At 34.2% G+C, this 57,671-nt stretch carries 63 protein-coding genes (2 of these 63 running past the window's edge); 27 read left to right on the top strand and 36 right to left on the bottom strand.

Annotation, left to right across the window (positions count from 1 at the left end; all coding sequences use genetic code 11):
* The 3 genes from RM51_RS05900 to gldG form a co-directional block, all read left to right on the top strand.
* Nucleotides 1-470 carry the 3' portion of a CopD family protein gene (locus tag RM51_RS05900; RefSeq protein WP_039366094.1) on the top strand. The gene continues 76 nt to the left of window position 1, outside the view, so the window shows 470 of its 546 coding nt (coding positions 77-546); its start codon lies beyond the left edge, outside the window; its stop codon occupies nt 468-470.
* Nucleotides 471-567: 97 nt separating this feature from the next.
* Entirely contained in the window at nt 568-1,296 is a 729-nt protein-coding gene (locus tag RM51_RS05895) for an ABC transporter permease subunit (RefSeq protein ID WP_039366092.1), read from the top strand.
* 4 nt (nt 1,297-1,300) lie between these two features.
* Nucleotides 1,301-2,971, top strand: a complete 1,671-nt coding sequence (gldG, locus tag RM51_RS05890) for a gliding motility-associated ABC transporter substrate-binding protein GldG (protein WP_039366090.1) — start codon at nt 1,301-1,303, stop codon at nt 2,969-2,971.
* A 70-nt stretch (nt 2,972-3,041) separates the two neighbouring features.
* On the opposite strand, the gene RM51_RS05885 is transcribed toward gldG, so the two are convergent.
* The 10 genes from RM51_RS05885 to RM51_RS05840 form a co-directional block, all read right to left on the bottom strand.
* Nucleotides 3,042-3,482 (bottom strand): hypothetical protein, encoded by a 441-nt coding sequence (locus tag RM51_RS05885; RefSeq protein WP_039366089.1) that lies wholly within the window; start codon nt 3,480-3,482, stop codon nt 3,042-3,044.
* Between the two features lie 225 nt (nt 3,483-3,707).
* On the bottom strand, nt 3,708-4,148 hold the full coding sequence (locus RM51_RS05880) for a hypothetical protein (protein ID WP_039366087.1): 441 nt from the start codon (nt 4,146-4,148) through the stop codon (nt 3,708-3,710).
* A 76-nt stretch (nt 4,149-4,224) separates the two neighbouring features.
* Nucleotides 4,225-5,139 (bottom strand): helix-turn-helix domain-containing protein, encoded by a 915-nt coding sequence (locus RM51_RS05875; RefSeq protein ID WP_039366084.1) that lies wholly within the window; start codon nt 5,137-5,139, stop codon nt 4,225-4,227.
* A gap of 433 nt (nt 5,140-5,572) precedes the next feature.
* A complete protein-coding gene (locus RM51_RS05870; protein ID WP_039366074.1) occupies nt 5,573-6,412 on the bottom strand; it encodes an SDR family NAD(P)-dependent oxidoreductase in 840 nt (279 codons plus the stop codon).
* A 158-nt stretch (nt 6,413-6,570) separates the two neighbouring features.
* Nucleotides 6,571-7,308, bottom strand: coding sequence for an SDR family NAD(P)-dependent oxidoreductase (locus RM51_RS05865; protein ID WP_039366072.1), 738 nt, complete (start codon nt 7,306-7,308; stop codon nt 6,571-6,573).
* A gap of 264 nt (nt 7,309-7,572) precedes the next feature.
* Nucleotides 7,573-8,142, bottom strand: a complete 570-nt coding sequence (locus tag RM51_RS05860; RefSeq protein ID WP_039366071.1) for a Crp/Fnr family transcriptional regulator — start codon at nt 8,140-8,142, stop codon at nt 7,573-7,575.
* Nucleotides 8,143-8,225: 83 nt separating this feature from the next.
* Nucleotides 8,226-9,044 carry a DUF2314 domain-containing protein gene (locus RM51_RS05855; protein ID WP_039366070.1) on the bottom strand — a complete coding sequence of 273 codons (819 nt, stop codon included), beginning with the start codon at nt 9,042-9,044 and terminating at the stop codon, nt 8,226-8,228.
* A 134-nt stretch (nt 9,045-9,178) separates the two neighbouring features.
* A complete protein-coding gene (locus tag RM51_RS05850) occupies nt 9,179-9,508 on the bottom strand; it encodes a hypothetical protein (RefSeq protein ID WP_039366068.1) in 330 nt (109 codons plus the stop codon).
* Between the two features lie 12 nt (nt 9,509-9,520).
* On the bottom strand, nt 9,521-10,000 hold the full coding sequence (locus tag RM51_RS05845; RefSeq protein WP_039366067.1) for a hypothetical protein: 480 nt from the start codon (nt 9,998-10,000) through the stop codon (nt 9,521-9,523).
* Nucleotides 10,001-10,003: 3 nt separating this feature from the next.
* Nucleotides 10,004-10,432 carry a DUF4268 domain-containing protein gene (locus RM51_RS05840; RefSeq protein ID WP_039366066.1) on the bottom strand — a complete coding sequence of 143 codons (429 nt, stop codon included), beginning with the start codon at nt 10,430-10,432 and terminating at the stop codon, nt 10,004-10,006.
* 151 nt (nt 10,433-10,583) lie between these two features.
* Between RM51_RS05840 and RM51_RS05835 the strand changes: the two genes are divergently transcribed.
* The 4 genes from RM51_RS05835 to RM51_RS05825 all read left to right on the top strand — a co-directional run bounded on the left by RM51_RS05835 (nt 10,584) and on the right by RM51_RS05825 (nt 12,507).
* The gene (locus RM51_RS05835) at nt 10,584-10,991 is read left to right on the top strand and encodes an RrF2 family transcriptional regulator (protein ID WP_039366065.1); all 408 of its coding nucleotides are present in this window, start codon (nt 10,584-10,586) and stop codon (nt 10,989-10,991) included.
* Between the two features lie 89 nt (nt 10,992-11,080).
* A complete protein-coding gene (locus tag RM51_RS19450; protein ID WP_165584985.1) occupies nt 11,081-11,239 on the top strand; it encodes a hypothetical protein in 159 nt (52 codons plus the stop codon).
* A gap of 1 nt (nt 11,240) precedes the next feature.
* On the top strand, nt 11,241-12,125 hold the full coding sequence (locus RM51_RS05830; protein ID WP_039366063.1) for a sulfite exporter TauE/SafE family protein: 885 nt from the start codon (nt 11,241-11,243) through the stop codon (nt 12,123-12,125).
* A 91-nt stretch (nt 12,126-12,216) separates the two neighbouring features.
* Nucleotides 12,217-12,507, top strand: coding sequence for a putative quinol monooxygenase (locus tag RM51_RS05825; protein ID WP_039366061.1), 291 nt, complete (start codon nt 12,217-12,219; stop codon nt 12,505-12,507).
* 120 nt (nt 12,508-12,627) lie between these two features.
* Here the strand turns inward: RM51_RS05825 and RM51_RS05820 are convergent, their stop codons facing one another.
* Nucleotides 12,628-13,920, bottom strand: coding sequence for a T9SS-dependent choice-of-anchor J family protein (locus tag RM51_RS05820; protein ID WP_039366060.1), 1,293 nt, complete (start codon nt 13,918-13,920; stop codon nt 12,628-12,630).
* 96 nt (nt 13,921-14,016) lie between these two features.
* Here RM51_RS05820 and RM51_RS05815 point away from each other — a divergent pair, with 96 nt between their 5' ends.
* From RM51_RS05815 to RM51_RS05775, 9 genes are all read left to right on the top strand, one after another.
* Nucleotides 14,017-16,134 (top strand): TonB-dependent receptor plug domain-containing protein, encoded by a 2,118-nt coding sequence (locus tag RM51_RS05815; RefSeq protein ID WP_039366059.1) that lies wholly within the window; start codon nt 14,017-14,019, stop codon nt 16,132-16,134.
* Between the two features lie 10 nt (nt 16,135-16,144).
* On the top strand, nt 16,145-17,233 hold the full coding sequence (locus RM51_RS05810) for an HmuY family protein (protein ID WP_039366058.1): 1,089 nt from the start codon (nt 16,145-16,147) through the stop codon (nt 17,231-17,233).
* A gap of 27 nt (nt 17,234-17,260) precedes the next feature.
* Nucleotides 17,261-18,139, top strand: coding sequence for a heme/hemin ABC transporter substrate-binding protein (locus RM51_RS05805; RefSeq protein WP_039366056.1), 879 nt, complete (start codon nt 17,261-17,263; stop codon nt 18,137-18,139).
* A complete protein-coding gene (locus RM51_RS05800) occupies nt 18,123-19,163 on the top strand; it encodes a FecCD family ABC transporter permease (RefSeq protein ID WP_039366054.1) in 1,041 nt (346 codons plus the stop codon). The genes RM51_RS05805 and RM51_RS05800 overlap by 17 nt, the downstream gene beginning before the upstream one ends.
* Nucleotides 19,163-19,933 carry a heme ABC transporter ATP-binding protein gene (locus RM51_RS05795; RefSeq protein WP_039366053.1) on the top strand — a complete coding sequence of 257 codons (771 nt, stop codon included), beginning with the start codon at nt 19,163-19,165 and terminating at the stop codon, nt 19,931-19,933. The genes RM51_RS05800 and RM51_RS05795 overlap by 1 nt, the downstream gene beginning before the upstream one ends.
* A 1-nt stretch (nt 19,934) precedes the next feature.
* On the top strand, nt 19,935-20,585 hold the full coding sequence (locus tag RM51_RS05790) for a class I SAM-dependent methyltransferase (RefSeq protein ID WP_039366051.1): 651 nt from the start codon (nt 19,935-19,937) through the stop codon (nt 20,583-20,585).
* Nucleotides 20,586-20,589: 4 nt separating this feature from the next.
* Entirely contained in the window at nt 20,590-21,618 is a 1,029-nt protein-coding gene (locus RM51_RS05785) for a hemin-degrading factor (RefSeq protein ID WP_039366049.1), read from the top strand.
* Nucleotides 21,619-21,928: 310 nt separating this feature from the next.
* Nucleotides 21,929-22,801, top strand: a complete 873-nt coding sequence (locus RM51_RS05780) for a ChaN family lipoprotein (protein ID WP_039366047.1) — start codon at nt 21,929-21,931, stop codon at nt 22,799-22,801.
* A 241-nt stretch (nt 22,802-23,042) separates the two neighbouring features.
* Nucleotides 23,043-23,672 carry a peptide deformylase gene (locus RM51_RS05775; RefSeq protein ID WP_052248410.1) on the top strand — a complete coding sequence of 210 codons (630 nt, stop codon included), beginning with the start codon at nt 23,043-23,045 and terminating at the stop codon, nt 23,670-23,672.
* Nucleotides 23,673-23,679: 7 nt separating this feature from the next.
* On the opposite strand, the gene RM51_RS05770 is transcribed toward RM51_RS05775, so the two are convergent.
* The 10 genes from RM51_RS05770 to RM51_RS05725 all read right to left on the bottom strand — a co-directional run bounded on the left by RM51_RS05770 (nt 23,680) and on the right by RM51_RS05725 (nt 31,322).
* On the bottom strand, nt 23,680-24,984 hold the full coding sequence (locus RM51_RS05770) for a hypothetical protein (protein ID WP_039366045.1): 1,305 nt from the start codon (nt 24,982-24,984) through the stop codon (nt 23,680-23,682).
* Between the two features lie 31 nt (nt 24,985-25,015).
* A complete protein-coding gene (locus RM51_RS05765; RefSeq protein WP_185094997.1) occupies nt 25,016-26,140 on the bottom strand; it encodes a lactonase family protein in 1,125 nt (374 codons plus the stop codon).
* A 51-nt stretch (nt 26,141-26,191) separates the two neighbouring features.
* Nucleotides 26,192-26,440: a hypothetical protein gene (locus tag RM51_RS05760; protein ID WP_039366041.1), complete on the bottom strand. Its 249-nt coding sequence runs from the start codon at nt 26,438-26,440 to the stop codon at nt 26,192-26,194.
* 127 nt (nt 26,441-26,567) lie between these two features.
* A complete protein-coding gene (locus RM51_RS05755) occupies nt 26,568-26,990 on the bottom strand; it encodes an organic hydroperoxide resistance protein (protein ID WP_039366039.1) in 423 nt (140 codons plus the stop codon).
* Nucleotides 26,991-27,425 carry a MarR family winged helix-turn-helix transcriptional regulator gene (locus RM51_RS05750; protein WP_039366037.1) on the bottom strand — a complete coding sequence of 145 codons (435 nt, stop codon included), beginning with the start codon at nt 27,423-27,425 and terminating at the stop codon, nt 26,991-26,993. It abuts the gene before it with no gap.
* A gap of 28 nt (nt 27,426-27,453) precedes the next feature.
* Nucleotides 27,454-28,086, bottom strand: a complete 633-nt coding sequence (locus RM51_RS05745) for an NAD(P)H-dependent oxidoreductase (RefSeq protein ID WP_039366035.1) — start codon at nt 28,084-28,086, stop codon at nt 27,454-27,456.
* 194 nt (nt 28,087-28,280) lie between these two features.
* Nucleotides 28,281-29,312, bottom strand: coding sequence for a serine hydrolase domain-containing protein (locus RM51_RS05740; protein WP_039366033.1), 1,032 nt, complete (start codon nt 29,310-29,312; stop codon nt 28,281-28,283).
* A gap of 40 nt (nt 29,313-29,352) precedes the next feature.
* A complete protein-coding gene (locus RM51_RS05735) occupies nt 29,353-29,823 on the bottom strand; it encodes a hypothetical protein (protein WP_039366032.1) in 471 nt (156 codons plus the stop codon).
* A gap of 82 nt (nt 29,824-29,905) precedes the next feature.
* The gene (gene lipB, locus RM51_RS05730) at nt 29,906-30,637 is read right to left on the bottom strand and encodes a lipoyl(octanoyl) transferase LipB (protein WP_039366030.1); all 732 of its coding nucleotides are present in this window, start codon (nt 30,635-30,637) and stop codon (nt 29,906-29,908) included.
* Between the two features lie 100 nt (nt 30,638-30,737).
* Nucleotides 30,738-31,322: a Crp/Fnr family transcriptional regulator gene (locus RM51_RS05725; protein WP_039366028.1), complete on the bottom strand. Its 585-nt coding sequence runs from the start codon at nt 31,320-31,322 to the stop codon at nt 30,738-30,740.
* Between the two features lie 137 nt (nt 31,323-31,459).
* Between RM51_RS05725 and RM51_RS05720 the strand changes: the two genes are divergently transcribed.
* Nucleotides 31,460-32,353, top strand: coding sequence for an SDR family oxidoreductase (locus tag RM51_RS05720; protein ID WP_039366026.1), 894 nt, complete (start codon nt 31,460-31,462; stop codon nt 32,351-32,353).
* Nucleotides 32,354-32,395: 42 nt separating this feature from the next.
* Here RM51_RS05720 and trpA read toward each other — a convergent pair whose 3' ends face one another.
* From trpA to RM51_RS05670, 10 genes are all read right to left on the bottom strand, one after another.
* Entirely contained in the window at nt 32,396-33,130 is a 735-nt protein-coding gene (trpA, locus tag RM51_RS05715) for a tryptophan synthase subunit alpha (protein WP_039366024.1), read from the bottom strand.
* Between the two features lie 56 nt (nt 33,131-33,186).
* Entirely contained in the window at nt 33,187-34,374 is a 1,188-nt protein-coding gene (gene trpB, locus RM51_RS05710; RefSeq protein ID WP_039366022.1) for a tryptophan synthase subunit beta, read from the bottom strand.
* Complete coding sequence (locus RM51_RS05705) at nt 34,361-35,026, bottom strand: phosphoribosylanthranilate isomerase (protein ID WP_039366020.1); 666 nt, start codon at nt 35,024-35,026, stop codon at nt 34,361-34,363. The genes trpB and RM51_RS05705 overlap by 14 nt, the downstream gene beginning before the upstream one ends.
* Before the next feature lies 1 nt (nt 35,027).
* The gene (gene trpC, locus RM51_RS05700) at nt 35,028-35,807 is read right to left on the bottom strand and encodes an indole-3-glycerol phosphate synthase TrpC (protein ID WP_039366018.1); all 780 of its coding nucleotides are present in this window, start codon (nt 35,805-35,807) and stop codon (nt 35,028-35,030) included.
* Nucleotides 35,808-35,816: 9 nt separating this feature from the next.
* Nucleotides 35,817-36,200 (bottom strand): hypothetical protein, encoded by a 384-nt coding sequence (locus tag RM51_RS05695; RefSeq protein ID WP_039366016.1) that lies wholly within the window; start codon nt 36,198-36,200, stop codon nt 35,817-35,819.
* 1 nt (nt 36,201) lies between these two features.
* Nucleotides 36,202-37,191 carry an anthranilate phosphoribosyltransferase gene (gene trpD, locus RM51_RS05690; RefSeq protein WP_039366014.1) on the bottom strand — a complete coding sequence of 330 codons (990 nt, stop codon included), beginning with the start codon at nt 37,189-37,191 and terminating at the stop codon, nt 36,202-36,204.
* Nucleotides 37,192-37,196: 5 nt separating this feature from the next.
* A complete protein-coding gene (locus RM51_RS05685; RefSeq protein WP_039366011.1) occupies nt 37,197-37,763 on the bottom strand; it encodes an anthranilate synthase component II in 567 nt (188 codons plus the stop codon).
* Between the two features lie 36 nt (nt 37,764-37,799).
* On the bottom strand, nt 37,800-39,215 hold the full coding sequence (locus RM51_RS05680) for an anthranilate synthase component I family protein (protein ID WP_039366009.1): 1,416 nt from the start codon (nt 39,213-39,215) through the stop codon (nt 37,800-37,802).
* Between the two features lie 285 nt (nt 39,216-39,500).
* Nucleotides 39,501-39,938, bottom strand: coding sequence for an ankyrin repeat domain-containing protein (locus RM51_RS05675; RefSeq protein ID WP_039366007.1), 438 nt, complete (start codon nt 39,936-39,938; stop codon nt 39,501-39,503).
* A gap of 133 nt (nt 39,939-40,071) precedes the next feature.
* Entirely contained in the window at nt 40,072-40,725 is a 654-nt protein-coding gene (locus RM51_RS05670; RefSeq protein ID WP_228375779.1) for a hypothetical protein, read from the bottom strand.
* A 105-nt stretch (nt 40,726-40,830) separates the two neighbouring features.
* On the opposite strand from RM51_RS05670, the gene RM51_RS05665 reads away from it, so the two are divergent.
* The 5 genes from RM51_RS05665 to RM51_RS05645 all read left to right on the top strand — a co-directional run bounded on the left by RM51_RS05665 (nt 40,831) and on the right by RM51_RS05645 (nt 45,202).
* Nucleotides 40,831-41,037, top strand: coding sequence for a hypothetical protein (locus RM51_RS05665; RefSeq protein ID WP_039366005.1), 207 nt, complete (start codon nt 40,831-40,833; stop codon nt 41,035-41,037).
* Nucleotides 41,037-41,402 (top strand): c-type cytochrome, encoded by a 366-nt coding sequence (locus RM51_RS05660; protein WP_039366002.1) that lies wholly within the window; start codon nt 41,037-41,039, stop codon nt 41,400-41,402. Before RM51_RS05665 ends, RM51_RS05660 begins: the two co-directional genes overlap by 1 nt.
* Before the next feature lie 3 nt (nt 41,403-41,405).
* Nucleotides 41,406-42,332: a 23S rRNA (adenine(1618)-N(6))-methyltransferase RlmF gene (rlmF, locus tag RM51_RS05655; RefSeq protein WP_039366001.1), complete on the top strand. Its 927-nt coding sequence runs from the start codon at nt 41,406-41,408 to the stop codon at nt 42,330-42,332.
* Nucleotides 42,333-42,565: 233 nt separating this feature from the next.
* Nucleotides 42,566-44,263 (top strand): lysine--tRNA ligase, encoded by a 1,698-nt coding sequence (gene lysS, locus RM51_RS05650; RefSeq protein ID WP_039365999.1) that lies wholly within the window; start codon nt 42,566-42,568, stop codon nt 44,261-44,263.
* 120 nt (nt 44,264-44,383) lie between these two features.
* Complete coding sequence (locus RM51_RS05645) at nt 44,384-45,202, top strand: OmpA family protein (protein ID WP_039365997.1); 819 nt, start codon at nt 44,384-44,386, stop codon at nt 45,200-45,202.
* Between the two features lie 107 nt (nt 45,203-45,309).
* Here the strand turns inward: RM51_RS05645 and RM51_RS05640 are convergent, their stop codons facing one another.
* Genes RM51_RS05640 through RM51_RS05630 form a run of 3 tightly spaced genes read right to left on the bottom strand, consistent with a single transcriptional unit; the run spans nt 45,310 to nt 47,871 of the window.
* Nucleotides 45,310-45,507 (bottom strand): hypothetical protein, encoded by a 198-nt coding sequence (locus tag RM51_RS05640; RefSeq protein ID WP_039365995.1) that lies wholly within the window; start codon nt 45,505-45,507, stop codon nt 45,310-45,312.
* Between the two features lie 19 nt (nt 45,508-45,526).
* Nucleotides 45,527-46,531, bottom strand: a complete 1,005-nt coding sequence (locus RM51_RS05635) for a cytochrome d ubiquinol oxidase subunit II (protein WP_039365992.1) — start codon at nt 46,529-46,531, stop codon at nt 45,527-45,529.
* On the bottom strand, nt 46,528-47,871 hold the full coding sequence (locus tag RM51_RS05630) for a cytochrome ubiquinol oxidase subunit I (protein WP_039365991.1): 1,344 nt from the start codon (nt 47,869-47,871) through the stop codon (nt 46,528-46,530). Before RM51_RS05630 ends, RM51_RS05635 begins: the two co-directional genes overlap by 4 nt.
* Before the next feature lie 231 nt (nt 47,872-48,102).
* On the opposite strand from RM51_RS05630, the gene gyrB reads away from it, so the two are divergent.
* From gyrB to RM51_RS05605, 5 genes are all read left to right on the top strand, one after another.
* Nucleotides 48,103-50,037: a DNA topoisomerase (ATP-hydrolyzing) subunit B gene (gene gyrB / locus RM51_RS05625; RefSeq protein ID WP_039365989.1), complete on the top strand. Its 1,935-nt coding sequence runs from the start codon at nt 48,103-48,105 to the stop codon at nt 50,035-50,037.
* A gap of 135 nt (nt 50,038-50,172) precedes the next feature.
* Nucleotides 50,173-52,065 (top strand): DUF3857 domain-containing protein, encoded by a 1,893-nt coding sequence (locus tag RM51_RS05620; RefSeq protein ID WP_039365987.1) that lies wholly within the window; start codon nt 50,173-50,175, stop codon nt 52,063-52,065.
* 2 nt (nt 52,066-52,067) lie between these two features.
* Nucleotides 52,068-53,999 carry a transglutaminase-like domain-containing protein gene (locus tag RM51_RS05615; protein ID WP_039365985.1) on the top strand — a complete coding sequence of 644 codons (1,932 nt, stop codon included), beginning with the start codon at nt 52,068-52,070 and terminating at the stop codon, nt 53,997-53,999.
* Nucleotides 54,000-54,090: 91 nt separating this feature from the next.
* Complete coding sequence (locus RM51_RS05610) at nt 54,091-54,912, top strand: RsiV family protein (protein WP_039366485.1); 822 nt, start codon at nt 54,091-54,093, stop codon at nt 54,910-54,912.
* Between the two features lie 47 nt (nt 54,913-54,959).
* Nucleotides 54,960-55,811, top strand: a complete 852-nt coding sequence (locus RM51_RS05605; RefSeq protein WP_039365983.1) for a diacylglycerol/lipid kinase family protein — start codon at nt 54,960-54,962, stop codon at nt 55,809-55,811.
* A gap of 44 nt (nt 55,812-55,855) precedes the next feature.
* Here the strand turns inward: RM51_RS05605 and RM51_RS05600 are convergent, their stop codons facing one another.
* Nucleotides 55,856-57,136 carry a dicarboxylate/amino acid:cation symporter gene (locus RM51_RS05600; RefSeq protein WP_039365981.1) on the bottom strand — a complete coding sequence of 427 codons (1,281 nt, stop codon included), beginning with the start codon at nt 57,134-57,136 and terminating at the stop codon, nt 55,856-55,858.
* Nucleotides 57,137-57,284: 148 nt separating this feature from the next.
* Nucleotides 57,285-57,671, bottom strand: partial view of a sulfite exporter TauE/SafE family protein gene (locus RM51_RS05595; RefSeq protein ID WP_039365979.1) — the end only. 651 nt of this gene lie beyond the right edge of the window; only the last 387 of its 1,038 coding nucleotides appear in the window; its start codon lies beyond the right edge, outside the window — the gene reads right to left on this strand; its stop codon occupies nt 57,285-57,287.

Raw genomic sequence — 57,671 nt, 5'->3', positions numbered from 1 at the left:
GAATTTTCGTTTACTATAAAGATACCGATGCATTTGCCGAGGATAAAAAGAAAATTTTAAGAGAACAATACACCTTCATGGCGCGCCGACTTTGGAATATTATTACCGTTCCGGCAGGAGTGATTATGGCGGTTTGCGGACTGGTAATGATCTTCTTAAATACAGGATTAATGAAAATGCCGTGGTTTCATTTGAAGCTTACTTTCCTGATCGGACTGGCGATTTACCATTACTGGTGTTGGAAAAAAGTTTTAAAACTCCGAGAACTTAACGGAAATACTTTGGAAACTGCCAATATCAAATTGAGACAGGCGAACGAAATCGCAACTTTTATTTTATTTCTGGTAGTTTTCACAGTGATATTAAAATCGATGGTCATTGAATATTGGTGGCAATTAATTACAGGATTTTTCGTTCTGGTATTTCTGATTATGATGACGGTGAAGCTGGTTAATAAAAGTAAAAAGTAAAAAGAGACAAGTAAAAAGCAGTGCGAAGTCGATGTATTTTTTTAAATAATAAGCATACAATACATCTGACTTTTAACTTAAAACTTCTAACTAATATATGATTGCAATTTTTAAAAAAGAACTTTGGAGCTATTTTGGGAACTGGAGCGCATGGATTATCATTGCGGCTTTCAGTTTGGTAGCGACATTGTTTTTGTTTTTTTTCGAGAATGATTCCAACATTTTTGATATTGGGCTAGCTTCCTTACAAAGTTATTTTGTTTTGGTGCCTTGGTTATTAATGTTCATCATTCCGGCACTTTCTATGAAAACTTTTGCGGAAGAGCAACAGACGGGTACCTTAAACTGGCTGTTTTCCCAACCTTTGAAAATCTCGGATTTGGTTCTTGGAAAATTCTTATCTGTTTGGGTGGTTGGAATTTTATGTTTAATTCCATCTTTGATTTACCTTTACACAGTATATGTTTTAGGAGTTCCGGAAGGAAATATTGATTTAGGAATGACGTTCGGAAGTTATTTCGGGTTAATTATTTTAATCGCAGCTTTTTCAGGTGTGGGGATTTTAGCTTCTTCACTTTCTCAGAATCAGATCATGGCTTATTTGTTGGGCGTTTTCATGTGTTTTATCATGTATTTCGGGATCGAACAATTGGCAAGTTATAAATTATTGGGTGGAGCAGACTTTATTTTACAGAATATCGGTTTTTATCAACATTTCTTAGGCTTTACAAGAGGTCTTATTGATTTTAAAGACGTGGCTTATTTTGTTTTAATTATTGGTGTCACCCTAGTTTTGTCCAACCATTTTATCACTAAAAAGAAGTAGAATTATGAAGAAGATACCATTCAAATCACCATTCGGAATTTTACTGTTTGTTATTTTGCCGTTGGTAATTATTCTTGCCATTTCAGGAATCAGATTAGATTTAACGAAAGAAAAAAGATATACACTTTCCGATAATACAATTAAGGTTTTAGAGTCTATTAAAAAACCTGTGACTGTTGATGTTTATCTGGAAGGAGATTTCCCTGCAAGCTTTAAGCAGTTGCAGAGTGAAACGAAATTTATGTTGGAGGAATTCAGAAAAATTAATCCAAAAATTGATTTCAAATTCATTGACCCTATTAAAAGTAAAATTCCTCAGGATACTTTGATGGCAATGGGAATGCAGCCTTCTGTACTTCCTGATGTGAAAGACGGAAAAGTTTCTCAGATCTATTTATTTCCTTATGCGGTTGTAAAATATAGAGAAAGAGGGATTTCTGTTCCGTTGGTGGTTCAGCAGAACGGGATTGATGCAGATCAGCAGTTAACGAAATCAATTGAGAATTTAGAATACAATTTAGTTTCAAACATCAAGAATATTGCGGTTGACAAAAGAAAGAAAATTGGAATTTTAGTCAATCAGGATGAGTTGAGCCCGGAAGAATTCCAGGGATTCATGCATTTAGCCACAGAAAATTACGATGCAGGTCCGATTATTCCTAAAAATCAGACTGAGCTTACATTGGCAGATGTTCCTATTTTAAAGCAAATGAATGCTTTAGTAATTGCAAAACCCAGAAAAGCTTTCACAGACGGAGAAAAAGTAATCCTTGACCAATACATCATGAACGGCGGAAAAACGCTGTGGATGATTGATGCGGTAAATGCTGAAATGGATACGTTGACAAGGTCTAAAAAAGTAATGCCTTTCCCGGTAGACATCAATATGACAGACTTTTTCTTCAATTACGGGATCAGAATCAATCCTGCACTGGTAAAAGATGTGAAGAAATTTGCACTGTTGAGATTGGTAACCGGAGAAGTAGGGGGGAATCCTCAATATACAAGTCTTCCGTGGCCGTATTTCCCGTTAGGAATTGCTGAAAAGAATGATCCGATCACGAAAAATATCAATCCGGTAAAATTTGAATTTCCAACATCGATTGATACATTAGGCGGAAGAAAAAATATAAAAACAAAAGTTCTTTTCGAATCAAGTGAAAGAACCTTGCTGAAACAGGTTCCAAATTATGTTGATCTGAAAGAAATTGCAAGTGTGGACAGTCTTGGGCAAATGGAAAAACCAAGCACTCCGAAAATCTATGCAGTAGCTTTGGAAGGTAAATTTAATTCTGCCTACGCTTCAAGAATTGAAAGAAAGTCTTATCCTGGTTTCAAAGGAACAAGTTCTGATAATAAAATGATCGTGATTGCAGACGGAGATGTGGGAAGAAATAAAGTGATCAAAGGGCAGCCTTTACCTTTAGGAGTAGATATGCTGACCAACGAACAGTTCGGAAACGAACAGTTCTTAAGAAATGCTCTCGACTATCTTTTGGACGACAGCAATCTGATGGAATTAAGAAACAGAAACATCGAAGAACGTCTTCTGGACCGACAAAGAATTACAGAAGAGAAAAACAACTGGCAATGGTTCAATTTACTGCTTCCTTTAGTAATTATTGGAGCTTTAGGAGGACTGTTCTTCTGGTTGAGGAAGAAGAAGTTTGGATAGATAAAATAGAAAAAGAGAAACATTTGTTTCTCTTTTTTGTTGATATGATTCCTAAAATGAAGGCTCTTATTTAAGAATTTGAATATTGAAAAGGCAGATTAACAATATCAATCACTTTTTCTCCTTTATTATTTTTTCCTGCTTCCCAAATGATATTACCAGTAGCTGTTTCTGCTGCTTTTTTCACTTCATTATTAAAAGTTTCATTGTTTCCATAAGTAGAAATATTAAGCACATTTCCATCTGAATTGATTTTTAGAATAATTTTTGTTTTCAAATTTTTTCCAAGAGATTGAAGAGCTGCTTTATCCAGATTTTTCTTTACATTTTCAAGAAATGCTTTATTTCCTTTAGGATATTGAGCCGGAAAAGCAATCATCGGTGGAGGAGGAACAGACATGTCCTGAGATTGTCGGGATTCAAATTTATCTTTTACTTTTTCTGCTTTAGCTTTTTGAGCGGAACAGATCTCAAAAATGAATACTGGGAGAAGGATAAGTATTTTTTTCATTGTTATAATTTGGTTGATTTTTTATTAAAGATAATGAAAGCATTATACTTTAACAAGAAACTTATAAGTGTTAAGAAAAATAACGGGTAATGGTTTAATTCGTTACTTTCTTTAGTGATTATGGGTGTTTTATGAGGCTTGTTTTTCTGATTGAGGAAGAAGAGTTTTGGAGAGAAAATAAAAAAAGAGAAGTTTTTGGCTTCTCTTTTTTTTATTATAATTTATTTAATCAGAAATACGAGGCGGAGATGACTTCTGAAAATTTTGATTTAGCAAATACTGTTTTGAAGATTTGGAATCTATTATTTTAACTATTTGATTTTTTTCTTTTATGATTTTAAATGATCTAGCTGTTTTATGATCTTGATCAATAAAAAAGAGAATGTTGTTTTTTATTTTAAAAGAATAATATTCAGGGCGCTGTTCAGTCCAAGATACCTTTTCTAAACTTTCAGATTTAAATGAAGACAGTTTTGGAATGAATTCAATTTTGTTGTTAGTAAAATGTAGATCAATTTGTAATGTATCTTTAGCATTAATATGACTTTTTGTATTTGAAACCCATGAAAATGTTTTTTCATTAAGTTCTTTCAAAACTTTTTGTTGAGAAAAAGCATTACTGTAAATTATAATAATAAAGAATATAATAGTTCTCTTATTGATCATAGTCTAATTAATTGTTTTTAAAAATAAGGAATTTTCCCAGAATGTACCTGCTCTGAAAATAACTGATTTTTTAACATCAATTAAACAACCTCCGAAACTCTCCCGGCGACTGATTCACCTTCTGCTTAAACAACTTACTAAAAGACTGCGGATGCTCAAATCCCAGTTCATAAGCGATCTCACTTACCGAAAGATGAGTTGTACTCAAACGTTCTTTTGCAGTGTCGATAATCTTATTCTGAATATGCTGTTGTGTATTTTGTTGGGTGTGAATTCGCAATAAACTTCCCAGATAATTCGGTGAAATATTCATTTGTTCAGCAATGGTTTTTACAGAAGGAATGCCGTTTTCGATAAGGTTTCCGTTTTCAAAATATTGGGAAAGTACTTCTTCAAATCTTTCCAATAGTTCATGGCTGGATTTTTTTCTAGTAAAAAACTGACGTTCATAAAAACGTTCTGCATAGATCAGGAACAATTCAAGTTGGGCAACAATCAGTTCCTGCGTGAATTTATCGATATTGGTCTGATATTCCTTTTCAATATTTTTAAAGAGTTCAACAATGATTTTCTCTTCCTTATCCGAAAGAAAAAGCGCTTCATTGATCTGATAACTGAAAAATTCATAAGATTTGATCTTCTTTGCGAGAGCAGTTCCCCAAAGAAAATCGGGATGAATCAGCAATAAATATCCGGTTGGTTCCACTTCCACACCGGGTTTCATTTCAAGACTCAGAAACTGAAGCGGAGAAACAAAACACAACACACCGGAATCAAAATCATATTTCTGCTGCCCATAATTGAACTTAGCATTCACATTCCGTTTCAAACCAATCGAATAAAAATTCTGTATCCATTTCAGTTCAGTATCATCCACAGGATAACGGACTTTGCTGTAATCGATCAGACTGATCAACGGATGCTCAGGATTCGGAAGATTGCAGAAAGCATGAAACTCAGAAAGCGAATTAAAACGAAATGTGTTTTTCATAATGACTAAGTTATTTAATTATTTTGAATGTTGGATTGAATTTGAAATATTAAATTGATAGATAATGAGTTAAGTCTCATTAAGAAAAACCAAATTAACTTTTGAATAAATTTTAAATCAAAATATCATCTTAATACTCTAAATTCCTTAAACAAAATCTTAATGGTTAAAAAAATAGAATGAGATCCTTTGGCAAGCTCAGGATGACATTTCTCTAATAGTTTTGCGCCTGTTATCCTGAGCGAAGCCGAAGGATCTTTATAAAGTCTGATTAAAAGAATTCGATTCTCGTCAGTTCGAGTGTTTTTCGTAATGAAATGAAGAAAAATGTATCGAGAACTTTTTATCTTGAGCTTCTCGATACGATTTTTTTCAAAAATCTACTCGAAGTGACGTTGTGTCAAAACCGAATCTTTATGTTAAAACGTAAAAATTAAATCACAGTAGAAAACGTCAATTCACTCCATTTCTCGGCATCACCTGTAAGCGTTTTAATCTTGTTATTCAAAAACTCATCCGTTCCACTTCCCAATAAGAAATGCACCGGCGGATTTTCCACTTCACTGATGGCAATAATTGCTTCTGCACCTTTCTCAGGATCATTGGGCTGATTTCCATTAATTTCATCAAGGTGAGCCTGTTCAGAATTTCTTGCCGTTTCATACTCAGGAATTGAATTTTCAGGAGTTCTTACCGATTCTTTAGACAAGAAATCGGTTCTGAAATATCCTGGATATACCACCGTTGCTTTCACTCCGAAGTCTTTAATTTCCTCTGCCAAAGCTTCCGTTAAACCGGCAACGGCAAATTTTGTGGAACAGTAAATTCCCCACCCCGGAAAATTCCCTGAATATCCTCCGATAGAAGAGATGTTGAAAATCTGTCCTGATTTTTGCTGACGAAAATGAGGCATTGCATTTCTGATTACATTCAGTGTTCCGAAAACATTGACATCAAAATTCGCTCTTGCCTCTTTGTCTGAAAGTTCTTCCAACGTTCCAAGCTGTCCGTAACCTGCATTGTTCACGACAACATCCAATTGTCCGAAATGCTCGATGGTTTTTGCGATGGCAGATTGCACGTTTTCATTGTCGGTTAAACTCACTTCAAGCGGTAAAAATGTTTCTGAAGTTTCTCCGATTTCAGAAATAAGAGACTCTACATTTCTGGTTGTCGCAGCAACACGATAATTTTGTTCTAATAATTTTTTGATTAAGGCTAATCCAAGTCCTTTTGAAGCTCCTGTCACGAACCATACTTTTTTTGTTTCCATTTTTTAAATATTTATTGGTTTTAAATGATGGTACAAAGGTGGGAAGATGGCAGATGAGAAAAGTAGCTCAATCAACGAATGATGTAACCGAATCGTGAATACGTATTTAATAAAAAAGAGAAACCCGAAAGCTTCTCTTCACACTGTTATTTAAAAAATTACCAAGGACTGATTCCAATTTCGTCCTCAATATCGTTACTGTAATATTGCCCTGTTGGAGCATTATTATCTGTCAAAGTATGCTTGATGATGAAAGAGGCAGCACTTTCCACCGAACCGGGACCGCTGTGTGCATTAAAATCTGTTGCCGTATAACCGGGATCGATCACATTTACTTTAAAAGATAAATCTTTCAATTCGTAAGCCAAAACAATCGTGTACGCATTTAAAGCTGCTTTTGAAGTTCCGTAACCTGCAGTTTTAATATTATAATATTTCCAGGTCGGATCGCTGTGCAAGGTTAAAGAACCTAATCCTGAAGTAATATTACTGATTCTTGGGCTATCCGATTTTTTAAGCAAATCAAGAAAAGCCTGTGTGACACTGATGACTCCAAAGAAGTTCGTATCAAAAATGGTTTGAATTTCCTGAATGGAAAAATCTGATGCCAGTTGAGGAGTATTTCCTAAAATTCCTGCATTGTTGATCAGAATATCCAGTTTTCCCTGCTCATTTTCTACTATATTTTTGGCTTTTGAAATCGATTCAGGATTGGTAACATCAATTTCGATGGCTTTGATATTTTGAAAACCTTGTTTGTTCAGTGTTTCAACTACTCTTTTTCCATTTTCAAGATTTCGGCTTCCTAAATAAACGAATAATCCTTTTGCTGAAAGCTGTTTTACTGTTTCAAGACCAATGCTTCTGTTGGCTCCTGTAATTAATACTGTTTGCATTATTTTGTTTTTAATTGATGATGTAAAATTCCGTCAATTAAATAAGGTGGCATTTGCCATTTGGCAAAAAAGGAGTTGAAACTTAAAAGTTTAAAGAAAATGAGAATTTAATTATGAGGCTATATACGATTTTACACCATTGTCATTCTGACGCAGGAAGAATCTCATGATAGCTTAGATTCTTCATTTCAATGCGTTACATTCAGAATGACAGCGTCATAATAATTAAGATAGCAGATTAAAAACTTTATATAATTACCTTAATTATTTTATATTCTTTCTGATCCTGCTTAAAGAAGATTGAGTAACTCCCAAATATGAAGCTACATAAGAAAGTGGAATTCTGTTGACAGCAGTAGGGTAGATCTCTAGAAATTTCAGATAACGGGTTGTCGCATCTTCTGAAACAAGCGGACTTCTTCTTTCCACTTTTTGAATCAATGCTCTTGAAATAATCTTGTGAACGATTGCATCAAAACCGACAATCGTCTGTAAGAGTTCCAGCCAGTCCTTTCGCTGGAATACAATCATTTTACAATCTGTCACCGCCTGAACATAAGCACTCGAACAAATTTGATTGTCAAAACTTTCAAGATCTACAACCAGATTATTTTCTTCAATAAAATATTTTGTAATTTCTTCACTTTTATTGTTGTAATAGCAAACACGAAGAATCCCGTCAATAACAAATCCGACCTGTTTGGCGATTTTCCCGGCTTCAGAAAAGTATTCTTCTTTCGAAAGATCCAGTTCTGTAGCTTTGCTTGTAATGAAATCCATTTGCTGCTGATTCAGGTTTCCAAATCTTAACATAAAATCAAATAATTCTTTCATAAATGCAATTTAAGTAAAGAAAATTGTACAACATTTGTCATTTGGCAAAAAAGAAAGAGAAACCCGAAAGTTTCTCTGTATAATTAATCTTCTAAAGCAGGGATCAAATGTTCCCAATTCATTTGTTTTGCAAAATCCAAGGCTGTTTTTCCTTTACTTGTCTTTAAATGTTTATCACCTCCCGAGCTTAAGATTATTTCTATAGAACTTAAATTTCCTGCAAGAGTTTCCCTGTGGATCAGAGATAATCCGTTATCATCCATGTTGGTCAGTTCATCAGGATAATTTTGTAAGAATTCTACTAATTTTTCCTTCATGTTTTTACTCATAGGATGTTCTACAAGATTTTCAGGTTTTTCTTTTTGCTCGTGAACAACATGAATTTCATTGAAGTCCCCGAAATCAAGTCCCCAAAAACCATCATGTTCTTTTCGCTCTGCATCGGACATATCAGCTCGCATTTTTTGTATGGTAAAACCTCCATAAGCCTTTGGAAGTGGATCTTCTGAAGATGAAAATAATTTTGACAGACCTTTCGGTTTTTTCACACTTGGAGTAATCGTAAAAAGCCAGTCACTGATTTCATGTAAAGGAATTTCAAAATAATCCCCTGCCTGAATTTTAGTAAGATTGTTGGGTTCATTGATAAGATAGCCTTTCACGTGATCGCCATCGAAATCAATTTCGTTGATCCACATATGCTCTACAATATCTTTTCCGGTTTCGGAGTCTTTTTCAGAAAAAGCTACTTTTACGCAAGAAAGATTGAGACTAGGAATGATTCTTCTGTATTCCCAGGATTGCTCTCTCCAGAAGTATTTGAAGGTTTCCTGAGCTTTTTTGTAAGCTTCAATCATTTTAGGATCAGCGCCATCGCTGAAAATGAACGAGTTTTCTTCCATTATTTTAAATATTTTGTGATTGAGTTATAAGAAATATCAGAATTGTTTTAGCTGAAAAGCTCGATGAATAAACAGATACTAATATTTTTTGGTTTGACTAAATTACGAAAAATATTTAAACAATAGTTTGGATTTTATGAAAGATTTTCTTTCAAGTTTCTCTTGTTACCACATTTTGGACATATAGTGGCAGTTTTTGTTCTGTAAGGTTTACCGCAGTTTTCACAATCCGGACCATACATATCGATAATGTGATGCATGATTGCATTAGGATTTGTTTCCTCAAAACCGGTTAAATCTTTATAATAATTAAGAAGTTTCTTGAAATTTTCCGATATCGGAGCTTTCATTTGCTTTTTAGCTTCCTGAAATCCTTCCGATAATAATTTTGAAGCAATTTCGGCTTCTTCTTTATCAAGCATAGGAACATCCATTCTACATCTCCAGCAATATTTAATTTTCATAAATTATACAGTTTAATCTTTATGAATTCTTAGATTATTTTTAAAGAAAGAATCAAGCTCAATTTGTTGTTTTTTCAATTGCTGAATACTGTGAATTTCTTTCAAATTTTGATCAAGCAATATTGGTTTTTCAGAATAATCATAATAAATAATTGTTGAATCAATTTTTAAATTTTCTTCCGTGATTGGCTTGTCGTACTTGTAATCCCTTTTTATTACAGATTTAATTTTCAGATTATTATCGGTGAAATAGGTATAATTAAGTTTACCCATTTCTCCATAAATAAAAAAATCAAATACCCTAAACTTCTTTTTATCTGAAAAATAAGAAATCAATTCACCGCCTTCTGAAGATACGTTTTCCAAATCAATTGTATCCTTTGTAAACTCTTTTCTTGATACTTTAAAATCATCAATTAAATATAAATTTTGATTAGAAAATTTATTACAGGAAATTAAACTTACAAATAAAAAAGCAGATAGAATTTTCATGACTTAAACATCCTTTATAAAATCCTCATACTCATAATAAAATCGTTCAAAACCGTCCATTTTTTCAACAAAAAATTCAAAGGTTTCCTGCCATGTGTTTTTATTGAAAATGGAAACATTATGTTTTTCAATCCAGATCTTGCTGATTACTTTTCCACTTTCGAGTGTATAAAACTCTTCTTTAGTGAAGTCTCCTATAAAATCTTTCAGAATATCTTCCAGCGACCATATTTTATTATAATAAGCATCTCTGAAAATTTCGTCTTTCATTTCGATATCCAAAGAAACTTCTGCTTTTTTATTATCTGCATAAAACTTGAACGACATATCCTTTATTTTGGTGTCGTACAAAAGCCATTTTCTGGGAAATGATTTTCCGAAAGCGGTCCAAAACTCTTTTTTTAATTGCTGTGCTTCTTGTTTACTGAACATGGAACAAATGTAGGAAAAAACTAAGAGCCAAGTAAAAAATGTAAAAGAACAAAGTGTAAGTAATCTATAAAATTTGAGATTCAGCTGATGATTCTTTTTACTGTTCTCTGGTTCTTTTTACTATTTCACTTTTTTTCTTATTTTTGCTATAATGTTGTCAAAAAAATCCCAATATGCTTTTAAGGCACTCGCATACCTTGTAGAAAAGAGGAATAGCGGTCCTGTACTTATTTCTGAAATTGCAGAGCATAAGAAAATTCCCCTGAAATTTTTAGAGAATATTTTACTGGAATTGAAAAAAGCAGACATCCTTGACAGTAAAAAAGGAAAAGGAGGAGGGTATTTTTTCAAAGAAAATCCTGAAAACGTAAAACTGGCAAAGATTATTCGTTTGGTAAACGGACCAATTGCTATGTTGCCTTGTGTAAGTCTGAATTTTTATGAAAAATGTGAAGACTGTAATGAAGATCACTGTGGTCTACATGATGTTTTGATAGAAGTTCGGGACGCTTCTCTACGTATTTTGGAAAGTAAAACGCTAATGGATTTGATCGACTGATCTAAATCCTTTTTTTTGAATAATTAGTCTACTTGTTTTGTAGGATAAATATTTTATTAGATATTTGCATTACTTCAAATCAACAATCTATGATCCCAAAAGAAGATGCAAGTAGGCTGAATCTACTTTCAGCAAAGAAAAATGACTCTATCATTCTCAACAATTTTATAGATAGTGATACCATAGAAAATGCTGCTTTTATTGATAAAACAGTTGAAATAATGATTGAAATAACAAGTATTCTTTAATATGGTGATTTCAAGAAAAGTTCAGATCAGGCTCAATGTGTTTTTTGTAACACTTGCGATATTGGGTATTCTATTTTTTTCTATGTATGAATTGGGATATCTGGATGAGCTATTTATTGTTCTGGCAAAAGACAACTATATCTTTTACTGGATGATGCTTGTCGGGTTTTTAGCAGAAGTAGTAGCCGGATCAATGGGAATGGGATATGGTGTAATCTGCACAACGACTTTACTCTTTCTGAATATTCCACCACACATTGTGAGTGCGAGTATACATTCCGCAGAAAGCTTTACAACAGCCGCAGGAAGTATCAGTCATGTTAAATTAAAGAATGTAAGCAAAAATCTGGTTAAAAGATTGGCGATTCCGGCTGTTATAGGGGCGATTATAGGAGCTCTTTGTCTTACTTATCTGGGTGAATATTATGCTAAAATCACCAAAACGATCATTGCATTTTATACATTATATCTTGGAGTTCAGATTTTATCTAATGCTTTCAAGAAAAAACAAAGCAAAGCATTGAAAAGAAAAACCAATCTTACCAGACTGGGATTAATTGGCGGTTTTATTGATTCTTTCGCAGGTGGAGGATGGGGGCCTTTGGTGACCGGAACTTTAATCAAAAATTCTTTCACGCCCAGATTTGCTGTGGGAAGCTCTACAGTAGCAAAATTTATATTAACATTAACGGCAGCAGTCACATTCTTTTTTACGTTGGGAATACAACACTGGAATATTATTTTAGGACTTTTGCTGGGCGGAATTGTAACCGCTCCTTTTTCTGCAATGCTTACAGCAAAGCTTCCTGTGAAAAGTATGTTTGTTGTAATTGGGACGTTGGTTATTATTATGAGCTCAATAACGATTTATAAATCTGTTTTTTAAATAAAATTCAACTCATTGTGGAAAAATAAATGAAACGGAAAGAGTGATGACTTTGAAAATATTTTACATTTACAGTAATAAATAACAAAATATGAATTTACATATCGTTGCGCTTTTCAAGTTTAATGAAAATTATCTGATGGAAGCGGTAGAATTGTTTCAGGCCTTAGTGAGAGAGACTAGAAAAGAAGAAGGCTGTCTGCAATATGATCTTATTGAAGATAAAGATAATAAAGGAACTTTCTTCTTAGTTGAATTATGGGAAAGTGTAGAACATCACAATAGACATAATGGGCAAGATCATCTGCTGAACTTCCGTAGAGATTCTTCAAAAATGCTGGAAAGCTCTACTTTAGTTTATAAAGGCTTTAAGATTTTATAATTCCTAAACTTAAATAAAAAGAGATTGAATTTTTTCAATCTCTTTTCTTATTTTCATATCAAAAATTTAAAAGGCTGTTCATCGAAATGAGCAGCCTTTTATTAGAAAAAATAGAAAGTATTATTTTTTAATGAATTTCGACTTAGTAACAGTTCCTGCATTATTTTCCGAAACGAAAATATAAACACCTGTTGCTAAAGTTGAAACATTGAATCTGTTATTTTTAACCACACCTTGAGTTACAAGATTTCCAGACGTAGAATAAATTTTTATTGATTTTACCTCTGATTTTCCTACGAACTGAAGTTCACTATCGGCATTGATTGCAAAACTTAAAGCTGAAGTATTTGATTTTGTTTCAGATGTTGCCAACGAACCAAGTACATCATAGATTACATCGTCTACATAAGCTGCAGAGTGGGTTGCCGCTCCAACAAATCTCCATGCAATATACTGAGATGTAGAAGTTGGCACATCTAAAGTAATAGTTTGGGGTGTAGTAGAACCTATTGCTAATGTAATTGGACTTCCTAAAGATGTGAAAGTCGCCATATCGGCAGCTGTAGTACCAGAAACCATTCCTACTTCAATAGTTGCATTTCCTGTTGAGCTTGCTGTAATATTTGTTGTAAATCTAAGTTTTTTGCTTCCATCCGGAGCTACAATTTTTGGAGAAACAAGGTAAGCAGTTGCACCAGCTACACCACCAGAGTAAAATTGAATCGTAGTGCTTCCATTATTTGCTGCAGTGTAAACATTGTGCGGTACCGTATTGATTACTTTATTCCAACCATTTTGCGGAATTGCCGACGCGCCTACAGTGAAGCTATTAAAGTTTTCGTTGATGGTTCCTACTGGAGTTACATCGTATGATACATCATCAATATCAGTGGCAGTATGAGGTACTCCTGTTGTAGCATTTACAGTTTTGAAAACTATATATGAAGAAGTTGAGCTAGGAATTACACGGCTAATTGTTTGATGTGTCGCTGTAGCAAGCGTTACAGGAGCTCCAACAGCAACAAAAGTCGTCATATCTGTAGGACTTGATGCTAATCCAACTTGCAGTATTACCGGAGCACCTGCTGAATTTTTTCTAGCTTTAAAAGTTAGGGTTTTATTTCCTGTAGGTGCTTCTATCTGTGGAGAAACCAAATACTGCGGAGCATCGGAATTACCACCAGAATAAGATGAAACATATTTGTTTGTAGCGTCACCAGTCTCAGCATAAATCACCATCATAGGAGCAGGTGGACTAGCTAATTGTCCAGGTAGCACACTTGTCCATCCATTAAAAGGGAAAGATGTGCTTCCAGTTGCAAAGCTATTAAAGTTTTCATTAATTGTTGCTACTTGAGCATGAACGTTAATAGCAGTTAAAGCTAAAGCTCCTAAAAGTAGTTTTAATTTCATGACGTTATTTTTATTTAGAATTATTCCACAAAAGTATATAATTATTTTTAACTATTCTAAATAAAATATTATATTTGTCAAAAATTTTTAGTTTTCATGAAGAAGAAAATACTTTCAATAGTATCATTATCTGCTTTAGTGTGGGTACATGCACAGGAAAAAGATTCTTTAAATCAGAAAAAAATTGAAGAAGTTGTCATTACCGGACAATATATGCAACAATCAATTAATAAATCGATTTATAAAGTTGAAGTTATTAATGCAGAGCAGATCAAGAATATGGCGGCAACCAATGTTGCGGAAGTTCTTAATCAAAGTTTGAACATTCTTATTACATCAGATCGTAATTCCGGAAATTCAACAGCAAACCTTATGGGGCTTGGGGGGGAATACACAAAAATACTTATCGACAACATTCCGGTAGTAGGAGATATTGGTTTAGGAAATAATATCGATTTAACTAAGTTGAATGTAAATAACGTAGAACGTATAGAAGTTGTACGAGGTTCAATGGGAGTGGATTATGGAAGTAATGCGGTTGCCGGAGTTATTAATATTATTACCAAGAAGAACAGTCAGAAAAAATTAACTTTAAATGCTTTTTTACAGGAAGAAACTGTAGGTAAAGAATATGACTGGTATAAAAAAGGAGAAGGAAGGCATATCCAAAATCTAAATATTGGGTATAATATCAATGAACACTGGTATGTGGGAGCGAATATTAATCATAATGATTTTCAAGGATTCAAAGGAACTCAGGAGGGGTATAAATATTTTGAGCAAGATGAAAAAAGAGGTTATTCATGGCAACCAAAAGATGTCTTAAATGTTGATGGAATCTTACGCTATACTAAAAATAAGACATCAATTTTCTATAAATTCGGGTTTCTAAATGAAAAGCTGAATTATTATAATCCAAAAGTTACTGAACTCTATTTAGGAGAAGGAAACAGAACATTTATCTCTACAGATAGAGATTATAAAACGACAAGATATGTCAACCAGTTAAACGTTCAGACAAAACTTGGAGCCATCAATTATACAGGAGATTTTTCATATCAGACTCAAGATAGAAAATACAGAGATTTTGTCTACGATATTCCTAACAGACAGGTAAGAGATAATCTGAATGAATATCAATCTTATAACAAATCAGATGTTTTATATTCCAGAGGAGTGTTCAGTAATTTCCTTGATAATGATAAAATAGATTTCCAGCTTGGATATGAATTAGATCATACAACAGGATTTGCTGGGAATATAGCTGGAAACTTCGGAGGAACAAATGATGTAAAGAGAAAAATTTTCAATTATGCTAATTTTATGTCCGTAGAATGGAATGCTAATAATTGGCTTTCAATTCGTCCGGGGTACCGTTTAGCGTTAAGTGACAAATTTGATACACAGCATAATTATTCTTTAACGGCAAGAGCAAAAGTTACAGATAATGATAATATTCGTCTTGTAGTAGGAAGTGCTAACAGATTCCCGAACTTTGACGAGTTGTATACCTATCAGGTAGACAGTAACCACGATATTCAAGGAAATCAGAATCTGAAACCGGAAACAGGAATGACGGCTTCACTGAATGCAGATAAAAAAATCGTAACAGATTCCGGGTGGAATTTAGGAATAGGAGCGAGTGCTACTTATTTAAAAGTAAAAGACAGAATAGAACTTGCACAAACAAGTATTCTGCCTATGAAGTTTCAATATATAAATATAGACCGTTTCGAAAGTTATTTATTCGAGGGTAATTTTAGAGCTCATAAAGGACAGTTCAGTCTATCTGCTAATGCTGCATATTATGGAATTTCAAAATCCTTGAATGAAAGCGGGCTTACATCTCCTGATGATTTCTTCTATACATTCGAGGCAAATCTTGCAGCTAACTATATCATTCCGAAAATCAATACAACATTATCTTTATTCTATAAATATACAGGTAAAACTCAAATGTTTACATTGGTATCAGATCTTACCTCTTCTCAATATATTATTGGTGAACGTAAAGATTTTAGCATGATGAATTTTACGGTGACTCAACCATTCTTTAAAAATCATTTTGAAGTAAGTGCGGGAGTGAAGAACATTTTCGATGTGTCATCTGTTCGAGATACTACCATTTCAGGAAACGTTCATGAATCGGCTGATCCAAATTCTAATCTTTTCTATGGCCGAAGCTATTTTGTAAGAGTTGGCTATAACTTCTAAAATTTTAAATATGAAAAAAATACTATTTTATCTTTTAATTGGAGGAGCATTTACTGCACAATCTTGTATAAATGATAATGAAGATCCGGTTGCAGTTCCAAAAACTGACGGATATACTGTAGATGCTAAAGTAGGAGGTGCTACCCAGCCAAATCAGGTGTGGTTTGATTTCGGAACAAACTCTATGATTCTTACAAAAAGAAACGATTGGGATTTGGCTTTCTATGCAGGAAATGAATTTAAAGTTGTGCTAAACTCATCAGTAGCGATGGCAGCAGCAAAAATTCCAAATGCAACAGATATTAAGCAAGTAACAACAGCAAGTGTTGGAACGATGACTACTGACGTTGTTGTGGGACCATATAGTACTGCAAATATAGGATACATTGATGATGTAAAAGGAAATATACCTTCAGGATATACTGCTATTGAAGAAGTTAAAGCTAATGCCTCTGATAATGGAATTTATCTTATCAATATGGGGGTAAAAGTTTATACAGGTAATGTAGCAGCAGGTTCTGTGAATACAGGTTCAGAATCTAGAGGTTGGATGAAAATACAAGTTGTAAGACAGGGAAGTGGTTACAAGGTGAGATATGCGCCACTTGATGAGACTACCAATATCAAAGAACTTAATATTACTAAAAATTCAGCGTATAACTACAATTTTGTAAGCTTAGTTAATGATAGCCAACTCTCTATTCAACCTGAAAAGAAAAATTGGGATATCGGTTTTACGGTATTTACTAACGTGATTGAAGGAGCAGGAACTTATGTATATGCTGATTTTATTACAATCAATAATATGGGGGGAGCAGGTGCTTATGAAGTAAAAGCAACAGGAACTACTACAGGAGCGGAAGCTTATAATGCTTTTAAATTCTCTGATATTGACCAAACTAAGTTTGTATATAATGATCAACGTGTAATCGGAAGTAACTGGAGAGAAGCGGGGCCTTCCGGATCTCAGGTAAAAAGTACTGTTTTCTATGTAATCAAAGATGCAGAAGGATATTATTTTAAACTAAGATTTAAAAATATGACCGATGAGAAAGGAGAAAGAGGACATCCTCAATTTGAATACAAACCATTATTCTAAACCCTATAAATCAAATAATAGTAGATCATGAAAAAATTCATTCTTGCAGCTTCAGTATTGGTAGCAGTGTATTCTTGTAAAAAAGAAGCTGGAAAGCCAACAGAAAATACAACAGAAGTTTCTTCTGAAGCTCCAAAATCAAATAATAAAATCGTTACCCTTAATGGCGGAATTACAGAAATTGTTGCTGCTTTAGGTCACGAAAAAGAAATCGTAGGAACAGACGTTACAAGTACCTATCCGGAATCTTTGAAAGCTACGGCTAAAGATTTAGGTCATATGAGATCAATGACGATTGAGCCGATCATGGCGGTTTCTCCAACATTGATTTTAGCTTCTGATAAAGATATCAATCCCGATTTAATGGGAAAAATCAAATCTTCAGGAATCAAAACTGAAGTTTTCCAGCAGGAGTTTACAATTGACGGAACTAAAAAATTAATCGCTGACGTTGCAAAAGCAATCGGGAATGCAGATTACCAAAAGCTTAACGATAAAATAGATGCTGATTTAAAACAAGTTCAGCCTATTGCTAAAAAGCCAAAAGTACTCTTCATTTACGCAAGAGGAAATATGTTGATGGTTTCAGGAAAAAACACACCAATGGCTGCATTAATCGGTCTTGCAGGTGGAGAAAATGCTGTGAATGACTTCGAAGATTTCAAACCATTGACGCCTGAAGCGGTTGTAAAAGCAAATCCTGATGTGTTATTCTTCTTCTCAAGCGGATTACAGGGAGCTGGAGGAAACGAAGGTGCTTTAAAAATGCCGGGTGTTTCTCAGACAAACGCTGGTAAAAACAAAAAGATTATTGCTATGGACGGAGGTTTGGTTTCAAGCTTCGGACCAAGATTAGGAGAAGCTGCTGTAGGATTAAACAAACTTTTAATTGAAAACACAAAGTAAACTATACTTTTATATTACAATAAGTGCCATACTGCTTGTCATCATAGCAGTATGGTCTCTTAATACGGGGGTTTACGATTTTGGTGGTAAATCTGCGTTTGAAGTGTTGGGAAAAGTAATAAAAGGAGATCCGGGTTTATCATTAAGTGATAAATATGTAGTTTGGGACGTAAGAGCAGCCAGAATTATCATGGCGATTCTTATCGGCAGTATGCTTGCCGTTTCGGGAACAGGATTACAGGGATTATTTAAAAATCCTCTGGCAACAGGAGATTTAATAGGATTGACATCGGGAGCAACACTACTTGCCGCCATTGCAATTGTTTTAGGAGGGCATTTCAAGCAATATCTTCCTGAAGCTGTACAATTTTCATTGGTAGGTATTGCCGCTTTCATCGGTTCTTTTTTATCGATGCTGTTGGTGTACAGAATTTCCACGAGCGGAGGAAAAACAAATGTGGTCATGATGCTGTTGACCGGAGTTGCCATTACGGCGATCGGGTTTTCCATCACAGGTTTTTTGATCTATATTTCAAAAGACGACCAGTTGAGAGATTTAACATTTTGGAATTTAGGAAGTCTGGCTGCGGCAACATGGACGAAGAATATTATTCTGACAGTGGTTTTGGTCATTTCCTATATTATTTTATTACCCAAAGGAAAAGCATTGAATGCAATGATGTTAGGTGAAAAAGATGCACAGCATTTAGGAATTAATGTAGAACGCTTAAAAAAACAGATTATCATTATCACTGCATTAATGGTAGGAAGTTGTGTTGCATTTTCAGGCACGATTGGCTTTGTAGGTCTTATTATCCCCTATATTTTAAGACTTTTATTTAAATCGAACTACTCCTTCATTTTACCCTTATCAGCAATTTGCGGAAGCATTTTATTATTGCTGGCAGATACATTCAGCAGAAGCATTGTCGAACCGTCAGAATTACCGATCGGAATTTTGACTGCATTAATGGGAGGTCCTATTTTCATTGCTATTTTAATTAAATTTAAAAAATCGTTGTAATGATAAAGGCGCATCAGATAAGTTACAAACATAAAGAATTCAAGATTCTGGATTCTGTTGATGTTCATTTGGAATATGGTGAATTTTTGGCCATTGTAGGCCCGAACGGAGCCGGAAAATCCAGCCTATTAAGTGTTTTGGCCAATGAAGTAAAATCTAAGCATCAGATTTTATTTAAAGATAAACATATCAATGATTGGCAGGTGCAGGAACTTTCAAAACATAAAGCGAAATTTTCTCAGCACAACAGCAACGATATTCCGCTTGATGTAAAAGATGTCGTCATGATGGGACGTTACCCGTATTTCGATGCACAACCGGGACAGGGAGATCATGAAGCCATGAACAATATGATGTACGAAACCGATGTATTTCACTTAAAAGACAGAGAGTACAATACTTTGTCGGGTGGTGAAAAACAAAGGGTACATCTTTCCAGAGTAATGGCTCAGTTGCAGAACGATATCGCCCACAAACTTGTTTTTCTGGATGAACCGTTAAACAACTTAGACATAAAACATCAATATAAAGCGTTGGAAATCATTAAAAACTTTACAAAAAAGGCAAACTCTGCCATTGTAGTTCTTCATGATCTGAATCTGGCAGCGCAGTATGCAGATAAAATTTTATTGATGAAATCAGGAAAGGTTTCCGCATACGGAACACCAACGGAAGTTTTTACCGCTGAAAATATCAGCAAAGCCTATAACTTTCCCTGTACCATTTGCGACCATCCAATTACTAATAACCCCATGATCATTTTTGGATAATATGGAAAAAGAAGACTTAAAAATATTAGCGCAAAATCTTGCCAATCCCCAGGGAGAAAAGGGAATTGAAATAGGCGAGATGATGAATGCTACGAACATAGGAATGACCCTGGAAAGCATTAAAACGCTTTTAATAGAAGACGATGAAATCATACTTGAAATCGGTCATGGCAACGCAGCCCATGTTAAAAGTATTTTGAACAAGGCTCAAAATGTAAAATATACAGGAATTGATATTTCTGAAACCATGCATCATGAAGCGAAAAGGCTGAATGAAGAATATAAGAATCAGGCAGACTTTATTTTGTATGAAGGAGAGAAATTACCTTTTGAAGACAGAGTTTTTGATAAAATATTTACGGTAAACACAGTGTATTTCTGGGCGCAACCGATTGAATATTTAAATGAAATCTACAGAGTCTTGAAAGACAACGGAACCTTTGTTTTGACATTCGGGCAAAGAGATTTCATGGAGAAACTGCCTTTTACCCAATTCGACTTTACGTTGTATAATACAGACGAAATGGAGGAGACCGTTTCTAAAAGTGATTTCAAAAGAATGAAAATCTCAGAAAAGGAAGAAGAGGTAAAAAGTAAAACAGGAAACGAAACCATAACAAGAAATTATACAGTTTTAACCATAAAAAAATAAAATAATGAGCACATTAGTAAACGATCTTAAGGAAAAATGGGAAGCTTTGAAAGCTGAAAATCCACATTTAAGAATCAGAAATGCAGCTACGGAACTTGGAGTAAGCGAAGCTGAACTATTGGCAACCAATGTAGGAGAAGGAGTAACGGTTTTGAAGCCGGAATTTAAAGAAATTCTGACTGAAGCGGAACAATTAGGAAAAGTGATGGCTCTTACCCGTAATGAAGAGTGTGTACACGAAAGAAAAGGAACTTATCTGAACGGAGATTTCAGCAGTCCGCATGCACAGCTTTTCGTAGGAGAAGATATTGATTTGAGAATCTTCCAAAACCACTGGAAATTTGCTTTTGCAGTGGTAGAAGGAGACAGAAAAAGCTTACAGTTCTTCGGAAAAGACGGATTGGCTCTACACAAAATTTATTTGACAAAAGACAGCAACGAAGCTGCTTTTGATGCAATTGTTGAAAAATTCAAGGCAGAAGAGCAGACTTCAACTTTCGAATTTGAAGCGGTAGCTCCAAAAGCTGAAGAAAAAGCAGATGCGGATATTGATGTAGAAGGTTTCCAAAAAGCCTGGACAGAATTGAAAGATACGCATGATTTCTTCATGATGACAAGAAAATTCGGAGTAAGCAGAACTCAGGCATTAAGATTGGCTCCGGAAGGATTCACTAAAAAAATCGACAACGCAAAAGTGGTAAGCGTACTTGAAGATGCTGCTGAAAAGCAATTGCCGATCATGATATTTGTTGGAAACAGAGGAATCATCCAGATCCATACGGGAACTGTGACAAAAACACTTTGGCACCAACAGTGGTTCAATGTAATGGATCCTGACTTCAATTTACACCTTGACGTTACGAAAATTGCTGAGGCATGGATCGTAAAGAAACCAACGGAAGATGGTGAAGTAACGGCTATTGAAGTATTTAACAGCGAAGGAGATTTCATCGTTCAGTTCTTTGGAAAAAGAAAACCTGGAATCCCTGAATTACAAGAGTGGAAAGACCTTGTAGCAGGTTTAGAAAAATAAATAGTTAGATAATTTTTATGAAGCCGTTTTGTTTTTTACAGGGCGGCTTTTTTCTTAAGTAAAAAGGCTAACTTGTAAACGGTAAAACTGCAAAAATTGTAGATTTGTTCAGCATACAGCCTGTCATTCTGACGAAGGAAGAATCTCAGCTTAAGTTATAGAGACCCTTCATTTCACTTCGTCCCGTTCAGCATAACAATCTGTAATTCAATTGCTAAGTGAAACGTCTTTGCGAAACGTAAAATATTAAGTTAGAATAAAATAAACCTTTGCAAACTTTGCGTTAAATTAAAACTATAAAAAATAAAAAATGAAACATATTTTCATCGCGATATTGCTTGTTGTTTGTGGCGTATTGAGCGCCCAGAATTTCAAACCCTATCAGTTTTATGATAAAAAAGGAAAAGAAATCAAGCCGGAAAAATTATTCAGAGAACTGGCTGATTATGATGTGGTTTTCTTTGGTGAAAATCATAACAGTTCCATCAATCATTGGCTTCAGCTGAAAATTACCGAAGCTTTATATGCCCAGAAGAACGGACAACTTATTTTGGGAGCAGAAATGTTTGAAAGAGACAATCAGTCTCAGCTAAACCAATATTTGAATGGAAAATTTGATGCTAAAACCTTAAAAGATTCGGCGCGGTTGTGGAGTAATTTCACAACAGATTATAAACCCTTGGTAGATTTTGCAAAAGATAAAAAACTGAGCTTTATTGCGACCAATATTCCTAGAAAATATGCCTCTCAAACAGCAAAAGAAGGCTTAGAATCTCTGAGTAATTTATCAGCAAAAGAAAAAACATACATTGCTCAGCTGCCTATTAAAGTAACTTTGGATACGCCCGGTTATCCTGAAATGAAAACCATGATGGGAGATCACGCAGACGGAACAAAAGTGATGAACTTTATTTCCGCTCAGGCGACAAAAGACGCTACCATGGCGGAATCTATTCTGAAAAATATTCAGGCCGGAAAAACATTTATCCATTACAATGGAAATTACCACAGCAAAGAATTTGGCGGAATTTACTGGTACATCAAACAGAAAAATCCAAACCTGAAAATGGCAGTGATCTCCGTATTTGAATCCGAAAATCCTGAATTAAAAGTACCTGAAAAAGATTATATTCCGACAGATTTCAATCTGATTATTCCGAGCGATATGACGAAAACGTATTAAGAAAGAGCCAGGTAAAAAGTAAAAAGAATCAGTTTGGATAGTCGGAAATAGTTAGATTACGATATAATATCAATAGGAACGGGCTTTAGCCCGTTTTTTTATGCACAACGTTTGTCATTTTGAACGAAGCAAAGCGGAGTGAAGAATCTCTAAAAACAAAGCTGAAATTTTTCCTTCGTTCAGAATGATGGACAGCATTTTTAATAGACATTGGCTATATTTGTATAACATCTTTCAAAAAATGAAAAAACTACCTTTTCTTCTCATACTTTTCATCGGTTTATTCCATGCTCAGAAACTGACTTCTACTGAGATCTCAATTATCAATCATGGTGATATCAATACTGCATTACCAATATATCAAACAACGGATGAACATCAGCATAAAACATTGCTGAGCCTTTCCACAGAAATTGATCCGTTAGATAAAAACACAGCGGTTTTAGTTAAAAGAATGAAAGAATCTTTGCTTTCAACCGATGGTGGAGTAGGCATTGCGGCACCACAGGTGGGAATCAATAGAAAAATTATCTGGGTTCAACGTTTTGATAAACAGGGTGAACCTCTGGAATATTTCATCAATCCTGTAATTGTCTGGAGATCAGAATTACAGAATCTCGGCCCCGAAGGAGATCTATCGATTCCCGATTTCAGAGATCAGTTTTACAGAAGCAAAGTCATTCAATTGGAATATGTTGATTTGAAAGGTCAGAAATATTTAGAAATTGTAGAAGGTTTCACTGCCGTAATTTTCCAGCATGAAATCGACCATCTTTTCGGAATCTTAATTTCAGATAAAAAAGAAAAAGAGAAAAACGATTCTTATCAACAAGTAGATGCTTTTAAGAAAAGTGATTCTGTGACTAGGTAATAAATATCTATTTGAAATCTTCTAGCCATGATAAACGTGTCCCTCCTTCGTAAAGTCCTTTATATAATTGCCATTCATCCCACGCAAAACGTCCATTATTAAGCTCTAATTGCGGAATCCATAGATCGGATTCTTTATCAAATTTAGTAATCCATTTTCCATCTTTTTTGTTTTGAATATAATATTGTCCATAAAAAGCTAATACACAAGGAAACCATTGATCGAATAGCTGACTCTTCTCGTGATTCCATACAATTGCTTCATCTAAAGTTTCAAGCCCTTTTTCATCAAATGTTAGATTTTCTATCTCAATATTTAAAATTTTAGGAAGCTTATCAATAAGTTGAGTAACATATTTTGGGAAGTCTTTACCATATTGATTAGAAATTTTCTGATAAAAATTTTCTAAAAAAAAAGGTTTGTCTTTAAATTTTGTATAATTTTTTTTTGCATTTCGAACATCAATTAGGTTATCAAAAATGTTGATTTCTAAAATTTTCATTACACTTCCGGAGCCATTTTTTTGATTTATTTCATCAATTAAAAAATACAATCCGTTTCTTTTGGATTTATACAAATTGCCGTAAAATTCTTTTATGTAAACTTTTTGCTCTATAAGTTCAAGTTTATGATTTTTTATAATATCAGCAATATATTTAGGATAAACTAAATGTTCATTAGGTTCAAAATCTGTTAAAGCATCTCCGCTGGCTAATTTTTTCATTAAAATTTCTTCGTCATCGGAACTATAATATTGTTCTGAAATGTTGATTTCTTCTGAGGCAAGAGTTTTAAGGTCTGGATAAATTCCTGCATACTTTTTTGTTCCGTAATCATTAAGAAATAATATTTGATTATTTCTTAACTTATAAACTCCGAGAGAAGAATCTCCATATATTTCTTTAAATTTTGATAGTTTTTCAGGTTTTTCACTTTCACGAATTTTTAATCCTTGTTCAAAGTTTAGTTCCGTTTTGTACGAGATGTTTTTCTTCAGATTCCAGATTCGATTTTTAACAAACCGTACCTCTTTTAATTTATCAAAATCATTTTCATTATTAATTAAAACTCCTTGTCTATCAAAAAACTCAATTATAATGCGATGGTCATTTAAAACAAAAGTTTTGGAAGTGAATTTTTTGTATTTCGAAAGATCTTTTTTTCCATTAAAAGTTGAAACTAGGTTTGATATTGTCGTACTATCGATTAATTTAATATTGATATTTTCTTTATTGTTATTAATAATTTTCATGTTTTGCGAAAGTAAATTGCTTGTTATCAAAATAATAAAGAATACAATAAGTTTTTTCATAAAGTTGTGTAGTTGTTTGAATTAGCAAAAGTTAATTATATTTCCTGATCTGTACACAGGAAACACTTTTAATTTTAATCTTTTTCCCAACTTTTTTCAATAAACCCGTTTCAGAATTTCTCCTGAACACAACCACAGTTCCGCTTTGTACATTGGTGGCAATCAGAAACTTCCCACTGGGATCAAGTCCAAAAACTCTCGGATGCTTTCCTTTTATAGATTGATATCCGACTGTTTTTAAAATTCCGTCATTTTGGATCGAAAATATAGCAATATTGTTTTCTATACCTCGATTGGATGCATATAAAAACTTTCCATCAGGAGAAATATGAACATCGGAACTTTCAAAATCCTCTTTGTATTTCTCAGAGTGCGTATTGATTCTTTGAATAGCATTCAGCTTTCCTTTATCATAAGAATACACACTTACTGCTCCGCCCATTTCTTCAATGCAATAGGCAAACTTTCCGTACGGATGAAAAGTTAAATGTCTCGGTCCGCTTCCTAAGGTTGTTTTTGTGAAAGGAACTTCAGCGGTTTTTAATGGCTCATTATGGTCACTATTGAACTCATAAGCTCTAATTTTATCAGCTCCCAAATCCGGAAGAAATAGGTAATCAAAATTCGGAGAAAAAACAGTGGAGTGAATGTGTGCACGTTCCTGTCGGCCAGAATCTATACTTCCTTCCGAGAATTGAAAATTCTGAACATAAGGTTCAATTTTTCCGTTTTCTGAAATTGGATATACAGAAACGCTGCCTTCGGTATAATTTCCATTGACCAACCATTTTCCGTTTTTATGAGCCGTTATATAAACCGGATTTTCGCCACCGCTTTTTTGCTTATTGATGAAAGTTAAGGTCCTATTTTCCCGGTTAAATGCAAAACTGCTTATACTCCCTCCGTTTTTTGTCTTACTTTCCGTGCAGGCAAAAACATATTTTCCATCCGGTGATACAGTAAGAAATGAGGGGTTTAAAATTCCCGTATAGGAAGTTATTTTCGATAATTTTCCTTTTATGGTATCTAGTTCATATACATAAAGTCCTTCTGTATCTTTATCGCGATTGAACGAACCGAAAAATGCGTAAGTATTTTGTGAATGAAAATGTAACCAACAACAAATTGTAATAGTTAAAGCAAATAGTTTTTTCAAAATAATAGAAAAATAATTATTAAAATAAAGAATGAGATTATTTTTCCTTAATTACTTTAAACCTCTGGAATTAATTTCATTTTCCAGTTCTTTGCTGTCTGTTTTATTTTTTATTAAAAAGAATACAAAGATTAATGGGAAAAGTGTGAAAAAAGTAAAACCGTTTTTTATGGCTCCATATATTGAAATTCCTATTAAAAATCCGATAAGTACAGCATTAATAATGAGCTGTGTCTTTAAGTTTTTTCTTTTGTCTAATAATTCCTGATCGCTGAATTTTGTAAATTTTTCTTCTTTCATTATTCGATGTTTAATGGTTGTTTTGATGATTTTATAAAATTAATTATTTTCCTCAGAAGAACACCTAAAAAACAAAAAATCCGTTTCAAAAGAAACAGATTTTATATATAATCAAAGAAAATTATTCTTAATTATTCGTTACCGATAATTTTACTTCAATATTATTTCTTGTGGCATTAGAATAAGGACAGATTTCGTGTGCTTTTTCCGTTAAAGATTGTGCTTCCTCAATCGAAACTCCCGGAATATTCACATCCAGTTCTACCGCCAATCCGAAACCTCCGTTTTCTATTTGACCAATACTTACTAACGCGGTAACGGTGGTTTCTCCGGTTTTAGTTTTTGATAAACTGATCACTCGGTTCAAAGCACTGTCAAAACATGCTGAATATCCGGCTGCGAAAAGCATTTCAGGGTTGGTGAAATCATCGTTTGCACCTCCTAAAGCTTTCGGCATTTTTACTTCCAAATCAAGAATTCCGTTTTCGCTTTTTACCTGACCGTTTCTTCCTCCTTTTGCGGTTACTTTTGTTGTATATAAAGTTTGCATTTATTTTTCTATTTTGCTTAATATTTTTTGGACACTTTCTTTCAGGGTTATCCAATCTTCTTTTGTTACCCCTACTTTGTTGTGAATTTTTTCAGGAATTTCACAAGCCTTTTGCTGAAGAGCCTTTCCTGATTCGGTGATGAATACTTCAACCACCCTTTCATCTTCTTTTTTTCTTTTTCGCTGAATAAATCCTTTGGCTTCCAATCTCTTCAAAAGGGGAGTCAGTGTACCGCTGTCCAAATATAGTTTTTCCCCGATGCTGCTCACGGCAAGACCATCATTTTCCCACAAGATCATCATAACAAGATATTGAGGATAGGTAATGTCGAGTTCATCAAGAAAGGGACGGTAAAGTCCTGTGATCTCCTTTGCAATCACATACAGCGGAAAGCAAATTTGATTTTCTAATTTTAAAGATTTTGAATTTTCCATACGATTGAAAAATGAAAATTGATGATTTTTATTTTCTGATAATGAATTCCTCCATCGGAACACGGACTTTCTTCATTGAAGCCAGCCAGTCTTTCTCTTCGTCTCTGTAGCCAAGATAAAGTAAACTTACACTTTTTAACCCTAATTCTTTTAGTCCCAGAATTTCATCCACTACCACATTGCTGAAACCTTCTGCAGGAGTACTGTCGATTTTAAGTTCTGCAGCCTGTGCCAGAGCAAATCCTAATGCAATATAAGTCTGTCTTGCAGTGTGTGCGAAGTGTTCTTCAGGAGTTTGTGCACCGTAAATTTCTTTAATTTTATCGGTATAGCTTCCAAAACGTCCTCTTGGTAATTCTCTCACATCGGTATGATAGTCATACACTTTGTCGATTTTTTCGTCAGAATAGCTGTCCCAAGCGGCAAACACCAAAACATGGGAAGAATCTCTCATGACTTCAGGATTCAAAGCTCCCTGAACCATTTTTTCTTTTAATTCCTGATTTTCGACTACGATAACACGGAAAGGCTGTAAACCTGATGAAGTAGGAGCTAATCTTGTAGCTTCTAAAATAGTATTTAAATCTTTTTCTGAAACTTTTTTAGTCGGATCATATGCTTTCACGGCATGTCTCCATTCTAAATCTTGTAGTAATGACATGTTGTTTTTATTTTAAAATTATTGTTTACTTATATTAACTATGCAAATATATAGCCAATTAAATTGCGTACAATTTAATTTAGTAAAATTTAACGTTTTAAAAAATCTATAATAGTTATTAATGGAATTTTAAATTGTTGATTTTTAATTCAGTAATAAAAAAAAGCTGTATCAAATCGATACAGCTTTTAGGTCTATTTTTTAATTAAATCGTTTTTGAGAATGATATTTTTAATCTCAGTTTCAAAATAATAATAGAGATCGCCGTCTTCATTCATTTGATTTTCCAGAACAATAATACTGATGTCACTTTTGGGAATATATATATTAAGGGAAGCAAAACCATCTCCCAATCCTGTATGACCGAAATACTGAATATCGTGGTCTTTTACAATTCTGATATTGTAACCGTATCCCATTTTATCTTTTCCAAAAACATCATGCTGCGACATTGCTGATGGAGTCGTCATTAATTGATACATTTCAGGGCTTAGAATTTTTCCTTTATGGAGATTATTGTTCCAGATGGATAGATCTTTTGCGGTTGTTATTACTCCGTCTGCGGGTAGATTTTCATTGTTGATAAAAGATTCCTGAACCGGGCTGAAAATAGTTTTTTTTACCAGATGTCCGGAAACAAGATTTCTTCGGTTTTCCTTGGAATAACAGAACGTATCTTTCATTCCTAACTGTTTGAACAGTGCATTTGCCAGTTCCGTATACGTTTTATGAGAAACGTTTTCAATGATTTTTCCTAAAAGAATATTAGAAAGGTTTCCGTATTTGAAATCAGATCCCGGCTTAAATAACAAAGGTTTTTCAAGATCAATGATTCCATGCGTATGATTCAGTAATTGATGAACCGTCACAGAATCTGCCCAGGTTTGGGTAAGATTAGGTAAATATTTTTTGATGGATGATTGTAAATCTACTTTTCCCTGTTCAACTTGTTTTAATAACAAAACACTTGTAATTTGTTTTGTATTTGACATGATTTCAAACTGATCATTAAGTTTCAGAGGAACTTTAGTATTAACATTTTGAAAACCGTAAGCTTTTGAATACTGTATTTTCCCGTTTTTAGTGATCAGAATAACCCCGTTGAATGTTCTTGGAGTTTTAGTTGATATTAAACTGTCAATCTTACGGGCATACTTTGTTTGGGCAGATGTGAAGGAAAAGAAGAGAATTAATAGAAAAGATAAGAATTTGAAATTTTGCGACATGTGAAGGTGAGTTTTTTTGATGAAGTAAAAAAGATAAGGACTATTTTATTTTTGTAAATTTTACAAGGGTTTCCTGCTTAAGATGATTTCTAAAACCCATTGATATGGTATCTAGTTTCTCTCTCAGATTGATATCATCATAATCAATGCTTACATTAGAATCATGAATTCCTCCTGTGTCTGAATAATAATTAATGAATTGGTAATGATCATTCTCAGTCAGCATTTTTTCTCCGGTTTTTAAATTTTTCAACTTTACAATAAAAGCAAAAAAATTCTTATTAATTTTTAAGTCTTTTTTAGAATTAAACTTGAAGGTTGTAAAAGCATCTTCGAGATAATATTCTGAATTATTAATGGTCACAATTCTTTGAGAAGGTCTGTATATATGAATTAATAATTTATCATTTTTAGCTTCTTCAATCGTATTGGGCAGAGAAGTGAGATCAGAACCTACACATGAACATAAAAAAAGAGCTGTTGATAAGAGTAGAAATCTTAAAATCTTCATTCGAACGTTTTTTTCAAAGATACTTAATAAAAAAATCTGTCTCCCAAAGAAACAGATTTAATATAGTTTATGTAGATTAATTTTATGCTTTAGTCACCAATTCAGCTTCAAAGACATCCGTAAAATGCTTTCTGATCTTAGCTTTGATATCTTCCATTTCTTCAGGAGTCAGATCTCTTTCAAGTTCTCTTTTCAAAGAAGTCACCTGTTTATCTTTGATACCACAAGGAATGATGTATTCAAAATAACGCATATCGGTATTGACATTCAAGGCAAAACCATGTAAAGTTACCCATCGTGAAGCTTTCACACCCATTGCACAGATTTTTCTCGCATAAGGTTTTCCTACATCCAGCCAAACTCCTGTTTCTCCCGGAGAGCGTTCGCCTTTTAAACCATATTCAGCGATGGTTCTGATGATGACTTCTTCAAGATTTCGCATGTATTTGTGAATATCGGTGAAGAAATTTTCAAGATCCAAAATAGGGTAGCCTACAATTTGTCCGTACCCATGATAAGTAATATCTCCGCCACGGTTTACCTTGACGAAAGTAGCGTCGATTTCCTTTAACTTATCAATTCCGGCCAGCATATTTTCTTCATGTCCGCTTTTCCCCAAAGTATAGACATGAGGATGCTCAACTAAAAGAAAATGATTGGGAGTTGTACTATGTTCTTCTGCAGGTAAGTCGCGGTTTTTTATTTTGGTATCGATAATATCTTTCATCAGTTTTTCCTGATAATCCCAAGAGGGTTGATATTCTTTTATGCCTAAATCTTCGAATTCTACTACTTTATTCTGATGTGTGTTCATACCGGTTTTTGAATACACAAATTTAGTGATTTTTATCCTTGTATGGAATGGACAAAATCTATGGTATCTATTCTTGAATCTCTATTTTGTGATGACTCAATCAAACCGTTTTCAGAATTTGCCGTCTTACTCTTGACAACGTTTCTCTAGACATTCCAAGATAGGAAGCGATCATATGTAAAGGAACTCTGCTGAGCAGATCAGGATGATTTTTGACAAAATGTAAATATTTATCTTCGGGAGTACTGCTGATGTTTACTAAGAGCCTGTTATTGATTTCCATTGATTTTCTCGTTAAAAGCTCTTCAATAAAAATACTAAGAGTAGGAATTTCATCGCGGAGCTGGTTGAAATCATTGAGATTAAAGGCAAAAATTTCGGAAGGTTCCAGTGCTTCAATAGTCAGTTTTGAAGAAGTGTTATTATAAAAACTTTCAGGATCTGTGGTCCATGACATTTCATTAACAAACTGGAGAATATGTTCATTTCCGTCCTCAGAAGTGGAATAATTTCGGAGAAGTCCTTTTGAAACAAAGATCTTTGAGGTACAGATATCGCCCTGTCTGCAAATAACTTCTTTGCGCTGAAGACGGATCAGGGTGCTTTTCTCTAAAATCAAACTGAACTTTTCTTCCGTTAAACCGGGAAGAGCGTTTTGGAAATATCTTTTAAAAATTTCTGACATCTTTTTTACTGAAATAATGATTAAAATTAATTATTTTTAATGAGATAATCATGAAATTGTGTCAAATGACCTCGTTTTGAAAAGTTGGGTGAAAGTACATTTGTATCAGAAATTTTAACACAATAAATAATATGAGTATGAAAGTTTTTGTAACAGGAGCTTCAGGATTTGTAGGCTCAGCTGTCGTAAAAGAATTAATCGCCAACGGACATCAGGTAACAGGACTGGCTCGTTCGGAAGAATCTGCAAAGTTTGTGTCAGAAGCCGGAGCAGAAGTGTTGAGAGGAGATTTGGAAAGTCTTGATATTTTGCAAAAAGGAGCAAGAGAAGCCGATGGGGTTATTCACACTGCTTTTATTCATGATTTTTCAGATTACCAAACTAATGCACTTAAAGACCAGAAAGCGATTGAAGCGATGGGAGAGGTGCTGAAAGGAACAGATAAACCTATTGTGGTGACAGGAGGAACATTAGGATTACCCTTGATTAATGGAAAAATCACTGAAGAAAGTAAAGCTCCTGCGGAATCGATCCGGTTTTCTGAAAAAGCTTTTGTGAGCTTGACGGAAGCGGGCGTTAATGCCTCTATTGTACGTCTTTCTCCAAGTGTCTATGGGAATTCTGAACTAGGCTTCAAAGGTGGTTTCGGCTTGATGTTGGCAGAATTGGCAAAAGCTAACGGAGCTGCAGCATATATAGGAGACGGAAGTAATGTCTGGCCGGCTGTTCATCGTTTAGATGCTGCAAAATTATTTCGTTTAGCCCTTGAAAAAGGTGAAAAAGGAGCGAGATATAATGCGGTGAACAACGACAAACAATTGTCGATGAAAGAATTTGCAGAATACATTGGGGAGAAGCTTAATATTCCTGTAGAATCTTTTTCCAAAGAAGAAGCACAACAGTATTTTACCTGGATGACGTATTTTGTGCAGGAAAACTGTCCGGCAATAAGTACACAGACTCAGGAAACGCTGGGATGGAACCCTTCTGAGAAAAGTTTTATTGAAGAACTGGATCAGTATTTCTTTTAACTAAAAAAGCAGTCTTACTTGTTCAAAAGTAAGACTGCTTTTTTAATTCTTTATACTTTTAATAAAGCTCTCCGCTTCGGATTTCCAATCTTGGTTTTCTAACAGAATTCTGACGAAAGCCGTTCCGATAATTCCGCCATCTGCTTTTTCAGTTACATTTTCAAAATCTTCTTTTGATTTAATACCAAAACCGATCATGACAGGATTTTGTAAGGGGAGAGAAGCTAATCGGGAAAGATATTCTTCATTTTTTAAAACGGTATTTTCATTTCCGGTTGTAGAAGAAGAGCTTACAGCATATAGAAAACCTGAACTTAAAGAATCTAAATATAAAATTCTCTCATCTGAAGTTTCCGGAGTAACTAAAAATGTGAAATTCAGCTGGTATTTTTCTAAAATTTCCTGATAATTTTTTTCAAATTCAATAGGTGGTAAATCAGGCAAAATAAGTCCTGAAACTCCACTTTCAGTACATTCATGACAGAATCTTTCAAAACCAAAGCTTAATACCGGATTGATGTATCCCATTAAAATAATTGGAATTTTAATTTCGTTTTTAATGGATTTTAACTGTGAAAACAGTTTCTCAATCGTCATTCCATTGTTTAAAGCGAGTTCATGGGCTTGCTGAATAACAGGACCGTCTGCAACCGGATCAGAATAAGGCATTCCGATTTCGATCATATCTGCTCCGGAATCCTGAATGGTTTTTATAATATCGGCAGTATCTTCCAACTGTGGAATTCCTGCGGTGAAGTAGATGTTTAGTTTTTTCATATTTTTAGAAGTTAGAAGTTAGCGGTGAGAAGAAGAAAATGTTGGTTTAAGGTTATTTACCTTTTCATTTCCTTTAAATACGTTTCCATATCCTTATCGCCTCGACCACTCAAACAAATCACAACAACATCATTTTCTTTAAACTGTTTTTTATCTAAAACGGCCAATGCATGAGCACTTTCCAATGCAGGAATAATCCCTTCCAGTTTTGTCAGTTCAAATGCAGACTGTAACGCTTCATCATCATTGATACTGAAAAATTCTGCCCGTTTTTCCTTGAATAAATGAGCGTGAAAAGGCCCGATTCCCGGATAATCCAGTCCTGCTGAAATTGAATGAGGTTCAATAACCTGTCCGTCTTCTGTCTGCATAACCAGACTTTTACTTCCGTGCAAAACCCCTAAAGTTCCTAAAAAGGTTGTAGCTGCAGATTTTCCTGAATCCACCCCAAAACCACCTGCTTCCGCAGCAATGATTTTTACATTTTCTTCCTCTACAAAATGATAGAAAGTTCCTGCCGCATTACTTCCACCACCAACACAGGCAATGACATAATCCGGATTTTGTCTTCCGATGTGTTCGAAAAGCTGCTCTTTAATTTCTTTTGAAATAATACTCTGAAACCGAGCTACTAAATCAGGAAATGGATGAGGTCCGACTACGCTTCCGATGACATAGTGTGTTGTTGCAGGATGATTGATCCAGTCTCTTAATGCTTCATTTACGGCATCTTTTAGCGTTTTTGAACCTGAAGTTGCAGCAATCACTTCTGCACCCAACATTTTCATTCTTGCTACATTCGGAGCCTGTCTCTGAATGTCGATTTCTCCCATATATACAATGCATTCTAACCCTAATAAAGCACAAGCCGTAGCAGTCGCAACGCCATGTTGTCCGGCTCCGGTTTCTGCGATAATCCTGTTCTTTCCTAGGCGTTTTGCCAGTAGAACCTGTCCCAGTGCATTGTTGATTTTATGAGCTCCTGTATGATTCAGGTCTTCTCTTTTCAGGTAGATCTGAGTGTTGTATTTCTGACTTAAATTTTTTGAAAAATACAAAGGAGTGGCACGTCCCACATAATTTTTTAATAAATCCTGATATTCCTTTTGAAACTCTTCCGATTCAATGATTTCAAGATAGTTTTTCTGTAATTCCTCTACATTCGGATACAGCATTTCGGGGATAAATGCGCCACCGAATTCTCCGTAATATCCGTATTTGTCAGGGTTTTTATAATTTTTCATAAAATCTTCTTATTTTGTTTAGGTCTTTCACTCCGGGCTCCAGTTCAAATTTTGAATTAATATCAATGGAAAAAGGCTGTTGGTTCAGGATCTTAAGATTATCAATATTCTGTTCTGAAATTCCTCCGCTCAGAAAATAGGGAAGGGGGATTTCAATTTCATTTAAAATGCACCAGTCAAACTGTTTTCCGGTGCCGCCAAATGCTTTTGAATCTGTATCAAATAGCAAGTAAGCAATGTCATTCTGAATGGAACGAAGTGAAGTGAAGAACCTGTTTTTAGAATACTCATCCACTGAAATGATAGATTCCGGATCAATTCTTACAGCTTTTATAATTTTAACTTTATCATTCAGTCTTTTCCTTACTGTTGAAATGAAAATTTCGTTTTCATCACCATGAAGTTGTACTATATTCAAATTGGCTCTTTCTGTTATTTCAACAATTTTTTCAAGAGTTTCATTAACAAACACTCCAACTTTTCCCTGATGATTAATCTTTGAAATTTCTTCTAAACTCAAATGATTCAGAACATATCTAGGAGATTTTTCATAGTAGATAAAGCCCAGAAAATCTGTATTCAGAGAAATCAATTCCTGAATTTGATCTAATCGGGTGAGTCCACAAACTTTTAGTCGGAGTTGATTGTTCATTTTAAATTGTTGTATTGGAAATAAATTCTTCAAATGCTTTGGCAGGATTAGTATTTTTCATAAAATGTTCTCCCATTAGAAATCCGTCGAAACCTTTATTTTTTAAATAGTTAAAATCATTAATCGAATAAATTCCGCTTTCTGCTACGGATAGGGTATTTTCCGGAAGCAGGTTTTTCAATTGAACAGAATGTTGCAGATCGACTTTAAAATCTTTTAAATTTCGGTTGTTGATTCCCACCATATCGATATTAGAATTGTAATGTTTTAATTCTTCCTCAGTATGGATTTCCAATAATACTTCCAATCCTAATTCATGAGCCAACTCTGTAAATTCAAGTGTCTGTTGTGTTGAAAGACAGGCTGCAATCAATAAAACAACATCTGCTCCCATACTTTTTGCTTGATAAAACTGATACTCATCAATCATAAAATCTTTCCGCAGAATAGGAATATTGATTTGATTTCTAACCTGTAAAATATCTTCAAAACTCCCTCCGAAAAAATCTTTATCTGTTAAAATCGAGATTCCGCTTGCTCCGAAATGTTCATAAGCAGAAACAACTTCTAACGGGGAAACTTTATCATTAATAATTCCTTTGGAAGGTGACTGTCTTTTAAATTCGGCAATAATTCCTGATTTTGATCGTAGAGTTTCTTTTAAAGAAAATGTTTCTCTTCCGAAAAATTCTGAATCTTTCAGCTGTTGTAAAGAAATTTTTGATTTTGAATCCGAAATTTCCTGTTTTTTTGTGTATATGATTGTATCTAAAATGTTCATCTCCAGATTTTACTCGGTTATTGGTAAGTTAAACTCAATAGTTTCATCACTGTAATAGATCTTTATTTTGTTTTCAGGAAATTCATTCTTTTTGAAATGAAGTGTTGAAAGTGCTTTGTAAGGAAGTTTGATCATCGATAAAGTATTGGCATTGATTACAAAACTATTTCCCTCTGCAGGAATAAAAATATATTTTGAATCTGGTGATTCGAATTGAAATTCATCCAAATTAAAATTCAATCTGTTCCATTTATTTTCAAAATAGTTATCAGAAAGATTCTTGCCGTTTATGTACAGTTCTGCAATATGCAACTCTCGACCGTTATTAGGCTCGTCATATCCGATAATTTTCAATTCGATTTTTCTGTTTTTAGATTGATAAAGTGTTTTCATTTTAGAGAATAATTAATTGATTCAAACTATTGAGCGCTTTACCATTAAACAAACTTTCTTTAGCCAAATTCAAACAATTTTCATAGTTTCCAAACTTATTGGTATGATGCAATGCAACGGCGGCATTTGCCAAAACAACAGCATTTTGAGATTCTGTACCTTTTCCTTTCAGAATATTCCTGAAAATTTTTGCGGTTTCCTGTGTGTTTTTGCCGGCTTCTATACTTTCAGGAGTGACGGTTGTAAAACCGAGTTCTTCCGGTGAATAAATTTTTTCTCCGCCTTTTGTAATAATCTTACTGTCTTGGGTTAAGCTTATTTCATCATAACCATCCATTCCGTGGACCAAAATGAAGTCTTTTTCATCTTTTTGCAGTAAATACTGGTATATTCTTGCAATTTCCAGGTTGTAAGTTCCAATCATGGAATATTTTGGTTTTGAAGGATTTACTAAAGGACCCAGTAAGTTGAAAAATGTTCTCAGTCCTAAAGATTTTCTCAAGCTGACTACAGATTTTAAAGCGGGATGAAAGTAAGGAGCGTGCAAAAAGCAGATATTGGCGTTCTGTAATTCAACATTTAATTCATCAGAATTAGTTTTAAACTGATATCCCAATTCTTCCAAAAGATTGGAAGCACCGGTTACTGTGGAAGCTCCATAATTTCCATGCTTTATTACTTTTTGTCCGGCTCCTGCAATGACAAAACTTGCCAGCGTAGAAATGTTGATCGTATTTTTTCCGTCACCACCGGTTCCTACAATATCAATAGCATCACTTGCATCCAGATGTACCGGAACTGCCATTTGTAAAAGAGCTTCTCTGAAGCCTTCCAGTTCCTGTAAGGTGATGTTTCGCATCAGGAAAATGCTTACAAAAGCGGTGACTTCCGTTTCGTTGAATTTATTTTGAGCAATTTCAATCATAATTGCCTTTGCCTCAGATTTGGACAACGTATTGTGATTGAAAAGATATTGCAGAATTTCTTTCATGTTATTTAATTTAAAAGAAAGTTTTTGATAATGGTTTCTCCATCCGGAGTTAAAATACTTTCGGGATGATACTGAACGCCGTGAACATCATAGGTTTTGTGTTTCAAACTCATGATCATTCCTTTGCTGTCTGTGCTGGTAATTTCCAGTTCTTCAGGGAAATCTTCGGGATTGACTGCCCAACTGTGGTATCTTCCAACTTCCAGAGTCTGTGGCAAATCATTAAAAAGGTTATGTTCACTGGTTTGGATGGTTTCCGTAGCAACACCGTGATAAATTTCGCTGAGGTTGATTAAACTTCCGCCAAAAGCTTCTGCAATTGCTTGCTGACCAAGACAAACACCTAAAATACTTTTGGTAGGAGCGTATTCTTTAATGACATCCAGAAGAATTCCGGCTTCTTCAGGAATTCCGGGACCGGGTGAAAGGATGATTTTATCATATTGCTTTATTTCTTCTAAAGTAATCTCATCATTTCTTGCAACATCTACTCTTGTACTCAGAATTCTTTCGATCATTTGAACCAAATTGTAAGTAAAGCTGTCGTAATTATCGAAGACTAATATTTTCATTGTGGATAGTTTATAAGTTTGTGAATCTTTGGATTGTTATATTTTTTCTGCCTTTTCGATGGCTTTTTTCAGAGCATTAAGCTTGTTGTTCACTTCCTGTAACTCACTTTCTGCATTTGATTTTGCTACAATTCCGGCTCCGGCTTGATAATACAGTGTGTTGTTTTTACTTAAAAAAGTACGGATCATAATAGCCTGATTGCAGCTTCCGTTCAAACCGATCATCCCGATACAACCTCCGTAATAACCACGGGAATCTTTTTCATAGGTATTGATCAGTTGAAGAGCTTTGTGTTTGGGAGCACCGCTTAAAGTTCCCTGCGGAAATGTAGTTGCGACCATTTCAAAAGGATTGGTATCTTCATGCAGATCGGCAGTGACTTCGCTTACCATGTGAATAACGTGTGAAAAAAGCTGTATTTCCTTAAGCTTTGTAACGGTTATGTTTTTTCCTAATTTTCCTAAATCATTTCGGGCCAAATCTACCAACATCGTATGTTCTGCATTTTCTTTCGGATCGTTTTTCAGAGATTCAATAGACTGTAAATCGGTTTCAAAATGCCCTGTTCGTTTGAAAGTTCCTGCAATAGGATGAATAATGGCTTTGTGATCCTTAATAATCAACTGGCTTTCCGGGCTTGATCCGAATAATTTATAATCTCCGTAATCAAAAAAGAATAGGTAAGGAGACGGATTAATGTTTCGTAACGCACGGTATACATTGAATTCATCGCCTTTGAATTTTTGCTCAAATCTTCGGCTTAACACCAACTGGAAAACATCACCTCGCATACAGTGTTTCTGAGCGGTTTTCACCAGTTCGATATATTCCTCGTCAGTAATATTAGAAGTTTCGTCAGATGTTTTTTCGAAAGGATAAATAACTGAATTTTGGTTTTTAATCAAGCTTTCTAATAGATATAATTCAGATTTGACACCCTTGATCTGGTTTTCAATAATGTGCATTTCATCATTGTAATGATTGATAGCGATCACATATTGATAAAGTCGGTAACGCAAAATTGGAATTTCCACCTCTGGACTTTGAGCTTTAAACTTAAGATTTTCGAAGAATTGTACGGCTTCAAAACTGGTATATCCGAAAAGACTCTGAGCAGTTTCTTCTATAGCATCTTTGGTTTTGTTGCAGACAAAAGATTTTGAAAAATTATTTAGAAGCTCAGGAACATTATAATCTGCCAAAAGATGTTTCTTAGGATTTTCACCAGAGAATTTTACTTCGAATTCCTGAAGGTTTTTCATTTCTATTCCAGCAATGGCATTGATCGCAATGAACGAGAAATTATTATCTATATTTTTAGCATCCGAACTTTCCAAAAGAATAGTATCGCGAAACTGATCTCTTATTTTCAGGTAGATGTTCATGGGAGTTTGTAGGTCTCCCAGCATTTTTTTTGAAGTGGTTTTTATGTTGATGTTTTGTGTGAACATTGGTAGTGTTTTAAATTTTATGAATAAAAAAAGACTTTAACGAAATCGTCAAAGTCTCTGTATATTTTTCTATAATATTCTAGCTGCGGATTAACAACAAGAGTATAGCTTCAGACCCGACGAAGAGTTTGAATGCCACCACCAAAATTTGTTGTTTGAAGTAATCATGATGCAAATGTAGATATTTTTTTGAAATGAGAAATAAAAATTAACAAAATTTTATTTCAGTTTATTTTATGATGAGGTTGAAATAAAAAAACTTCCTTCACGGAAGTTTTTTATGTTTTATTTTAAAATTGAAGCAATTTCAGGATGATTGTATTTAGCAGAGAAGTCTTTTGCCGTTTCTCCTTTTTCATTCTTCAGGCTTTTATTAGCTCCTTTTTTTATTAGCTCTTTTGCAAAATCAGATTTTCCGTATCTCGCAGCAACCATTAATGGGGTTTGATTGTCGCATGCTTTATTAAGATCAGCTTCATTACTTACTAAATAATTGAAAATATTCTTTTTATCATGTTTTATGCTTAGTGATAACAAACTGAATGAATTTTCTTTTAAGGCAAGACATTTATTGTAATCATCTTTTGGAAAAGCTGCTTTAAAAGTATCTACATTGTCAGACTGAAATACAAGCATTTGTTGTTTAGAAATTTCCTGTGCAGAAAATAAGTTGGCAAAAAGGAACCCCAAAAATACGAAGGTTGTAGAGATTATTTTTTTCATAAAGCTTATTTTAAATAATATACAAAGCTAATTTATTTTTTTGATAGATCTTAAGAATTTTGATAAGTTTTTTGAATTTTATGACCAATTAAAACAGATAAAATATTGATTTTACTAAAAATTTCAGAAAAATTTATTTTATAGAGTTCTGTTCTTTTTTCAATTGCTCCAGTTTGTTTTTATACTCCTGATTGTCATATGTTTTCAGATAGTCTTCCAATGCATTGATATATTCCTGAACGAAATCTTTATTCATAGGATCGGCTTGGTACTTTATTCTTGCCGTATTAATAGGTCTTATTTTTTCATATTCTTTAAACTGTTTTCCTTCATTGGACTGTTGATAGAGTATGACTATGTTTTTTTCATATCCGGGAATGTATTTTACGGGAAATTCCTGCTCTGTCCTCGGAATCCTTATCGCATTTTCAATTGGATAAATTGCTGCCGAAGTTGTAGAAAAAAAAGTATCCACATATTTTCCATCCTGCTTTTTTACAATAGCTTCATAATCATGGATATATTGATCATTAAGGGTAGAATTGGTTTCTACATCAGAAGTAATGATAGCGGTGCCTTCCACACCATACTTATTTAAAAACCACGCATTGATAAATTGTCCACCGATTCCGTTAATAATTGAAAAGGGCAGAATTAAAATAAGCCACCATCCTTTTTTCGTTAAAAAAGCGATAATTCCGAAGAACAGAATAAAGATCAATACTGCATAAAAGCCGTGATGACTTAAGAAAAATAAGATTTTTGAAAGGATAATCATAATTTTCATGTTTACACAAAAATACAATTTCTGATTACAACGATTAAAAAGCATTTTATGCCCTCTACAAGCAATATTTTTTATATTTTTGTCTAAATTTTTATAGAAAAAATAATGAAAAAAGTATTAGCAATCGCATTTATCGGAAGTTTATTCGTAGTTAACTGTTCAAAAAAGCCTAATCATGACCTGCAAGATAGCAACACGATGTTGCCTGAGCCAGATGCTCCAACTGTTGTAGATTCTACGGCTAAAAAAACTGAAACGGCTGCTCCGGTTGCTGCTCCTGCAACAACAGATTCTACTGCTGCTAAGAAATAATGAAAAAATTATTATTGGCCGGATGTTTAGGTCTACTGATGTTCTCTTGTTCTAAAAAAGAAGAAGGGGCAGTTTCAGAAACATCTGCACAACCAGTGGAGGCAACCAATGCTCATCTTTCCGGAGATCAGATTATTGAAACATTAGATTGTTCAGGTTGTCACTCTTTAAATGAAAGAATGATTGGGCCATCCTATAAGGAAATAGCAGATAAATATTCTGAAAAAGATATTAATGCTTTGGCTACAAAAATCATAGAAGGAGGAAGTGGAGTTTGGGGAAGTGTGCCTATGCAGCCTCATTCTCAAGTGTCTAAAGAAGATGCTAAAAAAATGGTTCAATACATTTTAAGTCAGAAAAAATAATAGATGACTGCCGAAAAGTCAAATCTGCATCCAAGAAATCTGCATCGTAATCCTTATGATTTTGATTTGCTGATTTCTTGTGTGCCAGAATTGAAAGACTTTGTTTCTCTGAATGCTTACCAGAATCTAACAATTGATTTCAGTATTCCAAAAGCGGTAAAATTGCTCAATAAAGCATTGTTAATGCAATATTACAATATTCAGAGCTGGGATATTCCTGATGCCAATCTTTGTCCGCCAATTCCGGGACGGGCAGATTATGTACATTATATTGCTGATCTATTAGCCGAAGACAAAAGTGAAGTTCCAACCGGAAATGCTGTTCATGGTTTGGATATTGGTGTCGGAGCCAATCTTGTGTACCCTTTACTTGCTCATCGATCGTATGGCTGGAAAATGTTGGGAACAGATATCAATCAGGATTCTTTGAACAATGCACAGCAGATTTTGGATCATAATCCCGATTTATCTTCCGTTATTCAATTAAAAAAGCAGCCAGATTCCGAATTTATATTCAAAAATATCATTGACCCAAAGGATAAGTTTGCATTTTCGATGTGCAACCCTCCTTTTCATGATTCTGAAGAATCTGCTTTAAAAGGAAATCTCAGAAAAACAAAAAATCTGACTAAAACAAAAACCTCAAAACCTCTGCTCAATTTTGGCGGGATGCAGTCTGAATTATGGTGTGAAGGTGGTGAACTTGCTTTTATATCAAGAATGATTTCAGAAAGTGTTTTGTTTTCTTCGCAGGTTCTTTGGTTTACGTGTCTGGTTTCTAAAAAAGATAATTTATTCAAGCTTACAAACCTTTTGAAAAAAGTAAAAGCTGTTGATTTTAAAATAATCGAAATGGCTCAAGGTCAGAAAATAAGCAGAATGTTGGCTTGGACATTCGTTCCTCAGCAAAACCGTAATGGCTGGTTCTGAAATAAATAAGCTTCGTTTTTATTCATTCCATATTTTTGGAGCAGCAATTTCCGCCTTCCGCTCCCAATCTTTTGTTCGTCGTTCCTCCTCACAAAAGGATTTCCGCTCAAGTCGGGCTGCGGGAATTCTCCTTTAAAACAGGAGTTAGGTTAAAAAAACTTTAATTTCTGTAAATATCCATTGAACATCAATTCAAAAATCACTAATTTTGCACGTTATTTTAAATAAATACAATGCAATTATCAGAACAGGAAATCATTAGAAGAGAAAAGCTGAATAAGCTTGTTGAAATGGGAATCAACGCGTTCCCTGCAGATGAATATGTAATTACAGATACTACGGAATCTATAAAACAGGATTTTTCTGAAAGTAAACAGGTGAAGATTGCAGGAAGATTGATGTCTAGAAGAATTCAAGGGAAAGCATCTTTTGCTGAGCTACAGGATTCAACAGGCAAAATTCAGGTATATTTTAACAGAGATGAGATCTGTACAGGTGAAGACAAAACTTTATATAATGAGGTTTATAAGCACCTTTTAGATATAGGAGATATTATTGGAGTTGAAGGAGAATTGTTCACAACTCAGGTAGGTGAAAAAACGGTTTTAGTTAAAAACTTTACGCTTTTAACAAAAGCTTTACGTCCGCTTCCTCAGGCAAAAACTGACGAAAATGGAGTAGTACATGACGGATTTACAGATCCTGAAATGAGATACAGACAACGTTATGTTGACTTAACGGTAAATCCTCAGGTGAAAGAAATTTTCGTGAAAAGAACAAAGCTTTTCAATGCGATGAGAACTTTCTTTAATGATGCAGGATATTTTGAGGTTGAAACTCCAATCTTACAATCAATTCCTGGTGGAGCTGCTGCAAGACCATTTATTACGCATCACAATGCTTTAGATATTCCATTATACTTAAGAATTGCAAACGAATTGTATCTGAAAAGATTGATCGTGGGTGGATTTGACGGAGTGTATGAGTTCTCGAAAAACTTCAGAAATGAAGGGATGGACAGAACGCACAACCCTGAATTTACAGCAATGGAAATCTATGTAGCGTACAAAGATTACAACTGGATGATGGATTTCACAGAAAAACTATTGGAATTCTGTGCGATTCAGGTAAACGGGACTACAAAAGCTACATTTGGTGAATATGAGGTTGACTTTAAAGCGCCTTACCAAAGAATTTCGATGACGGATGCGATTCTGAAATTCACAGGTTTTGATATTACAGGAAAGACAGAACAGGAATTGTTTGATTTTGCTAAATCTATCGGAATCGAAGTGAACGGAACAATGGGGAAAGGAAAATTAATCGATGAAATTTTTGGTGAAAAATGTGAAGGAAACTTCATTCAGCCGACTTTCATTACAGATTATCCGATCGAAATGTCTCCACTTACTAAGAAACACAGAAGCAAAGAAGGGCTTACAGAGCGTTTTGAGCTTATGGTTTGTGGGAAAGAAATTGCCAATGCATATTCTGAGTTGAATGATCCTATCGATCAGAGAGAGCGTTTCGAAGATCAGTTGAAATTATCTGAAAAAGGAGATGATGAAGCTGGACAATTTATTGATGAAGATTTCTTAAGAGCTCTTGAATACGGGATGCCGCCAACTTCAGGATTAGGAATCGGAATGGACAGATTGATCATGTTCTTAACGAATAATGCATCTATTCAGGAAGTATTGTTCTTCCCTCAGATGAGACCGGAGAAAGCAGTTCCTCAAATTGAATTGGGAGACGATGAAAAAGTAATCCTTGAAATTTTGAAATCGGGAGAGCAGATTGCTTTAGTCGAAGTAAAAGAGCAGTCTAAACTTTCAGGAAAAAAATGGGACAAAGCTTCCAAAACTTTAACGAAAGCTAACTTAGTGAAAGTAGAAAAAATTGAGGAGAACCTTTTGATGAAATTGGTTTAAATTAATTTGAGATAAATTTTAGTTCCGGCGGAAGCGAAGCTTCCGCCGGAACTTTTTTATAAAATCCCCAAAAGCTCAAACTATTTTCTGTTACTTTGCGTTTCTAAGAAAACAATTCTGATGAAAGCCTTTCTGTTTCTACTTTTCTTTTCTACAGTTGTGTATTCACAGACACTTACTTCCATCTATTTTAAAAATAACAGCTACGAGCTCAGTACAGAATCGAAACAGAAACTGGATAGCTTGGCAAAACTGGACGCAAAATTTACTTTTAGGATTTTCGGAAATGCCAATCCATTAGGAAATGAAGCTTTAAACAAAACATTATCTGAAAATCGAGCGAAACAAGTAAGTGATTATTTAAGCAGTAAAATCGGGAAGAATATTCATTTGGCAAGTTCTGTAGGATTGGGAATATCTAAACAAATTAATGATAACAGTTCAGAAAATTTATTAGCAGAAAACCGTCGGGTAGATATTTTTATTGAACGGTTTTTTGAGAAAGGGGAGAAGATTTCAAGAAAAGCATACCCAAGCTTTTTTGATGTGAAAATTGCCTCAATGAAGGTAAAAGATACTTTTTCTTTACCTGATGTCAATTTTATTGGAGGGCGTCATGTGTGGCTTCCCAAGGCAAAATCAAAATTGTATCAACTATATAATATTCTGAAAGAAAATCCTACCCTTGAAGTTGAACTTCAGGGACATATCTGCTGTGATTATGAAAATTTTGATGGCGAAGATCAGGATTTAGGAACATTTAATCTGTCTTTTACACGGGCAAAATCAATCAAAGATTTTTTATTAGCAATGGGAATCGATGCTAAGCGTATTAAAGCGGAAGGAGCAGGGCATCTTAACCCTGTAGTCTATCCTGAACAGACAGAATTGGATAGAACTAAAAACAGAAGGGTTGAAATTGTTTTGTTAAAAAAATAGAGTGATATTCATTGAGATGACTTCTTTCTTTAATCATAAACCCAAACATATCTTTTGTGATATGCTGGATTGTAGCAATTAGACATAAATAATTTGGCAATTTTTTTTTACCCTAAATCTCCTTCATGTTTGTAAAGTAAAATTTCTTGTTCATTAAATCTAATCCATATTTGCCACAAAGCGTGGCTTCCGCATGTAACTTCCATTAGAAGAATGTTTTGATCGTTTTTGAAAAATCTGTAAACATAAGGCTTAAAACTTATGAGTTCAAATTCTTTAAGATAATATCTTTCTGCTGAATCCATCCGGTTCAAAATGACTTGATTATTTTCTCTGCTTACTAAATGAAGCCATCAAATAAAATAAAAATGGCAAAATAAATAAGGAACCCAATAGTAAAGCCCATCCCAATGCGGAAATTGTTTTCGGTGCAGCTGCCTGTTCCAGTAAAGAAAGGTGTTCTCCGTTGGCGAAAAGGATGATATTTGGATTGTGCTGATAAGTTGCCGCTACTAAGATCATAACGATTTGAAATCCGGCTAAAGCTCTTACGGGAAGTAGTTTTTGTCTATTCATAGCACGAAGAATAAGCAGTAAACAAATCGTGGCGAATGAAACAGCCATTATTCCTAAAGGTTTAGAAAACACCCACATGACTAATGGAATATCGGAAATATATGCAGTGAAAAACACCAGAATACCCGTTATTACTACAAAAATCATGGTCTGTTTTGATTTTTTGATCATTAAACCTAATTCTAACCGGTCATTGGTTTCTCTTAAAGCAAAAACCGAAGCCAGATAAGCGCAAATGGAAACAGTAAATAATCCGACAGCAATTCCAAACCAATTTAACCAACTAAAAATATACAAGTCTAAAAAGCTCGTCGCATCAGGATTTATGGAATGGGAAACGGTGGCTGCAGCGATTAATCCTAAGAAAAAAGGCGTTAACAAACTCGAAAAATAAAAGATTTGGGTGTACACATGTTGCCAATCATCTTTCACTGCGTCGTAATGTCTGAAAGTGAATGCGGTTCCTCTTGCAATAATTCCAACTAACATCAAAACCAATGGAATATGAAGATAGGTTGAAAGCGTGGTATAAATTTCAGGAAAACCCACAAACAAAATTACAATTGCAATAATCAGCCACATATGATTCGCTTCCCAAACAGGAGCAATCGATTCATACATGATTTCTTTTGTTTTATCGCGGGCTCTTTTTTTTGTAAAAAGTTCTACAATTCCTGCTCCAAAATCTGCTCCTCCCAAAATCACATACAGGCAAATTGATAGCCAAAGAAAACCTATAACTACGTAAATCATGATTTTTTGTTTTTAGGATTAAACTCAAGATCTGTTGGATCGTATAATCTCGGAACCATTTGTATCTGTCTTCTCAAAAGGAATATGATAATTAATGATAATGAAACGAAAATGGCCGTGAAGAAGTAAAAAGAATACTGGATTCCGGGCATTGGGGTTACTGCATCTGCTGTTCTCATGATTCCGTAGATAATCCAAGGTTGTCTTCCGACTTCCGTGACTGTCCAACCCGCTTCCAAAGCGATATACCCGAAAGGAGTGGCAATGAAGAATGTTTTTAATAACCAGTTTTTTGTCAGCCATTCCTTTTTGAAAAAATGAGCATATAAATAAACCATTCCTATGATAATCATGACGACTCCAAAGAAAATCATAATCTGAAAAGAGTAGTGGACAACCGCAATCGGAGGCCATTCATCTTTGGGGAAATCTTTTAGTCCCTTTACTTCAGCATTAAAATCATTTGCGACTAAAAAGCTTAATACTTTCGGAATTTTCACAGCATATTTGATTTCCTCTTTTTCTTCATCTGGAATTCCACCAATCACGAAAGAAGCTCCTTTTTCTGTTTCAAAATGCGCTTCCATTGCTGCTAATTTGATGGGTTGTCTTTCCGCAACAGATTTTGCAGCGACATCACCGCTTAAAGGAGCTCCAAATGCTCCGATTAATGCAAATCCGGCTGCAATTCTAAATGCTTTTGTATGGAATTCAACATTCTTTTTTCTCATAATTAAATATGCATGAACTCCCGCAACCGCAAATCCTGTCGCACAAAATGCTGCAACTGTCATATGCAGAGCCTGTGGAAACCAAGCTTCATTAAACATCGCTTTTATAGGATCTATATTTAAATATTGTCCATCCACATAATCAAATCCGGCAGGTGAATTCATCCAGGCATTGGCTGCTACAACCAAAATTCCTGAAGCTAAACCACTTAAACCCACCAGAAATCCACAAAACCAATGAAACCATTTATTAAATCTGTCCCATCCGTAAAGGAAAAATCCTATAGCAATAGCTTCAATAAAGAATGCAGTTCCTTCCAATGAAAAAGGCATTCCGAAGATGGGACCCGCATGTTTCATGAATTGTGGCCAGAGAAGTCCGAGTTCGAAAGAAAGCATAGTTCCGGAAACGGCTCCGGTTGCAAAAAGAATAGCAACTCCTTTACTCCAGGCTTTGGTAAGCCCTTTATACACTTCGTTGTTTGTTTTTAAGTATTTCCAGTGGGCAAATGCCATTAGAAAAGGCATTACCATACCCACACAGGAAAATATGATATGAAAACCAAGTGACATTGCCATCTGCGCACGAGCTGCTAGAAAATCATCCATAAATACCAACTTTTGAGTAAATAAATTTAAGCATAAATTATTGATGCTCGGTATGATTTACAACAGTATTGATTTAAATAATAGATTTTAACTTTGATATTTTTTAAATAAATTGTTTCTGATTTAGCTTGGAAAACCATTACTTTTTTTGACATATTTTAACTTTCACACCTCGAAAAAAATCACGATATTTGTAAGTCTTTGCATTTGGCAAAGTTTTTAAAATTTGATATGAGTCAGAAACAATATACAGCTAGTAGTATTCAGGCATTGGAAGGAATGGAGCACGTTCGTATGCGTCCTTCAATGTACATTGGTGATGTGGGAGTAAGAGGTCTCCATCATTTGGTTTATGAAGTAGTAGATAACTCTATTGACGAAGCGTTGGCAGGATACTGTGACACGATCTTCGTTGCTATTAAAGAAGGAAACGGAATCGAGGTTAGTGATAACGGTAGAGGTATCCCGGTTGACTTCCACGAAAAAGAACAAAAGTCTGCTCTTGAGGTTGTAATGACTAAAATCGGAGCGGGAGGTAAATTTGATAAAGATTCTTATAAAGTTTCCGGAGGTCTTCACGGAGTTGGGGTGTCATGTGTAAATGCGCTTTCCAATGAAATGATCACAACTGTTTACAGAGACGGAAACATTTATCAACAAATATATTCAAGAGGTAAAGCTCAAACCGGAGTTGAAGAAATCGGGCACAGTGAAAATAGAGGAACGAAGCAGTTTTTCCAGCCGGATGATACTATTTTTACAGAATTAGTTTACAACTACGATACATTAGCGAGCCGTCTAAGAGAGCTTTCTTACCTTAATAAAGGAATTACAATTACCCTTACAGATGAAAGAGAAAAATTAGAAGACGGATCTTTCAGATCTGAAATTTTCCATTCTGAAGGTGGTTTAAAAGAATTTGTTGCCTACATCGATGGAAACCGTGAGTCTATCATGGAGCATGTAATCTTCATGGAAGGTGAAAGAGATGATATTCCGGTTGAGGTGGCGATGCGTTATAATACATCATTTAATGAAAATCTTCACTCTTACGTAAATAATATTAATACTCACGAAGGAGGTACTCACTTAGCAGGTTTCAGACGTGCTTTGACGAGAACTTTGAAGAAATATGCAGATGAATTAGGACTTCCTGCCAAAGAAAAAGTTGAAATTACAGGAGATGACTTCCGTGAAGGTCTTACGGCAGTGGTTTCTGTAAAAGTAATGGAGCCTCAGTTTGAAGGACAGACCAAAACGAAATTAGGGAACTCCGAAGTTTCTGGTGCTGTTGATAAAATTGTAGGGGAAATGTTGACCAATTTCTTGGAGGAAAACCCTAACGAAGCAAAAATTATCGTTCAAAAAGTTGTTTTAGCTGCAAAAGCTAGACAAGCTGCGAAAAAAGCTCGTGAAATGGTTCAGAGAAAATCTCCAATGGGAGGTTCTGGACTTCCTGGTAAATTATCTGACTGTTCATCGAAAGATCCAGCTGAATCAGAAATATTCCTTGTAGAGGGAGATTCCGCGGGTGGAACGGCAAAACAAGGTCGTGACAGATTCTTCCAGGCGATTCTTCCATTAAGAGGTAAAATTTTGAACGTTGAGAAATCAATGCTGCATAAGGTTTATGATAATGAGGAGATTAAAAATATTTACACCGCTCTTGGAGTTTCTGTAGGTACAGAAGAAGATAGTAAGGCGTTAAATATGGCTAAATTAAGATATCATAAAATCGTAATTATGACCGATGCCGATATCGATGGATCTCACATTTCTACATTGATCTTGACATTCTTCTTCAGATATATGAAAGAACTAATTGAGAATGGATATATTTATATTGCTCAACCACCTTTATATTTATTGAAAAAAGGAAACAAAAAGCAATATGCTTACAACGAAAAAGAGCGTGAAGAATTTACTTTAGAAATGTCTCCGGACGGAAAAGGAGTAGAGGTTCAACGTTATAAAGGTCTTGGAGAGATGAATCCTGAACAGCTTTGGGAAACAACGCTAAACCCTGAACACAGAATCTTGAAACAGGTTACTATCGATAATGCAGTAGAAGCGGACAGTGTTTTCTCTATGTTGATGGGTGATGAAGTTCCACCAAGAAGAGAATTCATCGAAAAGAATGCTAAATATGCTAAGATTGATGCTTAATCAATTCTTATAGATATAAATAAAAGACTCCATTTTTGGAGTCTTTTTTGTTTTTTATTTTAAAGATTTTAAGGCAATAAAAATTATTTTCAGCAGTTATTAGATTTCATTACTTTTGCTTTTATTTTAATAACCATGATGAAAATATTTTGTATTGGAGCTTTATCAATGGCTTCTTTATATTTCGCCCAGAGCTTTCCTGCCTCTGCTATTCCTGAAAATTTGAAGAAAAATGCGAATGCTGTTATCCGAAAAGATCTTACAACAATTCAAATAAACTCCATTAATGATATTAAATATCAATACACAACAGTAACCACTGTTTTAAATAAAGATGGAGATGAAAAAGCGGTGATTGCCATTCCTTATGAAAAAGGCGATAATATTTCAGATGTAAAAGTGACTCTTTATGATGAATCTGGAAAGAAAATGAAATCATATTCTAAGTCTGATTTTGGAGATTTTGCCAATAATAATCAAGGTACTTTTTATTCTAACAGCAGGGTTTTAGCTTTATCATATACACCTACTCAATATCCTTATACAGTTGAGTTTTCTTATCAGATCGGTGAAGAAAATACTGTTTTTCTACCTGATTTTGTCCCTTTCAGATCTACCAATGTTTCGTTGGAAGAAGCTGAAATGAAAATTATTAATAAATCAGGAATTGAACTTAAGTCAAAAACTTATCCTTCAAAATATAATTATACATCTGTTGTAGAAAATGATACTACAGGTGAAAAAACGTATATGTATAAAAATGTTCCGGCAATAGATGATGCATTTTTATTACCACAACCTATAAAAATCTTACCAAAAGTGAGTTTCGCTTTAACTAAATTTAATTTGGAAGGGAAGCAGGGGAGTATCAACAACTGGGGTGATTTCGGCTCTTGGTATTATAATAGTATTTTACAGCCAGTTTCATTGTCGACTCCTGCCATTAAAGCGGAAGTGAATGCCTTAAACTTACAAGGAACAACTGAAGAAAAAGTAAAGAAATTGTACCAATATATGCAGACAAAAACCAGATACATTTTCGTTGCATTGGGGATTGGTGGATGGCAGCCAATGCTTCCGGATGAGGTTCAGAAGAAAGGATATGGAGATTGTAAAGGGCTTACCAATTATATGAAAACTCTGTTGGATGAAGCTGGTATTCCATCTTATTATTCGGTAATCAATTCAGGATCTTCACCAGTTTCTTTTGATAAAGAATTTCCAAAAATGGGAGGTAATCACGTGATTTTGATGATTCCAACGGAGAAAGGAAATATTTGGCTGGAAAATACTTCCCAACAGATGGCATTCAATCATTTAAGTTATAGTACAACAGATCGAAACGTACTTTCTATCAGAAAAAATGGGATTGAATTAATTGAAACTCCGTCATATTCTGCAGAGCAAAGTAAAGAAAAGCAAAACCTGAAGATCAAAATTAATGAAGATAACAGTATTGTAGGAGAAGGAAATTTTTCTTACACAGGAATTCAGTATGATAATAATTTGGTTCTTACCAATATGGATCAAAAAGAAAGGAATGAGATAATGAAAAATTCATTAAACATTTTGAATTTTGAAAAAATTGAAATGAAAAATTTCATTAATGATAAAGATAATGCGATTGCAAAGTTTGATCTTGATTTTAAGGCACACAATTATTCAAAAAATGCGGGCAGTAGTATAATTTTCAGAGCAGTTCCCATTTATTCCAATACAATTTATAAAACGGAAGAAAATAGAGAATTGCCTTTTGAATTAAGACAGTCTTTTGAAGATGAATACGAAATCAATTTCACAGTTCCTAAAAATTATAAACTGGATGAAATTCCTGAAAATGTAACCGTTAATTCTGAATTTGGAACATATAAATTAAGTTTTGTGAAAAATGGAGAAGAATTGAAAGTAAACAGAACGATTAAAATCAACAAAGGACTTTATCCTAAGGAAAAATATAACGATTATATTAATTTCAGAAAAAAAACTCTTAACCTAGACAACTCTAAAATTTTAATTTCTAAAATCTAAGCATGAAAAAATTTTTAATGTTAGCCGTTTGTTCAGTGAATTTTATTTTCATTGAGGCACAAAAACATGAATTCCTTGATCCTCCCAAATTTAACGATGCGGATTTATCTAAACAAAAGTCAGCTTTAGACGAAAATGCTTCTGCAGAAATTTTATATAAATCCGTACATTTTAGTGTAGATAATACTACAGGTAACCTGATTAAAAGAGCTTTTTATAGAGTTAAAATTTATGATAAAGACAAAGCCGAAGACTGGTTGAATTTAGAAATTCCTCTTTATCAAAGTGGAAGTGATCAGGAAGTACTTTCCAAAATGAAAGCCTTTACCTATAATTTGGAAAATGGAAGTTCTGTTGCAACAAAAGTTGATAAAAGCTCAAAGTATAAAAGTAAAGAGAGTAAAAATTATTCTATTACCAAATTTGCTTTTCCAAATGTGAAAAGTGGGTCTGTTATTGAATATCAATATGAGGTAACTTCACCGTTTTTATATGTAATTCCTGAAATTTTAATAGAGGCAGATACACCTTCATTATATACAGAATATGTTTTGGACAGCCCTTCAAATATCGCATACAATGTAAACTATACAGGTTTCTTGAGTCCAAAATATAGAGAGGTAGAAGAAAAGTTGTTGTATGGTACGAATTACAGAACCTATCGATTCGGATATGAAAATGTGAAAGGCTTTAAAACTGAAAAATTTGTGACTAATGACAGGAACTACAGAACAAAAGTCAGTGCAGAGCTTCATTCAACGAATTTCAGAGAATTAAAATTGTTTTCTTCGTCTTGGGAGCAGATCAAACAAAGACTTTATGAAAATGAAGATTTTGGTGGAGAGTTAAAAAAAACAAAATTGGCAAAAGAAAATATGCCTTCCAATATTGCCGGAATTTCTAATGAAGTTGAGAAAGCAAATGCTATTTTTGATTATGTGAAAAATACTTTCACATGGAACCAGGACAGGGGGATCTATGTAGAAGATGGGATCAAAAAAATGCTTGAAACTAAAACAGGAAATGCTGCGGAAATCAATCTTTTCCTTGTGATGATGCTTCGTGAAGCAGGAATTAAAGCTGATCCATTAACGATTTCAACAATAAATAATGGAATAATCAATATTGCCTCTCCCAATGTTTCAAACATGAATTTTGTAATAGCTGCAATTCAAACAAAAGATGGTTTTCATTTGTATGACGCAACATCAAAACAAGCTTCAATAGATCAGTTACCTCCAAGAGATTGGAACCAGTTTGGGATTTTGATTGCGAAAGAAAAAGTACAGCAATTGTCTATGGTAAATAACAAGCCTAGTTTCACTTATCTTACTGTGGATGCAAAAATTAATGATGATGGAAATGTTTCAGGAAGCTATTCCGATAAAGATACAGGAACATATGCGATGTTTGCTAAGGAAAGTTATGATGATAATGCTGATAAATATAAAAAACAGTACAAAGAGAATTTTTCAGTAGATTTTACGGGTATCGATTCAAAAGTCTTAGAGAACGGTGATTTTGAAAGTACCATGAAATTTTCCTCTGAAAATATGATTGATAAAATTGGTAAAAAAATCATAATCAATCCGATGCTATTTTTGAACAAAACATCTAATGAATTTGATCAGACAGAAGAGCGTAAATATCCTATTGATTTTATTTCTCCATACACACGAGTGAAAAAAGTAGTATTGGAAATCCCTGAAGGATATGTAATTGAAGAAATGCCAAAGAGCAAAAAAATTGTTACTGAGGATAAAGAAATAGAATATAATTACATCATAGAACAAAAAGGTAATAAGCTGGAAATTGTTTCTACAACCAAAGTGGCAAGTGCGGATTATCCGAAAGAATATTATCCTGCATTTAAGCAGATTTGGGGCGTTGCTTCCAAACAGGAAAATCAGGTAATTAGTTTGGTAAAAAAATAAAAACAATAAAAATTTCGAAATAATTCTAAAACCATTCATCTTTTGAATGGTTTTTGCATGTAAAAAGAAAATCAAATTCAAAATCAAAATTATGAAAAACACAATTGCTGTTTTGGCACTTTCTGCCTTCTTTACTTTTACTGCTTGTAAGAAATCTGAAACGACAAACATAACAACGAATGTGGAAACTCAAGCTAATCAATTCTCTGTTGATACGGTTAAGGTGAATGATTCTATTAAGCTTAATGATTCTTTAACAATAAGATATTCTTCTAAAATGTTGGTTTTTCCAAGTATTAAGGATAAAAAACTGTTAGATAGCATTTATTTCGGAGATAAGAATGTTCAGGACTTTTCTAAAAACGGGCTTCAGTCGCTGTTGGAAAAAAATAAAAATGAATACTTTAATAGTATTAAAAAAGATTCAAAAGACTGGCTTTCCGATATGAAATTTGCTCAGGAATGGTATTCGGACTTAGGAATGGATCTGAAATCTAATACCAATGATTATCTCCATATACAATATAGTTGGGGTTCTTACGAAGGTGGGGCACATGATAATTATGGGTATTCAGAAAGAGTTTTTGATTTAAAGAATAATAAAAAAGTAGAATTAAAGGAGATTACTTCGATGCCTAAAAATAAGCTGGAAGCTTTGCTGATGAAGAATGTGAATAAAATGAACGGAGGAGCTACCGATGATAAAGGTGAAATTAATAATTCAGATATGCTTTTAGTAGAAGTAATTCCGGCGACGGAAAACTTTTATTTTGATAATAAAAACCTGTATTTCCATTATAGTCCCTATGAAATAACTGCTTTTGCAGCAGGTGATATTACGATTCCGGTTTCTTGGCAGGACCTTAATGGAACATTAACACCACAGTTTAAAGAACGAATGAAAATTAAATAATTATAAAATGCTTCTCTATCAGGAAGCATTTTTTTATTTTTGTCCCGATGGAAAACGTAGCTTTTATTATTAATCCTTTTTCGGCAAAAAAAAATTATCAACCCTTTCTTGATGAATTGAAGAAAAAGGTTGAAAATCCTTTATATTATATCTCTGAATCTATTCAGGGGACCGATGATTTTATTCAGTATAACTTTCAGAATATAGATATTTTTGTTGCGATAGGAGGTGATGGTACTATTTCGACCATTGCCCGCAATCTTATTGGGACCTCTAAGATTTTAGCTATTTTTCCGGCAGGTTCAGGGAATGGATTTTCTAATGAAACGAACTTCAGAAAAAATCTGGATGAGCTTTTAGAAAAGATTAAGACAAATAAATCTAGGAAGATTGATACATTTACGGTGAATGATAAGCTGTCTATTAATGTTTCAGGAACCGGTTTTGATGGAAAGGTCGTGAAAGAATTTGAGAAAACCAGTCGAGGATTTAAAAACTATATTAAAGTTTCTCTTAAAACGTTTTTTAATTATAAACCTATTAAAGTTAAATTTTTTGATGAACAATATCAGCAGTACAATGGAAAATATCTGATGCTGAACATTGCCAATACACGTCAATTTGGAAATAATGCTTTTATTGCTCCAAACGCCAGTAAAAGTGATGGTTTAGTAGATATTGTTTTGGTTAAAAAGTTTCCTTTGACCTACTCTGCATTGTTTGCTTACAGAATGTTTACTAAAAAACTGAAAGACGATGATTATGTAACGTATCTTCCTGTTTCAGAAATTGAATTTAAGGTAAATACGAAGAATTGGCATCTGGATGGAGAGTTTAATAAAATAAAATCTCCTATTCATATCAAAGTTCAGCCTTCAAGCTTGAATATTTTAGTGTAAACAGTTCGATTGTTTAAATTAAAAACAAGCAAAAGTTTCTGAAGTTAGACCTCGAGCTTTTTCTCTATTTCATTCGGATGGCTCAAGCAATAATGAAGCTGTTCTTTATCCAGTTGTTTTTCCCAGTTAGCAACAACAACAGTTGCTACAGAATTTCCGATAACGTTTGTTAGAGCGCGACATTCACTCATAAATTTATCGATTCCTAAGATCAATGTCATTCCTGCAATTGGAATTTCAGGAATTACGGCTAATGTAGCTGCTAAAGTAACAAAACCAGCTCCCGTTACACCTGCAGCGCCTTTAGAACTTAGCATAGCAACCAACAGCAGCATAATTTGCTTTTCTATAGGAAGATGAATATTTAAAGCCTGAGCAATAAATAAAGAAGCCAGCGTCATATAAATGTTGGTGCCATCCAAATTAAAAGAATATCCTGTAGGAACTACCAATCCTACGATTGCTCTTGAACATCCTGCTTTTTCCAGTTTTTCCATAACTCCCGGAAGTGCAGATTCTGAAGAACTTGTTCCTAATACCAAAAGAAGTTCTTCTTTTAAAAAGTACATAAGTTTGAAAATGCTAAAACCATTGTACCAAGCAACGGCTCCTAAAACCAATACCACGAAAAGAATGGAAGTAATATAAAATGTTCCTACTAAGAATATTAAATTCAGTACAGAATGCAGCCCGTATTTTCCGATGGTAAATGCCATAGCTCCGAAAGCTCCAATCGGTGCAAGCTTCATTAGCATATGAACAATTTTGAAAACCGGAGTAGAAAGATCTTGTAAAAAAGCGGTTACTTTTTGGCTTTTTTCTCTTGTTAAGACCAACGCAACTCCCATTAAAATAGCAACAAGTAGTACCTGTAGAATATTTTCACCAACTAACGGACTGAACAACGTTTCAGGAATAATATTCATGATGAAACCAGTTAGTGTGGATTCATGCGCTTTTTGCTGATATTGTGAAACATCACCTGAAAGAGTAGAAGGATCTATGTTTAAGCCATGTCCTGGCTGCAGAACATTTCCTACGATCAGTCCGATAATTAATGCCAACGTAGAAAATGTGAAAAAATAAATCATTGCTTTTATGGCAATTCTCCCTACTTTTTTAAGATCGGTCATATGAGCAATTCCTAACGTAAGGGTAATGAAAATTACAGGTGCAATGATCATTTTTACCAATTTGATAAATCCGTCACCGAGAGGTTTCATTTTTTCACCCAGTTCAGGATAGAATCTTCCTAAAAGGATTCCTGCAATAATGGCAATAATCACCTGAAAGTAAAGCTGCTGATAGATTTTTTTTGCTTTCAAAACAAATAATTTTGATTTTTAAAGGGCGAAAATTAAGAAAATTTACTTTAAAATATGACAAAAGTCAGGAAAAGTTTCGGCGGGGCTGAAAGCCCCGCCGAAAATATCAACTCCATATAATAATTAGCTTATTTAACCTTTAAAGCTATTATATTTCTAATTTTTTAATGATTTGATTATTTTTATAACAGTAAAATTCATAGGTAGGCTGCTGACCGAAAGAAAATACCTTTTCTATATAAATGGTATCATATTGATTTTTCATCCCGTTATATTTTTCCCGAACAATATTGGGGAGTTCATCAGATTTTATCGGTCGTTCTACTTCAAAACCATCGTCAAAGGCAAATTCTATGATGAAATCGGTATTTCTCCATGAAATGATAGATTCTGATTCAGAGGTTTTATGAACTGTAGATAAAGAGATCTTGTCCTGTTGTATTATTTTATCTGAGGTTCCTATTAATAATAAAATGCCGGACAGAACCATTGCTCCGTAACCGATTTTCTTGAATAAAAACTCACTTAAATAAGG

It is taken from the genome of Chryseobacterium taiwanense (genome assembly GCF_000813825.1).
Classification (GTDB): Bacteria; Bacteroidota; Bacteroidia; order Flavobacteriales; family Weeksellaceae; genus Chryseobacterium; species Chryseobacterium taiwanense.
Note: the sequence above shows the minus strand (reverse complement) of the source record. Positions and strands in the feature narration are given on the sequence as shown.

Coding starts and splice junctions, on each gene's coding strand:
- RM51_RS05895 (WP_039366092.1), top strand. CDS start 568: ATGATTGCAATTTTTAAAAAAGAACTTTGGAGCTATTTTGGGAACTGG.
- gldG (WP_039366090.1), top strand. CDS start 1,301: ATGAAGAAGATACCATTCAAATCACCATTCGGAATTTTACTGTTTGTT.
- RM51_RS05885 (WP_039366089.1), bottom strand. CDS start 3,482: ATGAAAAAAATACTTATCCTTCTCCCAGTATTCATTTTTGAGATCTGT.
- RM51_RS05880 (WP_039366087.1), bottom strand. CDS start 4,148: ATGATCAATAAGAGAACTATTATATTCTTTATTATTATAATTTACAGT.
- RM51_RS05875 (WP_039366084.1), bottom strand. CDS start 5,139: ATGAAAAACACATTTCGTTTTAATTCGCTTTCTGAGTTTCATGCTTTC.
- RM51_RS05870 (WP_039366074.1), bottom strand. CDS start 6,412: ATGGAAACAAAAAAAGTATGGTTCGTGACAGGAGCTTCAAAAGGACTT.
- RM51_RS05865 (WP_039366072.1), bottom strand. CDS start 7,308: ATGCAAACAGTATTAATTACAGGAGCCAACAGAAGCATTGGTCTTGAA.
- RM51_RS05860 (WP_039366071.1), bottom strand. CDS start 8,142: ATGAAAGAATTATTTGATTTTATGTTAAGATTTGGAAACCTGAATCAG.
- RM51_RS05855 (WP_039366070.1), bottom strand. CDS start 9,044: ATGGAAGAAAACTCGTTCATTTTCAGCGATGGCGCTGATCCTAAAATG.
- RM51_RS05850 (WP_039366068.1), bottom strand. CDS start 9,508: ATGAAAATTAAATATTGCTGGAGATGTAGAATGGATGTTCCTATGCTT.
- RM51_RS05845 (WP_039366067.1), bottom strand. CDS start 10,000: ATGAAAATTCTATCTGCTTTTTTATTTGTAAGTTTAATTTCCTGTAAT.
- RM51_RS05840 (WP_039366066.1), bottom strand. CDS start 10,432: ATGTTCAGTAAACAAGAAGCACAGCAATTAAAAAAAGAGTTTTGGACC.
- RM51_RS05835 (WP_039366065.1), top strand. CDS start 10,584: ATGTTGTCAAAAAAATCCCAATATGCTTTTAAGGCACTCGCATACCTT.
- RM51_RS19450 (WP_165584985.1), top strand. CDS start 11,081: ATGATCCCAAAAGAAGATGCAAGTAGGCTGAATCTACTTTCAGCAAAG.
- RM51_RS05830 (WP_039366063.1), top strand. CDS start 11,241: ATGGTGATTTCAAGAAAAGTTCAGATCAGGCTCAATGTGTTTTTTGTA.
- RM51_RS05825 (WP_039366061.1), top strand. CDS start 12,217: ATGAATTTACATATCGTTGCGCTTTTCAAGTTTAATGAAAATTATCTG.
- RM51_RS05820 (WP_039366060.1), bottom strand. CDS start 13,920: ATGAAATTAAAACTACTTTTAGGAGCTTTAGCTTTAACTGCTATTAAC.
- RM51_RS05815 (WP_039366059.1), top strand. CDS start 14,017: ATGAAGAAGAAAATACTTTCAATAGTATCATTATCTGCTTTAGTGTGG.
- RM51_RS05810 (WP_039366058.1), top strand. CDS start 16,145: ATGAAAAAAATACTATTTTATCTTTTAATTGGAGGAGCATTTACTGCA.
- RM51_RS05805 (WP_039366056.1), top strand. CDS start 17,261: ATGAAAAAATTCATTCTTGCAGCTTCAGTATTGGTAGCAGTGTATTCT.
- RM51_RS05795 (WP_039366053.1), top strand. CDS start 19,163: ATGATAAAGGCGCATCAGATAAGTTACAAACATAAAGAATTCAAGATT.
- RM51_RS05790 (WP_039366051.1), top strand. CDS start 19,935: ATGGAAAAAGAAGACTTAAAAATATTAGCGCAAAATCTTGCCAATCCC.
- RM51_RS05785 (WP_039366049.1), top strand. CDS start 20,590: ATGAGCACATTAGTAAACGATCTTAAGGAAAAATGGGAAGCTTTGAAA.
- RM51_RS05780 (WP_039366047.1), top strand. CDS start 21,929: ATGAAACATATTTTCATCGCGATATTGCTTGTTGTTTGTGGCGTATTG.
- RM51_RS05775 (WP_052248410.1), top strand. CDS start 23,043: ATGAAAAAACTACCTTTTCTTCTCATACTTTTCATCGGTTTATTCCAT.
- RM51_RS05770 (WP_039366045.1), bottom strand. CDS start 24,984: ATGAAAAAACTTATTGTATTCTTTATTATTTTGATAACAAGCAATTTA.
- RM51_RS05760 (WP_039366041.1), bottom strand. CDS start 26,440: ATGAAAGAAGAAAAATTTACAAAATTCAGCGATCAGGAATTATTAGAC.
- RM51_RS05755 (WP_039366039.1), bottom strand. CDS start 26,990: ATGCAAACTTTATATACAACAAAAGTAACCGCAAAAGGAGGAAGAAAC.
- RM51_RS05750 (WP_039366037.1), bottom strand. CDS start 27,425: ATGGAAAATTCAAAATCTTTAAAATTAGAAAATCAAATTTGCTTTCCG.
- RM51_RS05745 (WP_039366035.1), bottom strand. CDS start 28,086: ATGTCATTACTACAAGATTTAGAATGGAGACATGCCGTGAAAGCATAT.
- RM51_RS05740 (WP_039366033.1), bottom strand. CDS start 29,312: ATGTCGCAAAATTTCAAATTCTTATCTTTTCTATTAATTCTCTTCTTT.
- RM51_RS05735 (WP_039366032.1), bottom strand. CDS start 29,823: ATGAAGATTTTAAGATTTCTACTCTTATCAACAGCTCTTTTTTTATGT.
- lipB (WP_039366030.1), bottom strand. CDS start 30,637: ATGAACACACATCAGAATAAAGTAGTAGAATTCGAAGATTTAGGCATA.
- RM51_RS05725 (WP_039366028.1), bottom strand. CDS start 31,322: ATGTCAGAAATTTTTAAAAGATATTTCCAAAACGCTCTTCCCGGTTTA.
- RM51_RS05720 (WP_039366026.1), top strand. CDS start 31,460: ATGAAAGTTTTTGTAACAGGAGCTTCAGGATTTGTAGGCTCAGCTGTC.
- trpA (WP_039366024.1), bottom strand. CDS start 33,130: ATGAAAAAACTAAACATCTACTTCACCGCAGGAATTCCACAGTTGGAA.
- trpB (WP_039366022.1), bottom strand. CDS start 34,374: ATGAAAAATTATAAAAACCCTGACAAATACGGATATTACGGAGAATTC.
- RM51_RS05705 (WP_039366020.1), bottom strand. CDS start 35,026: ATGAACAATCAACTCCGACTAAAAGTTTGTGGACTCACCCGATTAGAT.
- trpC (WP_039366018.1), bottom strand. CDS start 35,807: ATGAACATTTTAGATACAATCATATACACAAAAAAACAGGAAATTTCG.
- RM51_RS05695 (WP_039366016.1), bottom strand. CDS start 36,200: ATGAAAACACTTTATCAATCTAAAAACAGAAAAATCGAATTGAAAATT.
- trpD (WP_039366014.1), bottom strand. CDS start 37,191: ATGAAAGAAATTCTGCAATATCTTTTCAATCACAATACGTTGTCCAAA.
- RM51_RS05685 (WP_039366011.1), bottom strand. CDS start 37,763: ATGAAAATATTAGTCTTCGATAATTACGACAGCTTTACTTACAATTTG.
- RM51_RS05680 (WP_039366009.1), bottom strand. CDS start 39,215: ATGTTCACACAAAACATCAACATAAAAACCACTTCAAAAAAAATGCTG.
- RM51_RS05675 (WP_039366007.1), bottom strand. CDS start 39,938: ATGAAAAAAATAATCTCTACAACCTTCGTATTTTTGGGGTTCCTTTTT.
- RM51_RS05670 (WP_228375779.1), bottom strand. CDS start 40,725: ATGAAAATTATGATTATCCTTTCAAAAATCTTATTTTTCTTAAGTCAT.
- RM51_RS05665 (WP_039366005.1), top strand. CDS start 40,831: ATGAAAAAAGTATTAGCAATCGCATTTATCGGAAGTTTATTCGTAGTT.
- RM51_RS05660 (WP_039366002.1), top strand. CDS start 41,037: ATGAAAAAATTATTATTGGCCGGATGTTTAGGTCTACTGATGTTCTCT.
- rlmF (WP_039366001.1), top strand. CDS start 41,406: ATGACTGCCGAAAAGTCAAATCTGCATCCAAGAAATCTGCATCGTAAT.
- lysS (WP_039365999.1), top strand. CDS start 42,566: ATGCAATTATCAGAACAGGAAATCATTAGAAGAGAAAAGCTGAATAAG.
- RM51_RS05645 (WP_039365997.1), top strand. CDS start 44,384: ATGAAAGCCTTTCTGTTTCTACTTTTCTTTTCTACAGTTGTGTATTCA.
- RM51_RS05640 (WP_039365995.1), bottom strand. CDS start 45,507: ATGGATTCAGCAGAAAGATATTATCTTAAAGAATTTGAACTCATAAGT.
- RM51_RS05635 (WP_039365992.1), bottom strand. CDS start 46,531: ATGATTTACGTAGTTATAGGTTTTCTTTGGCTATCAATTTGCCTGTAT.
- RM51_RS05630 (WP_039365991.1), bottom strand. CDS start 47,871: ATGGATGATTTTCTAGCAGCTCGTGCGCAGATGGCAATGTCACTTGGT.
- gyrB (WP_039365989.1), top strand. CDS start 48,103: ATGAGTCAGAAACAATATACAGCTAGTAGTATTCAGGCATTGGAAGGA.
- RM51_RS05620 (WP_039365987.1), top strand. CDS start 50,173: ATGATGAAAATATTTTGTATTGGAGCTTTATCAATGGCTTCTTTATAT.
- RM51_RS05615 (WP_039365985.1), top strand. CDS start 52,068: ATGAAAAAATTTTTAATGTTAGCCGTTTGTTCAGTGAATTTTATTTTC.
- RM51_RS05610 (WP_039366485.1), top strand. CDS start 54,091: ATGAAAAACACAATTGCTGTTTTGGCACTTTCTGCCTTCTTTACTTTT.
- RM51_RS05605 (WP_039365983.1), top strand. CDS start 54,960: ATGGAAAACGTAGCTTTTATTATTAATCCTTTTTCGGCAAAAAAAAAT.